Here is a 57,671-nt window from a genome sequence, read left to right as displayed (position 1 = left end):
CGGGATTAATCCAGCTAATGCATTACATAAAGTTGATTTTCCGGCACCGTTTGCTCCTATTATCGCAACAAACTCTCCTGCTTGAGCATCAAAATTAATGTCTTTTAGCGCCATATCTGGGGCTTCATTGTATCGATAGGAAAAATTTGTTGTCTCGACTATCTTATTCATCTACTCACCTCACTATCTCTAAAATCGGATAACTATACAAAACAGTAGAAATACGATTGATAATACTTTTAGAAGCGTATCAATTAAACTCTGTTTAACATCAATCAAAGTTGTTGGCTTGATACCCTTAATACTAAATCCCCTTGTTTCGAGGGTCATGCCTCTTTCTTGTGCATCGGTCAGGGAAGACAGAACAACTGGTCCTATTAACGGTAAAAACGCTTTCGCTCTTTGCAAAAAAGATCCTGTTACCTCGACTCCTCGAGATTCTTGTGCTTCTTGAATGATTTTTACTTTTCTCTGCATTTGTGGAACAACATTGAGACTAGCTAGAATAAGGTAGCCGATTTTCATGTTTAGACCAGATTGAGTCAACGCAGCTACTGTTTCCGAATTCTTAGTAGTTTGCAAAAAAAGCGAAAATGTTGTTAGAAAAACTAACAAAGTGGAAGAAATTTTTAATGCATATAGCGTTCCTTCCAAACCTAGTTCAGCGAACCCTAAATCAGCTATTATTGTTGTATTTTTTGGACTGTATAACCCTTGAATAAAAAGCAGCATAAATGTAACGGGGATTCCAAAACCAAGTATCAATAAACCAATTTTTCTACCTGACTTCATAAAGCAAGCAAGTACTAAAATTATTGCTAATATGAAGTATCCTAGAAATGGACTAGGATATATTATGCAGCCTACTCCTAAATTCAGTACTAGTAATATTTTGGTGATTGGATTTAAAGCTCTAAAAAAAACATATATTCTATTATTCATCTTCACAAATTCTCACCTTCAATTTTCCGCTTTTCCATTTGTCAACGAAGCATTATCCAGTGGAGCGTATTGACTAGAGAAACGCTTAGGTATTTTTTTAACCAACCAATATACGATCAGAAAGACTAATCCTTTATCGATTAAATTCTCTATTAATGAAGTTGAAAATACAGAAAAAACAATTTCTTTTGTAGCGGCAATTAATGCTGCTGTTGCAAGTGAACTTGTATTAATTCCTGTTGCCCCTCCATATACAAATATAGTGATTAGAGATGAGGTAAAAGAATTAGTTAATGTACAAGCTATCCACGTGAATATCACTCCGACAATGTTCTTAAAAAAACCGGCCTTTACTAGATATCCTGTCACTAATCCACATAAGATACTGACAAGTGCATATGGAAAAAAAACTGGATTTGTTACAATTGCCAAAAATAGATTAGTAATCAGTCCGCAAAGTGCTGCTACCCAAGGACCAGCTAAGCAGGCTACTAAAACGGTACCAATCATGTCCAAAAACAGTGGTAATTTTAACGCTGAGCAAAGTGTGCCGCCAATCAAATTGATTCCAACCGCTATCGGTATTAATACAAGCACTTTCGTCGAGAAATTTTTATGGAGAAATGCTTGAAAAAGTTTTTTCATTGTAGTTTCCCTCTTTAATATGTGATAAAATCAATTTAAGAAAACATTTTCGGAAAACGTTTTCCTTGATTAGAATTTATCATCACAGTTTAACTTTGTCAACATGTTTTTTTCGATTGCTCAAATTTTTTTAAGTCTTTTTGACTAAACGTACTTGACCCTTTTTGAATAGGTTGAGTATGATGGGAAAGAGAGAAGAAGAGGATAAAGGAGAAGTATATGAATATAAGAGATATTGCAAAATTAGCAGGAGTTTCTGTATCAACGGTTTCTAAAATTGTGAATAAAAAGGATGCCAGTATTAGTAAAGAAACTCGTGAAAGAGTTTTAAAAATAGTTCATGAATACAATTACACTCCCTATTCATCTACCATTAACTCCGGGACATCCACTGGTTCAATCGGTATACTGATTAACTCTAGTAAATATGTAGAACATTCCCTAAAAGGAATCATTAACTATGCACAACAGATGGGGTATAGTCCGATAATTTTTGATAGTCTCGGAGATCACAAACAGGAGCTTAAAAACATTACTTCTTTAGGAACAAAACAAGTAGAAGGAATAATTTGGGATCCAATAAATGAAAGCAGTTTAAAAAATCTAAAGCATGTTGAAGCTTTAGATATTCCAATAGTATTACTCGGAAATTTGCAAGATGAATCGTCTTACTCCCTTCCATACGAAGAAATCGCCTATTTTTTAACGAAACAATTAATTGAAAGAAAGCATAAAAGAATAGCTTGTATTGTGGGAACTGATAAAAATATGGATCCCTTTCTTAGTGGGTATAAGAAAGCCCTTTTTGAATATAATCTAAAGTTTAATGATTCGCTAGTTATTGACACATTAGATTTGTCTATCAATGATTTTATTATTGATAGACAAATCTCTGGTTTCGTTTCTGCTGATTTTTATAAGTCTATTGAGCTCTATAATCTAACTATGCAAAGTGGTCTCAAAGCACCCAAAGATTATTCGTTGCTTTCCATTCGCAATAATGCAGAATTAGAATTTAAGAACTATCAAGATGCTCTTTCTACTATTACTATTAACAACACAGGTTTTGGTGAGCATGTATGCCGTACACTTATTAGTTTAATTACAAAGGATGAAGAACCAAAACCGTTTTATGAGAAAATGGTTTTGGATAACACAAAGTCACTTGGATTCCCTGCTGAAAATGAACGTCCTAAAATTCTTGTTGTTGGAAGTATCAATATGGATACTTATCTATATTCCTCAAAACTACCTCATAACGGTGCAACAAATTTTTTATCTAATCTAAGCAAGCGTCCAGGCGGAAAAGGTCTCAATCAAGCAATAGGTGCTGCAAAACTAGGGCACCAAGTACGTTTGATTGGCTGTGTTGGATCCGATAGTGAATCAAACACTATGTTTCAAGAACTTAAGAAAAACAGCGTCAATACTGAGGGAATCACGCGATCAGACGATACAGAAACAGGTCAGGCCTATATTTCTGTAGAATCTAGTGGTGATTCCATGATTTCAATTCTGCCAGGAGCAAATGCGGCGTTATCACCTACTATTCTAGAAAATAAGCAAGAGCTATTATCTAATGTGAAGTACTGTCTCGTGCAAACCGAAATTCCAATAGATGCAGTAGAAATGACTTGTACATTAGCTAAAGAGAATGGTGCTAAAACAATATTGAAGCCGTCAGCTTCAAAAAAAATTTCAGATTCACTTTTAGCTAAAATAAATTACTTTATTCCGAATGAGGAAGAACTATCTTCAGTATGTCCAGATTACAAAACAATTGAAGAAAAGGCAGCCTTTTTGATTTCTAAGGGTGTCAAGAATGTTATCGTCACTTTAGGAAAACAAGGCTGCTTCTTAAAGAATGCTGAACAAGAAAAATATTTCTCAGCTGCTAATTTCTCCACAATTGACAGTACCGGAGCAAGCGATGCATTCATTAGTGCATTATCTGCATATTTGTTAAGAGACTATTGCTTAGAAAAGGCTATTCAAATCGCTATTTATGCTGCAGGTTTTTTGGTATCACGCGATGGCATTACAACAGCTCTAGTCGATCGAACAACTCTCGAAAGTTACATTGCAAAAAAAGAACCCAACCTCTTGTTAAAAGATTAGATTCAAAATCTAGGAATTTTAAACTGCATCTGTGCTGAATCGGTTAGGTCCTGATATCTGTAAACAGTAATTACTACCTGTTGTTTTCATGGTATGAAGTATTGATGATTGTTGAAATGTTCAAATACTTTTGATTGCTAGAACATCTTAGTTTGTTTTTATTCACTCTATGTAGATGCCAATCTAACACTAATAGAGATAACAGTGTTTTGTTTACTGATTTGCTTTTTAATTTAGTAAAAACCTCTCCAGTAGGGTTTTCCCTACTAAGAGAGGTCTTTCTTGTTTAATTCTTAACTAGCACTGCTTTGCTATTCGGATATGTTGGAAATTGATTCATTGGAATCTCCCAATCTTGTTCCGGTACAGAAAATTGATATTTATTAACTAACTGATCAGAAAAGACGCGTAAAGTATGCAATGTAATCCACTCACCTGCACAACGATGCATAGCTTCAAATTTTCCGCCACCTTGCGCGATCATTTCATATTCCTCTTCATAGGAAATGTGTTTTTCCTTACCAAGGTAACGTGAGATTCGGAAAACCTCTGGTGTCTCAATTGTTCTCTCGTCATGATTTGTTCCGTAAAGATCCAGTACTACCCAGCTGTCTTTAGGAATCAAGTAACCGTCAATCTCAACGTCTTGCTTCGCAAAACCCGGAAGCATCGGGAAGAACGGGTAATAGCGTCGCATTTCCTGAATAAATGAATCCTGCAGTTTATTAAACTCCGCATGCAATCTTTGATAGATATCCGGTCTGCTGAAAAGAGCGTGCCCCATCAAGGCGATCCAAACAGTCAAAGCAACGGTTGGTCGAATCACATTCAACAATTCGACTGCAGCCACTTCAATCGGCAGAAGCTCTCCGTCATCATCTGCTGCCTTCGCAAAAGCGTACAGCGCGGTTTCCTCTTTTTCAGATGCCGGATTTATCCGAGCATTTTCAATCAGCGATTGCGCCCACTTTTCTGACTTCTTACGATTTTCTATTCCCTTAACATGTGTCGCAGGATTCGTAACGGCAGAACTAATCATTGAAATCTGATATTCTGCTAATCGATCAATCTCCTCCTGATTCATTTCTGTCAGATCAATACCAGCCCATTCGCAAATGGAGCGGAATAAAACATCCTTAGATAAATCAAACAGTTCAAACTCACCGTGCTGCTGATCCATTTTTTGTGTCAAATTTTTATCCAAAATTCGATGATAGTCGGCCATTCGTTTTGGCGTCATTAGCTCCATGAAAATGGATTTCCTATGCTCATGTGCTTTACCATCCAAGGTTTGTACACCGTCTTCTCCAAACAGTGTTTTTAAAACAATTTTGGGCATTGCCCCCGCTCTTTTGAAATTTTGCGGATTATAGAATTTCTTAGCTGCTTCTTTCCCATAAACGGCTATCACTTCTTTGTTCAACAGATGGGCTTTAACCACTGGTGCATCTGCTTCCTTGCGTAATTCTGACAACAGCAGATAGCCCTCTTCTAAACGTTCTGGTACATGGGTTAATTTGATTTTGATTTCTGGTACTTCTTTCATAGTGATCCCCTTCCTATTTCTATCTAAAATCATACTATCGTTTTTTTTAGATAAGAATCAAAGGAAGCGCTTGTGAATTTCAAACTAAGATAGACCTTACAGATTCATTTATTTTTTTAAGCATCCATTGGCCACATAACAATCGCTGTACATTCAGCGTTCTTAACAAAAAAAGGACAAAAGAAAAGAATAGATCAAACTGATCTATTCTTCTTCGTCCTCTTCTTCATCAAATTCATCGTCGTCATCGATCACACTTAAATCATCTTCGATTCCGCCTGGGACTACCTCTTCGTCATCTTCACTCGTATCCGCACCGATTTCTTGTAAATCAGAGTTGTATGCTGCGATTTCGTCGTCATCATCATCGTCGTCATCATCATCGATTTCATCATCATCGTCGTCAGCGAGCAGATCCGTATCTTCCGGATCATCGTCATTGTAGTCGATAGCATCTTCATCATCATTAATGAAGGCATTGACTTTCTTACGTTTCTTACGACGTGGTTTGTCTTCTTCTTCATCTTCTAAGCCATGGTTTACCTCTTCATCGATTGAATCGATTGCATACCATGAACGTAATCCCCAGCGATTATCGCCAAGAGAAATAAAACTTCCATCAATATTCAAATCGGTATAAAATTGTGCTAATGCATCACGAATCTCACTGTCTGATTTGCCAAGGTAGTTTTGGATTTGATTCACTAGATCCGAAAAATCCATTACATCTTTGCGTTCTTCCAGAATTGCGTGTGCCACTTCAATCATTGATAATTCATCTTTGTTCAAACCATCAAAAATACTAAGTTCCAAGTATGACACGTCCTTTCAAAGTCTACTCCTTATCATACAAAATCAAGCGCTAAAAAGCAAACCTTTCTTATACTTAAGTCGTAAATTCTAGCACCATATGATAGTCGCCAACTTTTTCCTCTTTCATATAAAGTGCGTAATCAATGGTGATCATTCCTGAAAACGGACGATCTTTCAAACTTACATGGAGGTTTTTAGCATACGTCGAGATCATAAAGATTCCAAATGGCGTTTTATAACTAGTCTCTAGTTTTTCACGATAAGCAAAACGCATCCGCATCCGTGCTTCACCGGAGCGAATTAGTTGGACCTGTGAATCAGGTGTCACCTTCACTGTGACTGGAACTTCTTGTCCATCTGGCTGGATTTCTTTGTAGCGAATGTACAGGGTATCTCCCATTTTGACGACTTGACCTGGGAGATCAAATACGAAGTCCTCTGTTTCATTGTTTTGAGTAACCTTCGTTTGAACGTTTATTTTTGCGGGAATGCCTTCATTTATATTCACAGAGCTTCCACTCCTTCCATTATTTATTTTTGACGGTTTTCTCTTTTTTGTCAACTACTTCTGCTTTTTTGAGACACTTAATTACTTGCTTTGACTATTTTTGTTTATAATAGGAAGAGAAAGCAAGGAACGAGAGGAAGATTAGATGAGAGAAGCATTGCTTTTTGACCAAGAGATGCTTGATGAAAGTGAATTATTTACCCCCTTCGCGTTGACTGATGTGTTGACAGAATTTAGCGGTGAGCAGCAGCAGCCGATCATTCATTTTTGGCAATTGCCGCAAACCCTGATACTGGGAATGAAGGACAGTCGTGTCACTTATTTTGCTGAGGCATTACAAGCTGTTCGAAAAGAAAACTATCATTTACTTTTGCGAAATGCAGGGGGTCTAGGAGTCGTAAGTGATTCTGGCATATTAAATGTTTCGTTGATTCTTCCCAAAGACACCCTTTCCACCTTATCAATCGATGATGGGTACGAAGCAATGGTAGACTGGTTAGCACAAACGAGCTGGGGAAAATTGGGGTTAGAAGTTGGAGAAGTCTCTGATTCCTATTGTCCAGGAAAATATGATCTCTCTGTTAACGGGAAAAAGATAGCTGGCATCGCCCAACGTCGCGTAAAAGACGGTGTAGCGATTATGATGTATCTTAGCGTCAATGGTGATCAAAATTTTCGAGGGGAACTTGTTCGTACCTACTATCAAAAGGGCTTGAAGGAACAGTTTGGCGTAGATTATCCCCCCGTTAATCCTGCTAGCATGACAACCTTGAATGATATCACTTCACATGACGTATCAATCAATGCAGTAAAAAAAGAGCTTTTGCAAACGATGCCTCATAATGACCAAACAGAGTTTCTAGCAAACTTCTATCAATTAGAAGAATACCAACGCCGCATTAAAAACATCCAGCAGCGTAATTTAATCATTCAGGAGGTTTTCCATGACTTATAAATATCAAATGCTTCCGCTGGAAAAAGTTTTCCGTGATCCGGTTCATAACTATATTCACGTACAGCATCAAGTTATTTTGGATTTAATTAATTCAAAAGAAGTTCAGCGTCTGCGGCGCATCAAACAGCTCGGAACTACTTCGTATACCTTTCACGGAGCAGAGCACAGCCGTTTTTCTCATTCTCTTGGTGTCTATGATATTACACGTCGAATCTGTGATATTTTCCAGCGAAATTATTCCAAGGAAAAATATGGGAAAGATGGTTGGGATGACGCTCATCGCCTAGTGGCTTTATGCGCAGCATTGCTGCATGATGTTGGCCATGGTCCCTATTCTCACACATTTGAACATATCTTTCATACGGATCATGAGGCTCTCACGGTAGCAATTATCACCTCACCTGAAACAGAAGTATTCCAAATTCTAAATAATGTCGAAGCGGGATTCCCTGAAAAAGTAGCCAGCGTAATTACTAAAACCTATGAAAATCCGCAAGTCGTTCAGATGATCTCTAGTCAGATTGATGCTGATCGAATGGATTATTTGTTGCGAGATGCCTACTACACTGGGACTGAATACGGTACTTTTGATTTAACACGGATTTTACGAGTGATCCGTCCCTATGAAGGCGGGATCGCCTTTTCTATGAATGGCATGCACGCTGTAGAGGACTATATCGTCAGTCGCTATCAAATGTATGTTCAAGTCTATTTCCATCCAGTTTCTCGAGCGATGGAAGTACTGCTCGAACATCTACTGGATCGTGCGCATGAATTGTATCAGGAAGATGCGGAAATTTTCACGTTCCATTCGCAATTTTTGATTCCATTTTTAAAACAGGATTTTTCACTAGAGAATTATTTAAAACTGGATGATGGTGTATTAAATACCTATTTTGCTCAATGGATGGACGAGCAAGACTTGATCTTAAGTGATTTAGCTTATCGTTTTTTAAATCGCAAACCATTAAAATCAATCACGGTTGATTCCAGCGAAAATCCATTGCTTCTCGAAATGAAAACCTTAGTAGAAAAAGCGGGCTTCAATCCTCGTTACTATACAGCTATCAACTCAAGCTATGATCTGCCTTATGACCTTTACCATCCTGAAAAAGGAAGCCATCGGACACAGATTGAGCTGATGCAAAAAGATGGAACCTTGATTGAACTGTCAAAAGCCAGTCAATTGGTTTCCGCACTAACAGGTCAAGGACAAGGAGATGTTCGTTTTTATTATCCAAAAGAAATGACCCAGCAGGACAGCAAAAATTCAGACCTGTTTGATGACTATTATCAAGCCTTTTCTAAACATATCCGTAATGGGGCACTAGAGGAATAAAGAAGAACAGCTGAGTAAATCCAAAATCCCAACAACAAAGAAGCCAAACGACCTTATGCTATCACTGATGATAACAGAAAAGTCGTTCGGCTTTTATTCTGATTAATTGCTCAAGAGTCTTTTGGCTAGTCCCTTTTATTCAACCATTCCTCTACAGCCCATTTATGACTGCCGCGCTTCAGTAAATTGATTGCTGCTTGCGGCGATTCCCAGAGACTGTGATTTCCTTCTTCCAATGGTTCAGAAACCTTCTCCCAGCTTTTGGCAGAATAAAAATAGCCTGGGTTATAAAAAAAGGTGGCCCGATGACGTGAATAAAAATATTCATCCGCCTGCCCTAAGTAATCCGATAGAACAATTTCAAAGCCTAGTTCTTCGAGCATTTCTCGCTCAATAGCCTCTTCCTTCGTTTCATTTCCTTCAATTTCTCCTCCAGGTAAAAAGAATGCACCATTAGGAGCTTGTATGAGTGCGATTTTCTCATCCTCATTCATTAAAATCGCATAAGCTGCATAACGCGCTTGATAATTTTTTTCGGCTTCCTTTACGCCAAATACTGGGATCATTCGTGGCCTCCTGCAAAATGTATTTACCAATTAGTTTACATTAAAAAAAACTCATAAACAACCGCTGAGCATAAAAGCTTGTCATTTCATTTTTTATGTTATCATAAATGTATGAATAATTAGGAGGTTACTTATTTATGAAAATGGCACATACTTGCGTTCGGGTAAAAGATTTGGACGCATCAGTAAAATTTTATCAAGAAGCATTCGGTTTTGAAGAGTCTCGTCGTCGCGATTTTCCTGATTCAAAATTCACTTTGGTTTATTTGACTTTCCCAGGAGATGATTATGAATTAGAATTGACGTACAATTATGATCATGCCGCTTATGACTTAGGAGATGGCTATGGCCATATCGCAGTTCGCTCAGAAGATATTGAGAAGCTTCACAGTGAACACAAGGAAAAAGGATTCAATGTAACAGATATGAAGGGCTTGCCAGGTACAGATCCTTCTTACTATTTCATCACAGACCCTGATGGCTATAAAATCGAAGTTATTCGTTAAAAAATACCGCTCTTTAGATTTCGTTCTAAAGAGCGGTTTTCTTATCCAATCATGACACTTTCTTCCGGCAGCTTATAGTGTCCGCTATTAGATTTCATTAGGCGCATCGTTAATGAGAAGCCGACCGTTAAAATGCCGACCCTGCCAATATACATTAAGCCGATAATCAAAAGTTTCCCGGCAAGGGTCAAGCTAGGCGTCAGGCCCATCGTTAAACCAACAGTTCCGAAAGCGGAGAAGGTCTCAAATAAAAGATACTCTATCCCACGAAATCTTGGCAATGTTTCAGTAACCGACATAAGCATTGTCACAAATATGCATGAGGTTAACGTGATAAAAAACAAGGTAAGTGCGCGAGAAACTACTGACGGTCGAATCGTCCGTCGAAAAACCTCTGCGTTTTCTCTTCCCTTTAGCATAGAGATTGTCTGAACTAGCAGAACACCAAATGTTGTCGTTTTTAGTCCGCCAGCTGTCGATCCCGGTGTACCTCCGATAAACATTAAGACGATTGTAAATAAGATACCTGCTTGGCTGACATTCCCATAATCAACAGAGAAATATCCTGCTGTTCTAGCAGTTACCGACATAAAAAGCATATTCGCAAAACGATCAATTGAAGAGGAATCTCCAACGATGTTGCGTCCACCGCTTTCTGATATATAAAACACCAATGTCCCAATAACTAATAAACTGATTGAAACAGTTAAGGCCAGCTTACTATGTAAACTGAGCTTCTTTGTTTTGCGAAAATTCATCAGATCCTGCCAAACAATAAACCCCAAGCCGCCGGCAATGATTAATCCAGAAATCACAAATAATACGTAGGCATTATCTTGAAAGCCAACTAAACTATCTCCGAATAAATCAAAACCAGCATTACAAAAAGCGGAAATAGAATGAAAAATCGCATACCAAAGTCCCTTGGCAATTCCATACGTCGGTACAAAGTCAATTGCCAATAAGATAGCTCCTAATAATTGGAAGCCAAAGGCAAACCGAAAAATGTAAAACATCAGCCGCATAACACCCGACAAGCTATCTAAATTTAAGGACTCTTGCAAGATGATTCGTGTTAAAAGTCCCACCCTTTTCTTCATAAATGCAAAGAAGATGAATGGCATCATCATAAACCCTAAGCCGCCAACCTCTATTAGACCAAGTATTACTAATTGACCGCCAGTATTCCAGTGCTCATTCGTCGTTAATGTGGTCAGGCCTGTCACACAAGTAGCAGAAGTTGCCGTAAATAACGCATCAATAAAAGATGTTCCCTCACCAGAGTTTGTAAAGATCGGCAGCGTCAGCAACAAGCTGCCAATCAAGATAACTCCGCCAAAACCTAATGCAATAAATTGAATAGGATAGAGTTTTAATCGCCGGTGTTTTTCTTTATCCATAATTTCCTACCTTCAAAAAAAGGCACTACTTTCTCAAGTAGTACCCATATTTTTAACTTTAATCATGCGTGTGACTTCAGCACGTTCATTTTCTTCCAGCTTCATTTTAATGAAGTAGATCGTTTCTTCCAGCTGAGGAATCGTCATGTATTCTAAAGCGTTCACTCGTCGTCGTGTTTTTTCGATTTCTTTCGCCATCAATTGACACGTTTTTTCGATTTCTGTTAGTTCCAACAGTTTAGGCAGCACTTCTGTAAACTTCTGAATGCTCTGATCTAAATCATCATTGGAATTTAAGAAGCCATATTCTAACGGACCATCTGATAATTCCGATTCATGTTGAAAATTCATAATCGGAACTTTGACACTCATCACATCTTTTTCAATGACATCAAGAGATACTCGTTCTTTAGGAACAGCTAATAATTCCTCGATGTACTTATCATTCAGCAATGCATCGGCAATCGAAAAATTCTTCATCGCTTGTTGCAGCTCGTCCTCAACCTCTGCTCGCATGATATTGTTCTTTTTGACCAACAATATAAAGCGGCGCATCAGTTCGTCCTGCTTATCCTTTAAAAGCTTATGACCGCGACTCGCAGTTGTCAGCTGTTTTTTTAACCGTGTGAGTTCCATCCGAGTTGGATTGACATTTAGTTTCACCATAGGATCAAACTCCCTCTGTTAAATATTCGTCCAACATATCATCTTTAATCCGTTTTAACTCGGTACGAGGCAGCATAGCTAACAGCTCCCAGCCAAGATTCAAGGTTTCTTCAATGGAACGATTTTCATAAAACCCTTGATTGACATATTCCTCTTCAAATCGTTCAGCAAATTTTGCGTAGATTTTATCAACGTCAGAAAGCGCAGAATCCCCCAAAACGACAGCCAGCTCTTTGGCTTGTTTTCCTTGAGCATACGCAGCGAAAAGCTGATTCATAGTTGGTGCATGATCCTTACGTGTTTTCCCTTCACCGGTTCCCTTATCCTTCAGTCGAGAAAGCGATGGTAAAACATCAATGGGTGGTTGAATACCATTTTTATCCAATTCTCTAGACAAAATAATTTGACCCTCTGTAATGTAGCCAGTTAAATCGGGAATTGGATGCGTCTTATCATCTTCAGGCATTGTAAGGATCGGAATTTGTGTTACCGAACCCTTCAATCCTCGAATACGACCGGCACGTTCATATAATGTAGCCAAGTTTGTATAAAGATACCCTGGATAACCACGTCGGCCTGGGACTTCTCTACGGGCAGCTGATATTTCCCGCAAAGCTTCACAATAGTTGGTCATATCCGTCATAATAACCAAGACATGCATTCCTTTTTCATATGCCAAATACTCTGCCGCAGTCAATGCCATCCGCGGTGTCGCAATCCGCTCAATTGCTGGGTCATTTGCAAGGTTCATGAAGACAACTGAGCGGTCAATCGCACCTGTCTGACGAAAATCTTCCATGAAGAACTCTGCTTCTTCAAAAGTGATCCCAATCCCAGCAAATACAACCGCAAAATCGTCTTCCTTGTTCAATACTGTCGCTTGACGTGCGATTTGTGCTGCCAGTTCTTTATGCGGTAAGCCAAATCCCGAGAATACTGGTAATTTTTGACCACGCACCAATGTGTTCAAGTGGTCAATCGCTGAAATACCCGTTTGGATAAATTCATCGGGGTAATCGCGAGAAACAGGATTGATTACCTCACCATTGATATCGACATTCTTTTCAGCCAAGATTTCTGGTCCGCCATCTTTTGGTCGACCCAATCCATCAAAAACACGTCCAACCATGTCTTCTGAAACACCCAATTCTAATGGATGTCCCAAAAAGCGAGCCGTTGATTCCTTCAAGTTAATGCCGCTAGTTCCTTCGAAAATTTGAACAAGCGCCTTATCTTCATGGATTTCCAACACCTGTCCTCGACGTAGTTCACCATTGTTCAATCGAATTTCAAGCAGTTCTTCATATTTGATACCTTCAACTTTGTCAATCGCCATCAAAGGTCCGACCACTTCATTAATGGTACGATATTCTTTAATCATTGGTCATTCCCCCTTTAGCAACAATCGCTTGAATTTCAGCCACAATATCTAAATTGATTTGATCTAATTTTGTTAACTCATCTTCAGAAATATATTTGCTTCGCGCGATACGGTCTCTCAATGTCACTGTTCCGTCCATGATTTCTTTTAGATAAGTCCCCAATTCTAAAGCACGTTGGCCTTCTTTGTTGAAGGTCAAGATATTATCGATCATTTTAAATTGTTTTTCTCGTGATGTAAACGTATCAACATCATCAAACGCATTTTGCTGCAAATAATCTTCTCGCAATGACTTCGCTACTTCAAGAGTTAAACGATCCCTTTCTGATAGAGAGTCAATCCCAACTAAACGAACAATCTCATTTAGTTCAGATTCCTTTTGCAGCATTTTCATGCCTTCTGCTACCATTTGAGACCAATTTGCTTGAAGGTCGTTATCCAAATACTTGCCAACTTCTGAAGAGTATAATGAATAACTTTGCAGCCAGTCAATCGATGGAAAATGCCGTTGTTGCGCCAATGTAGCACTTAGTCCCCAGAACACTTTTACAACCCGCAAGGTATTTTGTGTTACTGGTTCAGAAGTATCACCACCTGAAGGCGATACTGCACTGATGGCTGTAATCGAGCCTTCACGACCGTCACTGCCTAAAGCAATGACACGCCCAGATCGTTCATAATATTCCGCCAAACGGCTTCCTAAGTATGCAGGATAACCTTCGTCACCAGGCATCTCTTCTAAACGTCCACTCATCTCCCGCAAGGCTTCCGCCCAACGTGAAGTAGAATCTGCCATAATTGCAATATTGTACCCCATATCACGAAAATACTCAGCAATGGTGATTCCTGTGTAGATCGACGCTTCACGTGCCGCAACCGGCATATTCGAAGTATTCGCAATTAGAATCGTCCGCTCCATCAATGACTCCCCTGTCTTAGGATCGATCAACTCAGGAAATTCGTTCAATACGTCGGTCATTTCATTTCCACGTTCACCACAGCCTACGTAAACTACAAGGTCCACATCCGCCCATTTAGCAATCTGATGCTGAACAACCGTTTTTCCAGCACCAAACGGTCCCGGCACTGCAGCTGCTCCGCCTTTTACCACTGGGAAAAAGGTGTCAATTACTCGTTGGCCCGTAATCATAGGTGCTTCTGGATTTAATTTTTCTGACACAGGTCGTCCACGACGTACTGGCCATTTTTGTAACATAGAAAATTCTCGCGGTCCATTTTCTGTCTCAATCACATAAACAACGTCATCGATCGTAAACTCACCTGATGAGATTTTTTTCAGTGTTCCCTTGACCCCATTAGGTACCATAATTTTGTGTGTAATGATTTTCGTCTCTTTAACTGTTCCGACGATATCCCCCGCTGATACAGTAGCCCCTTCAGCCATTGTTGCTTCAAACAACCATTTCTTTGTGTGGTCTAAAGCTGGGATTTGAATCCCTCGACTCAAAAAATTACTTTCAGTCTGCTCTTTAAATGTATCTAACGGACGTTGGATACCGTCAAACATTTGAGAAACAATCCCCGGTCCTAATTCAACCGAAAGAGCTTCCCCTGTTGTTCTAACTGGTTCGCCTGGTCCAATTCCAGCAGTTTCTTCATATACTTGAATGGAAGCTACATCGCCACGCATTTCAATGATTTCGCCGATAACTCCAAGGTCACCCACGTAACAAATATCTTGAATTGCCGCTTGCTCCATGTCTTCTGCCAGTACTAATGGTCCAGAAACTTTTATTATTCTACCTTCTTGCAAGTCACTAGCTCCTTTTATAAAATATTCTGTCCTACCGCTCGTTCAACCTGTCCTTGAATCATAGACTGGCCGATTCCTAAAGTTCCCTCATGATTTGGGATCAATACAATCGCCGGAATCATCTTCTCTTCATAACGTTTGATTGTATCAGGGACAAGTTGGGCAAATTCTTCGGTAATATAAATAATGCCATAATCGTTTTTAGCCATCTCTTCGATTTGCTGACGAATCATTTGCTTATCTTTTGTAGTTCGGGTATCAAAATCAAAGAGTTTGAAAGGCAAGACAGAATCCTTATCACCAATTGCACCAATTTTATGTGACATATGTCTCACGCATCCTTTCTCTAATTTGATCCTCCGTTAATCCGATTCGTTTACCTGTGATGATCAAGCGAAGATTTTTATTTTCAATCGACTTCGCATTTAACAACGCTAATACTGGTAGCGGACCAAAGGCTTGTGTTTGCGCCGTTTCGTAAAAACTCGTCAAATAATTATCGCAAAGTCTTTCTAACTGACTTAAATCGATGGTATTATCCTTAATAATCGGTTCGATTACTTCACTATAGGCGGTAGTTTTCAAATAACTCGTCAACATTTCCATATCAACTTCAACACAATCCAGTAATTCCTCTTTTGGTATACTTCCGTGACTCGATAAAGCAGTCGACATAAAGTTCCGACTTCTTTTTTGTTTAATCCCGCGTGCTACCATTAAGATGTTGGTGAAATCAATGAAGCTGATCACTTCTTTCGTCAACTCCGGCTCATTTATGCTATCTGCGATTTTGCGCTGACAATATAAATATTTACGATCCAAAATAATATCGATTCCTTGCAAACTGTTCGACTCTTCAAAGTGCTCCCTAACCTCTTGGATGCTTTCCAGCAAAATATCTGGTAATCCGCTAGCTTGACCCGTTCGGATAGCAGTTTTAATCTGTTCTAAAGAATAAAAACCATCATAAATATAAAGGTCATCAAAATCCTGATTTAACAAATCCGCTTTGATCAAGGCTTTCAGGTTGTGGAAGGTAAATCGCATTGTATATATCCAAATAACATTCGGATCAGGTATGATCTTTACTAATTCTGCCAGCAGATTATTTTGCGCCGTTCCCAGGGCTGCTTCAAAGCTTTCATAAAAATTATCTGACAAATATTCACCGTATATCGTTCCTCTAAAAAGAGCCTCGATTTCTGTCATATCCTCAGCTTTTATCATTCGCGCCATCAATTCAGGAGCCAACAGCTCCAATTCCTTCAAACGAACCAGCGGATTCAATTCATGATACGTAGATTGTTTCATTCAATGCCTCCTAATTCGTAGTCTTTTAAGACCATGGTTATTCAAAAAGCGTTTCGGCTGTTTGATAACTTTCTCGCTGTTGAATTTCTCTAACTAAACTTTGATAAAGAAAGTTATATTGTACGCCCTCTTTATCTAAAATGAATCCAGCTTGACCAATGACCGGCTCCCCACCAATTGTTAATTGATACGTAAGCTTTTGGCTTTGCTCGACTAGCCATTCTTCTGTAAAAATTGCTTGCGACTTCTCACCAGGAATAAAAACTAATTCACCTTGTAATGGCATTTTTCCTAAGGCATCGTGAGCAAATTTCCGCTGCTCTTCTGGTGCCCAATTCTCCATTTGAGTGACTGCTTCAGCAAATACACGTTCTAAAATAGCTTGTTTTTGATTTAAAATCATTTGTTTTTGAGCAACCTGCTGCCGATTCGTAGCCTGCTTGTAATTGTTCTCTAGATTTTGTACATTTTTCTCCAAGCGTTTTTGATGTTCAGCTTCGATCTCTGTCAGCTCCGCCTGAAACTCTTGATCGATCCGTGCAGTCTCTTTTTCCTTCAATTGACGCTGCTCCAGATCTGCTTGCTGATTCAACTGCTCGACTATTTTTTCGATTGCTTCCATTAAAAAAACTCCTTACACTTGTCCGACTAACAAGAATGAGATAACGAATCCTAAGATCGCATATGTTTCAACCATGGCAGCGTAAATGATTCCTTTTGTTGAATGCTCAGGTTTTTTCGCCAAAATTTGGATACCTGCCGCTGCAACTTTCCCTTGGGCAATCCCAGAGAACAAACCAGTGAAAGCGATTGGTAATGATGCCCCAAAATACCCTAATCCTTGAACCACAGTTAAATCACTAGATAGATTTGTAAAAATCAAGAAAGCAATAACGAATCCATACAATCCTTGTGTTCCCGGTAATAGCTGTAGGATTAATGCCTGACCAAACTTCTCCGGTTGGCTGGTCGTTAATGCCGCTGCTGCCTCACCCGTCATACCAACACCTTTGGATGAACCGATACCTGAAAAAATTGTTGCTGTCGCCATTCCTAAAATCGCGAAAATAATACCACCACTGTTGTTAATCAAATACTCCATCATTGTCTAAAATTCCTCCAATTATTTTTCTTGTTCTATATTTACATATTTTTCTTCTGACTTTAATGGACGGAATGCACGTCCTCCGCCTTCGTAAAATTTTCCGAAAAATTCTACATATTGTAGACGAGCCCCATGGACATAAGCAGATAATAAAGACAAAAAGATATTTAATCCATGTAGAGCTAACATCAATAAAATTCCAACACTAAATCGTGCAATCGGCGGCATATATCCGACTAGCATATTAAATGCTGCCGCGATGCTTCCTCCAGATATTCCTAAGGCCATCAACCGAGTGTAGCTTACCAAATCACCAATATAACTAGTGATTCCATATAAATTATAGGCCCCTTTAGCTAACCCTTTAATCTTAGATTTCGATTGCAGCATCGGGGTGATAATGATCAGCAAAGCACTTAATCCTGCTAGTCCAACACCTATCATAAATAGCGGCTGGCTGTTCAGCAGCATTTTTCCTGCTCCTCCAATAATCGCCCCAATCATAATCCCTTGCCAAGCAAATCCGTCTGAAACAGCACCTAAATAGTTCTTGGCTTTGATATTTTCTCGTGCTGCTAAACCTAAACCGATAAAAATTTGAATGACACCAAAAATAATCGATAAGACTAAAATACTAATGACGTCCTCACTGGTTGAGAGAATGGGTGTATATCCAAGTGAAAAACCGAAGAATGAATTATAAATCAATCCCCACATAATAGTCGGTACAGCTAAGATTTGGAAAAAGCGCATAAATCGTTCCATTCCTCGTGGCAAGATCGTTCTCAAAGCAACGGTTGTCCCTATTAGCATCAACGCACCATACCCTGCGTCCGCAACCATCATCCCGAAGAAAACAAAGTAAAAAGGCATAAACCACGGTGTTGGATCAACTTCATGGTATTTAGGCAGGCTATACATCTCCGTCAGCATCTCAAACGGTTTTACCAACGTATGGTTCTTTAGCTTAGTTGGTATCTCTTCCGTAATTTCGACACTCGTCGGCTCTTCAATTTCTAGGTAAAGATTTTCACTACCTATTAAATTGCCTACAAAATCTTCAAATGTTTTGAAGTTCTCCGTTTCGATCCACCCCTGCAGCAGGAATAATTTATCATCTTTAATAAAACGATCGTGGATCAACCAGCGATTTTTTCGTGCTAATAGAACCTCTTCTGCTGTTTCCAAGTTTTCAATCACGCTTTTTTTCTGTCCGATTAACCGAGCGAGACGTTTATTTTCTTCCACTAATTCAATGATTTCACGCTGGATCGCGGTCAATTCAGTCTTAGGCAGTCGTGAATAATTATAGGTAAATGCGGTTATACTAAACTGGCGAGCTAGTTCTTGTACCTCTGCTTGTTCAGCTCGCAAGTACAATAGGACAAAATTAACGATATGATCATCACTGTAAATGACTTCACTATGAATCTGTTTCTCTTTTAATTGCTGATCAAATAATTCCCAAATACTCGCATCTGCAGTTCCTAAAAAGCATTTTGTTGAATGCAATGAATAATCTTTTGGCAGAAAATCTAATGATTGCCATTTTTGCAGGAGACTTTCTTGCTCATGTAGATTTTCTTGTTTCGATCGAACCTCAGAAAAAAGAGATTCTAACTCCTGGATGCTCTCCAATTCCGATAGCAGCACACTCTCATCAAATGTTTCTTCCAATTTTCGTAAAGTCGCTTGCTGACGTTTAAGGTGGATTCCTTTTTCACGACTGCTGCCGTGATGTTCCACAAATCGTATGGCATGTGTTATTTGTTCTAATTGATGATCGATTTTTGTCAGTGTATCTTGACTAGCCAGAGGTTCAACTTCGTAAAAATATTTTTCTACCCAATCATTGCTAACTGTTTGTTCAAATAAATCTCGAATTTCCACCCCTTGGAATCCCTGAACCGCAGATAGAATTTGTTCACTATACCCCTGCTGGGCAATCAAGGTCAGCTTACTCATTTTACTGACTGCCATATTCTGAGATCACCCTTTCAATAATTTTTTGAATCGTTTGCTCTTTCTTTTCTTGATATTTTTTTTCCATCATTTTAATCGCATCTTCCGCATGGCTGTTCAAATCTTTTTCTTCAGCTGCCAATTCTTCAGACAATACTTGTTCTCTTTCCGATAAAACAGTAGAAAAATCCATTCTCAATTCTTCGCGCTTCTTTTGCAGCTGTTGTTTTTTATTCGTCTCATAAGCTGCTAATTCTGCTACTAGCTTTTCTTTTTTTCTTTCATTTTGCTCCTCAGCAGACTTTATTTTTTCTAAAGCTTCTAACACACAAACCCTCCTTTTAGATACAAAAAAAGAGCGCACCACTCTCAAGGTTGCTCTTCTCACCCCTTGAAGAACACGATCCTTGAAGCTTACGCCCAACCATTTTGTATTTATTCAATGAACATAGTATATCAAAAAAAGGATTGCACGTAACTATTTTTCGCTAAAAAGTTAAAAATTTAATACGTTCGACTTTAAATCTGTACTTTATTTAATAGTTGGTTTTTACAAAGTGGAAATGAGAAAAAATTAATAACCGAATTACTTGCTTTTTGAGTTTTGACTATGGTATCAAATAGTAGAAGGAGTTGTCGTTTATGAAAAAAAATATTATTGGAATAGCCGCAAATCAACACTACCAAAATAATCAAGATTTTTTTGATCAGCAGTTTACTTACAGTCCTCAAGGATTCATCGATGGTGTGCATAAAGCGGGGGGCCTACCTATTTTATTGCCAATCAGCAATCCTGAGCTAGCTAGTAATTATATCGAATCAATCGATAAACTCTTATTAGCTGGAGGACAAGACGTAACTCCTATCCTTTACAATGAGGAGCCTCATCCAAAGTTAGGTCCTACCAGTATTGAACGAGATTCTTTTGAGATTGCTCTAATCAAAGAAGCCATCAAACAAAACAAACCTATTTTCACTGTTTGTCGAGGGACACAACTATTAAATGTGGCCTTAGGTGGAACCTTGTATCAAGATTTATCTCAATACCCTGAATGGGAAGTGAAACACGATATGTTTCCAACCGTACCTGATTTTGGTCTACACTCCATCACAGTTAAGCCTGAATCAGCTTTAGCTCCACTTTTTGGTGAACGAGCACAAGTCAACTCCTATCACCATCAGGCCATCAAGGATTTATCTGCAAGTCTCATACCTATTGCTTGGTCACTTGATGGTATCATTGAAGCGGTTGAAAGTCGTGAAAAGAACACGAAAATCCTTGGTGTACAGTGGCACCCTGAACTCACCCATAAGAAAGATTCTAAAGAACAAAGCTTATTCGATTATTTCGTTCAAGATTTTGAGTAAATCATAATGATTTACTCTTTTTTTATTGTTTATTCGTCACTTAATGCTTAATCATCATACTGCGAAATATCATTTCCCTTCAAAAATTTTAGTATTATTCACTAAATACTACTTTAGTACCATTTCATTATTGCCAACTTATGGGAGAATCAATCCATAGCTTTTAGCTAAGAGGAGGAAAATAATGAATGCAATTGAAGTAACGGATGTGAAAAAAGTTTACGGCTCTGGCCAATCAGCTTTTGAAGCATTGAAAGGGATTAATTTTGCGATAAAAAAAGGGGAATCTGTCGCAATTATTGGAAAAAGCGGATCGGGCAAGTCAACCTTGATGCATATATTGGCACTGCTAGATCGTCCGAGTTCTGGGAAAATATCTTTACTTAATCAAGATACAAAACAAATAAAAAATAGTGCGTTGAATAAAATGAGAAACGAAACGTTTGGTTTTGTGTTCCAACAATTTTTTATAAATCCCAAGGATACTGTTTTATCCAATGTATTGCTGCCATTAAAAATCGCTGGTATTAAAAATCGACAAAGAAAGCAAATGGCGATGGAGGCTTTAGAAGCGGTTGAATTGAGCGATAAGGCCAACAATAAAGCCAATGATTTATCTGGTGGTCAAAAGCAGCGTGTCTGTATTGCTCGTGCGATTGTAAATCAGCCAGAAGTCATTTTCGCCGATGAGCCGACAGGTAATTTGGATTCAGCAACTGGAGAAAAAATCGAAAAGCTGCTTTTTGATTTAAATCAGAAAAAAGGCATCACATTGATTATTGTTACCCATGATCCGGAATTAGCGGATCGGTGCGATCGTCAAATCCACATTAAAGATGGTCTAATATTGGAGGGTGCCTAAGATGAAATTATTTGACATTATTAAATCAGCGAGCTCAAACCTATGGAGAAACAAAGGACGAACAGTGTTAACCGTAATCGCAATTTTTATTGGAGCATTCACGATTTCATTAACGACTGGAGTCAACAATGGCGTTAACGATTATATTGATCGGCAAATCAACGGCGTTGGCGGTGAGGACCAACTGATGGTTTTTCCTAAATCACAAATGGGTCCCGCCGATAACGAACCGCAAGAATACGATCCAGATAAAGCTTCTGGAGCAGATGCTGATTACTTAACAGCAAAAGATCTTGACAAAATCAAAGAAACAAAAGGAATCAAGAAAGTTGAGCCTTTCCACTTTTTATCAACGGATTATGTCCAACGAAATACTGGTAAAAAATATCTCCTATCGGCTGTAACTGTTAGTGATATTACAATTGATTTAGAAGCAGGCCGTGAGGCTAGTGCTTCTGGAGATAGCTATGAAATAAACTTGGCTCCGGAATATATGAAGTCATTAGGATTCAAATCAGCTAAATCGGCACTTAATCAGAAAATTAAAATTGCTGTCAGCAGTCAAGCTACTGGCGAGCGTGAAATTTTAGAAGTGACCATCGTCGGCGTTCGTAATGTCAGCCTGATCCAACAAGGTCAATCAATTATGAGTAAAGCTTTGTCTGATAAAATTATCAGTGTCAACGAAAACGGCATGCCAGAAAATATGAAAAATAAATACGGCACCCTTTTTGCTACAATGAATAAGAATCTATCTGAGAAGCAAATCAATCAACTTAAAAAACGTTTAGAAAAAAAAGGCTTTAGTGCCATGACAGTTGAAGATGAAATCGGAATGATTCGTCAAGTTATTAATGCGATCACTGGTGTCTTAACCTTATTTGGCGCTATCGCATTATTGGCCGCAAGCTTTGGGATCATTAATACACTGTATATGTCCGTTCAAGATCGAACACGAGAAATTGGTTTGATGAAAGCGATGGGAATGGGACGCTTCAAAGTATTTTTAACTTTCAGTATTGAAGCTTTGCTGATTGGGTTCTGGGGTGGTGTTACAGGAATTGCAGGGGCTGTTATAGCCGGCCATTTCCTAAATGATTTTGCTACAACGTCATTTCTAGACGGTTTAACTGGCCTTACTCTATTACAGTTCTCATGGCCGAGCATGGTAATAATTTTATTGATCATTATGCTGATCGCATTTTTAGCTGGAACTTTCCCAGCCAATCGGGCTGCACGGTTAGATCCAATCAATGCTTTACGTTACGAATAAAAGAAAAAGAGCTGTAGCAAAGGATTACAAATTTGCTACAGCTCTTTGTTAATTCTTATAACCTAGTCATCATCAAAAGAGGCATCCGCCAAAGGCACAGATGAAAACTCTTCTATCTCACCTGCAGATAAACGAGCAAAGTAAGATTTTGTTTCTTTAAACACAACTGGACTTAATAGAATCAGAGCAATAATATTTGGAAATGCCATTAACCCATTGAAAATATCAGCAATTGTCCATACTGCTGACACTGTCAAATATGGGCCAATAAATACAGCAAAGATATACACCCAGCGAAAAACTGAGGAGAACTTAGTATTTCCGCCCGTTAAATAACTCAAACAGCGCTCAGAATAATAATTCCAGCCCAAAATAGTTGTAAATGCAAAGAATGCCAAACATATCATCAATAGAAGTGAAGCAAGCGTTTGAGAGATAGGTAATGCTTCACTAAAAGCAAAGATAGTTACAGCAGATCCTTCCAGCCCAGTATCCCATGCCCCAGTCAAAATGATTGCCATTCCGGTCATATTACAGACAACTAAAGTATCGATAAACGTACCCGTCATAGAAACAAGTCCCTGTCGTACAGGTTCTTTTGATTGTGCGGCTGCGGCTGCAATCGGTGCACTTCCTAATCCTGATTCATTAGAAAAAATGCCCCGTGCAATTCCTTTTTGCATAGCTATCATCATAGCGCCTATCGCACCGCCAGAAACCGCACGTAAACCAAATGCACTCTGAACAATTTCTACGATGACCCCTGGCAATTTAGCAATGTTCACTACAATCATGAATAGACATAATCCAACATAAATCACAATCATCAACGGAACAATAATTTCCGATACTCTTGCTATTCGTTGAACACCACCAATTAGCACAATAGCAACAAGAACCGTAACAACAATTCCGGAAATAATCACTGCCCACGAATACTCATTTCCAAAGAGGGAAATCGTGTTGACTTTTTTAGGATCAAAAAAAGTTTCTGCCGCAGAAGTAATCCCGTTGATCTGTGCGATTGTACCAATTCCGATTACACCAGCAATTGCACCAAAGAAGGCAAACATTTTCGCTAACCATTTCCATTTTTTTCCGAGCCCATTTTCAATGTAATAAAAGGGCCCTCCCAAAGCTTTGCCATGATCATCAAACGTTCGATATTTTACAGCTAATAACCCTTCCGCATACTTCGTTGCCATTCCTAACAGCCCAGCGAGCTCTAACCAAAATAATGCTCCTGGTCCACCTGCAACAATGGCCGTGGCAACGCCAACAATATTACCTGTACCAATCGTAGCTGATAAAGCTGTACATAGCGCTTGGAAACTTGTGACATCTCCTTGACCACCCTCTTCGTTTTTCACCATATACTTCAGGGCTAACGGTAAACGGCGAATTTGGATCATCCGACAACCAACAGTTAAAATAATACCAATTCCTAAAATCAATAAGATCATCGGGGCTCCCCAAATCAAAGAATTAATTTTTGATAAAATATCACCCATCAAATCCCTCCCTTTTTCTTGCCATTTTATCATAAAATTAATTCACAAACTCTTTTTCATTTAAAAAAATTTTTTTATACTTTTGACAAATACAAAATTTTCCTTTTTCAAACTTACAAAATTAATAAAAGAAGCATGAAGCAGATACGAAAAAGTATCTACTTCATGCTCATGATTTATACCATATAATTGATCATTCATTAAAAATCGAAATGATCCGGATCTGCTCCCAAGCGTTCATTGATATTCAATCCATCAATCTGCTTAAGCTCTTCATCAGTCAATTCAAAATCAAATACGTCAACATTTTCCTTGATCCGTTCCTCATGAACAGATTTTGGAATCACTATGATGTCGTTTTGCAAATGCCAACGAATAATTACCTGTGCTGCTGATTTATTGTGCTTTTTCCCAATCTCAATAAGTGTAGGATGTTGTAAAATCTTTCCTTGTCCTAACGGTGACCAAGCTTCGACAGCAATATTTTCTTTGGCCAAGTATTCACGTAACTCAACCTGTGTCAAAGTAGGATGTAATTCTATTTGATTAAGCATTGGTTTGATTTTCGCTGTCGTCATCAGTTCTTCGATGTGATGTTGATGGAAATTCGATACACCGATCGCTTTCGCACGACCACTTTCATAGATTTCTTCCATTGCCCGCCAAGAGTCATTAAACTTTCCTGCTACTGGCCAGTGAATCAAATATAGATCTACATAATCTAATCCTAAACGGTTTAAACTATCATTGAATGCTTCATGAGCAGACTCGTATCCCTGATCTGCATTCCAAAGCTTAGTGGTAATAAATAAATCTTCGCGCTTAACTCCAGATTGACGAATTCCTTCGCCTACACCTTTTTCATTTTTGTATATTGCTGCAGTATCGATTAACTGATAGCCTTCTTTGATCGCCCATTTAACAGAAGCCGTTGCATCATTTTCTTCCACTCGCCAAACACCTAAACCTAACCGAGGCATTTCGATACCATTTGCTAATTGTTTCATTTTGTCCATCAAATCTCCTCCTTATAGTTTGTGTTACAACTCTATTGTGAGAGACTTTGATGTTGCGGTCAACTGATTTGTCTATTTCCTTTTACGATCATTTCTCATGATAGAGATCGATTGTTTTAAGGCGCTCAGAGTCCCGCCTTCGCTATATACTAATACGTTGGATTTATACAGTTGTGCCGAGAAAAGTGTTAAGACAATTGTGAACAATACCAATATCCCTAGTGACACAAAGGCGCTGGACATTGCTGCCGTTCCCGATGCTAATCGCAATGGCATGCTATAGGAAGATAAGAATGGAATATATGAAGTCACTTTGATGATGACATTAGTCGGATCAGAGGTTCCTAAAATCAGTCCTAACATGTAGCCGATCATCGAAAGATACATCACAGGTTGAATCGCTTTTGCCGTGTCTTCTGGTTTACTTACGAGAGAACCACATAATGCTGAAAGCACTGCATATAAAAATAGTCCAACTAACATAAACGCAACAATTGTTATTGCCCCAGTGCCTAAAATTGATTTGATAGACACATTATTGATAATATCCTTCACCATAGCCATATCTTTAAATTGACGATAACCAAAAACTAAAGCGACACCATAAATCAATAATTGCGTTAATGCAACTAACAAAACCCCTAATAACTTGCCATAATAGTGGGTCTTAGCTTTCATACTGGAAAGCAGTACTTCCATAATTCGCGTACCTTTTTCTGAAGCGATCTCTTGGGCAATGATTGATGAGTAGCTGATAATGAACACGAACATAATAATCGTTGTCAAAAAGCTTAAGACGAATTGAGTGCCAGAATCACCGCCATCACTTTGCATCTTTCCATTCTCAAAAGTTACTTTTGTTGATTCAAATTTTGCAGGCTCCATGACCTTTTGAACTTCAGCAGTAGTTAAGTTCAATTGACTGGCTCTAGCACTTGCTTGCATTGAACTTAAGATTTGCTGCAATTGCGTTTCGGTTGACGTTCCTAAAGAAGCTTTGCTGTATAATTTCCCCGATACTTGATCCTTACTCATCTTCAGATCAAGATAAGCATCGATCTTTTTGTCCTCTAATTGCTTTTGAGCTTTTTTATTACTCGTAACTACTTTAAAGCTATAATCCTTATTCTTTGTTTTAGCCAGCTGTTCTGCTACCGCCGGTTGATCACTGACGATTCCAATTTTATTAATATCATTTGCATCACCAAAGAAGTGTTGTGATAAGTAGAAAATTCCCATAAGCAAGAATGGTGCCAGGATCATTATTAAAAATGCCGTCGACTTCACATTTTTCTTATATACGTCTTTGATAATAATTCCCATTTTACTCACTTGCAGCACCTGCTTTCCATTTAAAGATTTCTTCTAGCGTCGGAGGTTGTTGATTAAACATCGGAATATACCCATCTTTTGTCGCTTGAGCAAAAATCGCTTGTCCTGCATCTGGATTATCTAACGTGATGTCAAAGCTTCCGTCTTCTTTTTGAATCACCGAATGTACACCAGCAAAAGCTTCTACTTCTTCTTTTGTTAAGTGCGATTCTAAATACAACTTACTGCGACCGAACGATTCTCGAATTTCATGAACCTTACCATTTAGAACGGTTTCACCATTTCGCAACATGATCAAGTGATCACAGATCTTTTCAACATTATCCATATTATGGCTAGAGAAAATGACACAGGACCCCTTTTCTTTCAATTCAATAATGCCGTTTTTTAATAATTCAGCATTAACCGGATCCAAGCCGCTGAAAGGTTCGTCTAAAATAACTAATTTAGGCTCATGAATCAAAGTGGAAATCAACTGGACTTTCTGTTGGTTTCCCTTCGATAAGGATTTTACTTTGTCTGTTTTTTTCCCTTTAACTTGAAACTTTTCCATCCATTCATCAATTTTTGGTGCAATTTCTTGCTTGTTTTTCCCTCTTAATGAAGCAAAGAACAACAATTGATTTTCAATAGTTACCTTTGGATACAAGCCGCGCTCCTCTGGTAAATAACCGATTGTATTATAATCCTTTCCAGATAATGGGTGACCATTCCATGAAACAGTACCAGAATCTTTTGATAAAAAATCTAAAATCAAACGAAAAGTCGTCGTTTTTCCTGCACCATTTTGACCAATCAATCCTAAAATTTTTCCGTCTTCAATCGTAAAATTCATCTCATTCAATGCTTTATACGATCCAAAACTTTTACTCAAATTTTTAACCTGTAACATTTTCTCACTCCCTATAATTTCTTTCTAAAATAAAAGTAACAAATCAGATAACTGATTAAAAACACATAAATCAAGCCACTTGCTGTATACATTAGTGGTCGTGATACAAAGCTACCAATCATGGCTAAAAGGACAAATACAAACAGCATCACGTAGGTAGTTATATATAACGCTCTTGAGATGATCTCAATATTCCGTTCGTCTGTGTGAATAATTCGGTACCGTTTTAATTTATCTAGATCCTCCATTATCCGTCGGTTCCTAAAAATATAAATAGTAAGTATCACAGAAGATGTCATGAACATCCCCATCAAGAAGCCGATAGCATGGGCATTGATTTTCAAATCATAGTTATTTACTCCAATGAGAAGTATACCTGAACAGGTCAACATAAAAATAATTGCTATTAGATAAAATCTGTTCTTTTTTTTCAGTTTTTCTTGGTATTCACGATCAGCTTTCGATAACTCTTTCATTATTCCCCATCCTCCTCATCAAAAATGAATACATCCTCAATCGATCGATCAAAATAACGTGCAATTTTATGCGCCAGAATCAAGGAAGCATTGTACCGTCCATTTTCTAGCGAAATAATTGTTTGTCTTGTAACCTCCAATTCTAATGCAAGATCACTCTGGGTCAGCTTCCGCTCTTTTCGGAGCATCTGAATTCGATTTTCCAAACAATCACTCCTTCAATGTATAGTTCCCTTTACATCTTACAAAAAAAGTATAGCACCCTTTACATTAAATGTAAAGGGTGCTATACATTATTTTTTTTGTAGTTGATGATACGTATTCTCAGCGACTACTTTTGGTAATCCGACCTTTTGTAACTCCTCTATTGATGCTGCTTGAATATTCTTTAAGGATTTAAACTCCTTTAACAGCATTTTTTTCCGTTTTGGTCCTAACCCATCAATATTATCCAATTTCGAAGCAAAACTATTTTTACTTCGTAATTGTCGATGGAAGGTAATGGCAAAACGATGGACCTCATCTTGAATTCGTTGAAGTAAGAAAAATTCTTGAGAGTTACGCTCCAAAGGAACAACCGTCAGTTCTGGTCCAAAAAGCAGCTCACTGGTTTTATGCTTGTCGTCTTTTGCCAGACCAGCAATCGGAATGTCGATCCCTAACTGATTCGCTAATACATCCTTGGCAACATCGACCTGTCCTTTTCCCCCGTCAATCACAATTAAGTCTGGGAATGGTAATCCTTCTTTTAACACACGAGAATAACGACGATAGATCACTTCTCGCATCGAAGCATAGTCATCTGGGCCTTTCACTGTCTTTATTTTATACTTGCGGTATTCTTTTTTAGCAGGCTTTCCATCAATGAAAACTACCATTGCAGAAACCGGATCAGTCCCCATAATATTAGAGTTATCAAATGCTTCAATTCGGATCGGCGCTGGAATATTCATCGCATCACCTAATTTTTCTACTGCCCCGATCGTTCGAGCTTCACTGCGACCAATTAAATCAAATTTTTCATTCAATGCTACTTGTGCATTTTTCCCTGCTAATTTCACAAGTTTTTTCTTATCACCGCGTTGTGGTTGTAAAACCTTCGTCGCTAACATGGCTTCTACACTTGGCTTATCAATATTATCGGGAATCAATACTTCCTTGGGAATGAAATGTTCATTTTCTTGGTAAAATTGACCAATATAAGTAAGAAAATCTTCCTCAGCATCATTGTAAAATGGAAACATTGAGACATCTCGCTCAATCAATTTTCCTTGGCGGACAAAAAAGACTTGGACGCACATCCAACCTTTATCAGTTGCATACCCAAAAATATCACGATCAACTAAATCAGTATTAGTCATTTTTTGTTTGGTCATCACTGTTCCGATCGCTTTGATTTGATCTCGGTATTCAGCTGCTTTTTCAAATTCCATATCCGCAGCCGCTTGATTCATTTTTTCCTTTAATTGATCTTGAATTTCAGTATGTCCACCATTCAAGAAGCTCTTGATTTCTTCTACCATATCCTTATAAACCTGTGGATCCACATGAAAAGCATAGGGACACAAACACTGTCCTAAATGATAATAAAGACAAGGCGTTTTTTGCGATGGTTTACATTTTCGCAACGGAAACAACCGATCCAATAGTTTTTTAGTCTCATTAGCAGCATTCACGTCAGGATACGGACCAAAGTAATGGGCTTTATCTTTTAAAACTTTGCGCGTAATCATCAGGCGAGGATATTTTTCATTCGTAATTTTTAAAAATGGATAGGTCTTATCATCCTTCAACATGATGTTATACTTTGGATCATTTTTTTTAATCAAATTAATCTCAAGCAGCAACGCCTCAATGTTAGATTCTGTCACGATATACTCAAAATCCACGATTTCACTTACTAATCGTTCAGTCTTAGTGTTATGACTGCCGGTAAAATATGAGCGGACTCGATTTTTTAATATTTTTGCCTTCCCCACATAAATAATCGTGCCATTTTTATCTTTCATCAGATAGCAGCCCGGTTGATCTGGTAAAAGCGCTAATTTGTTTCTGATTCGTTCGTTCATAAGTGGCTTCCCTTCACAGCTATCTCCTAATATAGTAGTTTATTATATCTGCAATTCCACTGAAAAGCTATTTATACTGAGCAATTTTTTTGTCTCGGACTCAGCAGCTTACCCTAGTAAAATTGTCACACTTAAAAAAGCTGGACATAAAGTCCAGCTCATCTTCTTACATGTGAGCTTGGATAAGCTCCTTTAATTGATCCTTAGTATGAACACCAATCACTTTATCAACAACTTGTCCATCTTTTTTCAAAACAAGTGTTGGGATACTCATAATACCGAATGATGCTGGAGTCTCTGGATTTTCATCAACGTCCATTTTTACAACTCTGAATTCATCTTCATCATATTCTTCGGATAATTGTTCTAAGATTGGTGCCTGCATACGACAAGGACCACACCACGTTGCCCAAAAATCGATCAAAACAAGTCCATTATCTGTTTCTTCGTTAAACGTTTTATCAGTGACTACTTGTGCCATTTGAATTCCTCCTATAATAAACCGGATACTTTAAAATCCGCATCCTTTTTTCTTACTAAAAGTAGTATATCACGGTCACATTTTCTGCGCTAGCTTTCTGCTTACACTTGTAAACTATTTAAAAGTTACCACCGTAGCCCCACTACCGCCTTGATTTGCAGGAGCAAACTCAAAGCTTTGAACATTTCGATTATTTTTAAGATAGTCAGTAATTCCTTTACGTAACGCACCCGTTCCTTTTCCATGGATGATTCTTACCTGAGCAAAATTTGCTAAAAGTGCTGCATCAATGTACTGATCCACCTCAGCAAGTGCTTCTTCATAACGCTTCCCACGCAAGTCCAATTCTGGTTTCACACGAGTGCTAGCTCCTCGTTGCACTCCTGTTATCACGCGTTGCTCCGGTTCTTCAACAGGCGTAGTCAATACCATATCATCTTCAGAAACGGCCATTTTTAAAATACCCAATTGGACCTGCCACTCGTTCTCACCGGTCTTTTGAATTAAAGTGCCCCTTTGTCCATAAGTTTCTACAATAACCTCATCATTTGGCTTAAACTGTTTTTTTGCCTTAGCTTTTTGCAGAATCTTATTTTTTTTCAAATGTTCATCTTGTTTTAAATCCGCTAATTGTGTCTTTGCTCCAATCAATTGGTGTTCCTTTATACTTCCTTGACCTTCTAATTGCATTTTGCGGATATCTTTAATAATTTTTTCAGCATTTTCTTCCGCTTCGCTGACGATTCTATTGGCCTCTTTACGGGCTTTATCCATTTCTTTCTCACGTTCATCAAAGAAATAGGAATATGCATTTTTTAAATCGCGATAGAGCTTTTCAGATTCATCCACATAATGGCGAATCTCAAGGTACTCAGTCTCCGTAGCTTTACGTTGATTTTCTAAATCAGAGATCATCTCATTCAAATCCTGACTTTCTTCATCAATGATAAGCTTCGCACTCTCAATCACCATCGGATCTAGACCAAGTCGACGAGAAATTTCAAAAGCATTGCTTCGCCCAGGTACCCCAATCAATAATCGATAAGTCGGACTTAATGTATCGACATCAAACTCCATGCTTGCATTGATCGTGTTCGAACGATTATAGCCATAAATCTTCAATTCAGGATAATGCGTCGTAGCCATCACATAAGAAGATTTCGCACCAACTGCATCCAAGATCGCAATCGCTAACGCAGCACCTTCTTGCGGATCTGTCCCTGCACCTAATTCGTCAAACAACACTAGACTATGTTCATCGATTTTATCTAATATTGAAACAATATTGGTCATGTGAGAAGAAAATGTCGATAAGCTTTGCTCGATGGACTGCTCATCACCAATATCAGCAAATACTTCTGTAAAAATGCCCATCTCACTATCTTCATTTACAGGTAATGGTAAGCCCGACTGTCCCATCAATTGTAAAAGACCAAGCGTTTTTAAGGAAATCGTTTTTCCCCCAGTGTTCGGTCCGGTAATCACAACAGCCTGAAAGTCCTGGCCGATCATAATATCATTAGCAACAGCCTTTTCTTGATCCAACAGTGGATGCCGTGCTTGCTTAAAGAACACATGGTTCTGTTGATTGATCGTTGGCACAACTGCTTTCAACGCTTTGGCAAAGCGAGCCTTTGCGTTCATCAAGTCAAAACGTCCCAATACATACGCATTGTGTAAAATGTCTTTTCTAGGTGCAACTAATTCAGCCGATAATTCAGCTAATATACGTTCGATTTCCGTTCTTTCAGCAATCTGTTGTTGCCGCAATCGATTATTTAACTCCACAATTTGCTTTGGCTCCATAAACAAGGTCTGACCCGAAGCACTCTGATCGTGTACGACTCCGCCAAAAATCCCACGGTACTCCTGTTTTACAGGGATTACGTAACGATCGTTTCTCATAGTAATCAAACTATCACTCAAATATTTTGCATTTTTTCCACGAATCAATCCGTCTAACTGCTCACGAATCGTTTGTTCACTGCGGCGAATTTGACTGCGGATCGTACGTAGTTCTGGTGATGCTTCATCCCGTATGCGCCCATCTTCCTCTACAGAACGTCTCAACTTCCCGCTTAATTCTGGCAATGTCGTCAATTGATCTTCCCAAAAGTATATGCGTAGAAATTCTAACTCGCTATCCTTTAAATCATCAATAAATCGAACTAGCTCACTTGTTGTTGATAGCACACGAGAAACCTCTGCCAACTCTAACCCGTTAAGGTTCGCACCAATTTCAATTCGCTTCATGTGTGGTTTGATATTGTTTAATTTAGGAATCGGCAGTCCTCCGCGTAAACGCTGCACCTTCATTCCATCTTCTGTCTCATCTAGCCAGGCTTGAACTGTTTCTTCATCACTAGAAGGAGCCAATTGACGAATTTCTTCTTCCCCTTGTTCAGTTGTTAAATATTGTTGAATCATTTTTTTTACTTGTTCAAACTCTAATGTTTTTAGAATGCGCTCATTCATATTTTCACCTTCTATACATAAATAAACCGAAACCTGTCAAACAGCGTCCCGGTTTTTTTCTTTATCCAATAATTTTTGTCACCCACAAGCTATCAAACTGAGAGCTCAAAAATAATGAGTGCTCAATCATAAAACGGGCATACCAACTGCCTTCTAATTGATTTTGAATCAATGCCATCGGTACGAAACTGACAAGCTTCAAAATCAAGAAAATGAACACATAGCAAACAAACAGTTGTAAGACTCCAGCCACAATTCCGTCATATTGAGGAATGATCACCTTAAACAACAAATCTTTAAAGAAGATCACGATTAGATGTGTCAACAACCAGCCCGCGAGCAAAATCATCACAAACGCAACTCCTGCATAAAAAGCTTTATCTAAATTGAAAGCTTGTTCCACAGAATAATATACCATCTTTGATTCGCTGGTGACGGATGGATATGGCACAAATAAATCCAAATGCGACCCTAACTGCTGATAAAACATTCGTGCAACAATAAATGACAGCAGATATCCAACCGAAAATACTATTTGATAAGCCAAGCCTCTTCGATAGCCAACATAAAAAGATAGCAGTAATGCAAATAAAATTACCAATGTTAACATAGTATCCCTCACTTATTTATTTGCCGCTCTTTTTTGAATCTCGCGTTTCCGGTTCTCATTAACAATCTGCTGTGCTTCTACGTGGTTCCGGATCGGAACATTTTCTTTTCCGTTTTTCCGCATTATTTCCTTGGCTTCAGCTTCAATTGCTTCGATTTTTTTAATTCGATTTTCTAATTCTAAATTATGAGCCGCTTGTCCATCAAGTGTATATTGCTGCTTTTCCAGCTTCATTAACGCTTCTTGCTTTTTTAATTGATCTGAGACCGCATTGATCGCCAATAACATCGTAGCTTTTTCTTGCGTGATCTCAGGTGATAACGACATGATCTCATTTAACTGTTCATTGACCAAGGCTGTAACCATATCCATATGTTGCTTGGATTCTTGTCCAATGATAGTATAAGTCTGACCGGCAACGATTGCCTTATAGCGATTTTGCGCCATATCGATCAACCTTCCTAATCCGATTTTTTTATTAATCCTGTATCAAAAATACTAATATATTATATGCTAAAACTTTTGATATGTACAACTTTCATCAATTAAAAGCCAATTAACTTAAAGAAAAGAGAAAAAAATTATGAGTTCTGCTGTCTTAAAGCTAACAAAAACAGAGATTCAAAAACTAAAAACCTATTACACTGACTACTTGTTAAACAAAAAAGTTCCTTATAGTGAATTTTCTGCCAAAAAAAATGGCACAAGCATCACCGCCTATACTTCTGGTAAAGTTCTATTTCAAGGAAACAATGCTGAACAAGAAGCGGCCCGTTGGGGAAAAACAGGCGCTGCAAACACGAAAAAAGAAAACAGCTTGCCCAAAGATTTCGCGTCACTATCTGTCCTAGGCAGTGATGAGGTCGGTAATGGCAGTTACTTTGGCCCGCTATGTGTTTGTGCGGCCTATGCGGATAAGGAACATCTTACCGCACTAAAAAAACTTGGCGTTAAAGACTCAAAAATGCTGACGGACGGACAAATCCGTAAAATGGCTGAAGCAATCAAGGAATTGATTCCTTATAAATTATTAGTGCTTCATCCAGAAAAATATAATGAGATTCAACCAAAATATAATGCCGTCCGTATGAAAGTCGCGTTGCACAACCAAGCCATCCGGATACTACTAGAACAAATTTCACCTTCTAAACCTGACGCGATCCTAATCGATCAATTCACTTCAGAAGCAAATTACATGAAATATGTTAAACAAGAGACCAAGCAGGTTGATCAAAAAATCTACTTCGTCACCAAAGGCGAGCAATACCATCTTTCTGTTGCCGCAGCTTCAATTATCAGTCGAGCAAGCTTCCTTGAAGAACTTGATAAGGCTTCGCTCGAGCTTGGAGCAAAAGTGCCATCAGGAGCCGGCAAACCTTCTGATGAATTGGCAGCAAAATTATTGCGTCAAGGCGGAATGAATCTGTTAAGTAAATATGCCAAATTACATTTCGCAAATACAGAAAAAGCACAAAAATTACTTTAATAAAGTTAACCCGTCAAAATGTCCAGCCATTTCGACGGGTTAATTTTAAACTTCTGATCCAGCTAGATATACTTGGCGGACGTTGCGCAACGCTTCAATATCAGCAGTGGCATCACCATCTACAACTAAAATATCTGCTTGTAAACCATCTTTTAATTCGCCAGTAGTGTCTAATAGATCAAAGACTCTTGCAGGATTTTGTGTAGCTGTTTGAATTGCTTCTACTGGTGTTAACCCGTACCGTACCATCAATTCTAATTCTTCGACAATCGGTACACTTGGTGCTTCTAACATTACCATATCCGTCCCTGCTAGAATCGTCAACCCTTCATCATAAATCGCCTTAAAATTATTCGAATAAGCTTGAACAGAGCTCTCGAAGAAATCCAAATGATGGGAATAGGTTTCAGTAGATTGATTTGAATGGTCAATTCCTACTTCTTGAACCTTTTTATTATAATCTGCTAAAAAATGATAAGCAAACATCGTTGGCGTCCACGACTGCTGATTTTTAACCATTTGCTTTGCTTGCTCAACAGTTAAAAAATTTCCATGTTCGATCGTATCGAATCCAGCATCTATACACATTTGTATACCTGGCTGAGTCCCTGAGTGGACTACACATTTCATCCCAAGACGATGGGCTTCCTCCACACCAGCATCTAGCTCTTCTTGTGTGAACTCACAGATATCATCGCGATTAGTCGTTAACAGCTTGATCCAGTCCGCACCATCTTTTTTCTGACGACGAATCGTATGACGAATATTTTCTGCACCATCTACCTCTTCAATCCCATCTTCATGACCGTGTCCTCCGGTTATACAAATTCCACGATCTGTATGCAAAATGCGTGGTGCTTTAACGAACCCTTTCTCGGCCGCTAAACGCAGTGTTTCTAATAGAAATTGTGGTCCACAGCAATCACGAATCGTTGTCACACCTTTTGCTAGACAAGTCTCGGCTTGTTTTTGTGCGTAATAGGCAATCATAAAATCATTGTACCGATGCAGATCAGGCTGTGTCCAATAATAGCCCAGATGAATATGTGCATCCATTAATCCTGGTAAAATCGTCCCATTGCCATAATCACGAACCTCTGCTTGCGGAAAGTCATTAGATAATTTTTCAGCTTTTCCAACAGCTAATATCTTATCTTTATCAAAAACAACACCGCCATCCTCAATGATGGTTTTGCCATCACCAGTAATTAATTTCTTAGCCTTTAATAAAATCAACTTCGTATTCCCTCCTATGTTTAAAACGTTTTCAATTACTTTATTAAGTGTAACAAAAAAACCATCTAAATTGATAGTCAATTTGGATGGTAGAATCAATTAATTTTTCTTATTATTGACGATAATACTCTGGTAATTTAAAGCCGTACTCTGTTTCAATTATGTTTCCAACTTGCAGCAATAAATCCTCTCGCCCCCGCGCTGCCATAAATTGAATTCCGATAGGCAAGCCTGCAGAGGTTACATGTGTTGGCAGACTAATAGCCGGTTGTCCGGTTAGGTTAGCTAATTGAGTGTACGGTGTAATTTGCAGACTTTTCTCAAACATTTTCTCGATCAAATGCTGCAATTCAGTCTCAGATAGACTTGATGAAACTTCTAACGCATCGCGGATTTCACTATTTAATAATTCCTCATCTATTTTTGGTGCCGTCATTGCAGTTGTCGGTGTCAGGAGCAAGTCATATTTTTTGAATAACTCTTCCATCTTGAAAGCCGCAAAATCCCACTGATTCAAGGCATTTATAAAGTGACTGGCTGGGATTTTTTTGCCATATTGATAGATAGCCCAGGTCATTAATTCCATATCATTTTTTTCAACTGGTCGTCCTAATCCCTGTTCTATTCCAGCAAACATAGCGGCTGTTTCGGCGCCATTCATCAAATAATAGCTAGTTATTAATTTATTTCCGTTAACAGGATAATTGATTACTTGCAGTTCATGTCCTTGCTTCAATAAAAAATCATGGGCCTTTTCGACTGCACCAACAGCCTCAGGAGACACCTTTGTATCGATTGGCGAATCAATAACTACAGCTATTTTTAACTTCTTTTTTTGCGCCGCTTGTGTATGCTGCCACTCCTTCAAAGGAGCTTGGTAAGGAGCCGCACTCTCGATGCTTCGCATAGTATAAAATAGCTTTTCTGTGTCACGCATCGAAACCGTTAATGCAAAATCAATCGCTGCACCTTGCCATCCACGCCAACTGTTTGGCCCTACAGGCATGGCACCTCGGGTTGGCTTTAATCCAATTAAACCGCAGAAAGACGCTGGAATACGTATTGATCCGCCGCCGTCACTAGCTCCCGCAATCGGAACAATTCCAGAAGCCACTGCACTAGCTGCTCCTCCGCTGGACCCTCCTGAATAATAATCAAGATTCCATGGGTTTTTCGCTGGTCCGTAAATCTGTGCATCTGTAATATTTTTAAAACCAAACTCTGGCGCATTGGTTTGCGCAAAAGGGATTAAGCCGCTTGTTATCATCTGATTAGTAAAATTACTATTACGGCTAGCGCGATGCTCTCTCAGTAGTTTTGATCCTGAAGTACTTAGCCACCCCTCTTTTTCTTGTCCTAACATTTTTAACGGCACTGGCAACCCAGCAAAAGGTCGTTCTAGTATATTTTGTTGCTTCTGATATTCTTCAATAGCCTCATGATCCATCATTGAAACGAATGCATTTAACATTGAATTTTGCTTTCTAGCTTTTTCTTCAAAAGTTTTCAACAGCTCGTGGAAACTTATCTCTTTATTACGTAACTTTTCTGCCCAGTATAAACCATCTTTCATTGCGATCCCCCTCTTCTTCTTTTTATTATTATCACAGATTTTTTTTAAAAGTACTAGCAATTGTCATGGATTAATGCTCTATTGCCATATTGAATACTTAAAAGCAAAGAACACACGATCATTCATGTGTCCTTTGCTCATTTAAGTGTATTTCTTTTGAAAATATTTTTCCAATCGATGTTGAATATTGCCAATAACGATACACAGTAGCCAATAAATCAGTGCAACTAAAATATACATTGACAGATAATCGAATGTTCTTCCACCAATAATTTTCGCTTTCTGAAAAATATCTGGTACAGTGATCATCGCTGCCAAAGAGGTTCCCTTAACAAGATCCATTGCTACGTTACTTAAAGCCGGAATCGATATTCTTACTGCTTGTGGCAAAACGATATAACGTATTGTCGGCAAAAAACGGTTTCCCAATGCGTATGCTGCGTCCCATTGCCCTGAATCAACCCCAGCAATTGATCCACGATAGATTTCGCCAATAAAAGCACTGCTGGTTAAACTAAAACAAATAATCGCTGCCGTTACTGCGTTTAATTGGTAGGGTAACCCAAAATATAATAAGAACAACAGAACCAATGCAGGTGTTCCCCGTAAAAAAGATAAGTAAAATCTTACAAGAAGTTTCACGGGCAGCCATGGCAAAAATCCTAAAATAGTCGTTAAAACACCAAGCAAGTTACCAATGAAAAATGCCGCTAAGCTGATCCCTAAAGTGTAGCCTAATCCACTCAGAAGAAATGGAATTGAGTCCAACATCAGGGCTACATTAAGTGTTGGAATATACATTAGTCTGCCGAAACCTTTTCGGTTACTTTCTGTTTAGGCTTCACTGAGACATCCGTGTCAAAATACTGCTTAGAGATTTTCTTTAGCGTTCCATCTTTTTTTAAATCTGCTAGTGCAGCGTTAACCTTTTTTTTAAGAGATTGATCCCTTTTGTCAAATAGAAAGCCTGTAGCGTTTGCGTTGAAATAAACATCTTCAAGAATTTTAACAGGAATATCTGGTAAAGCTGCAACAGACATTTTTTGTAAATAGTAATCATTTAAGATTACATCTGTGCGTCCATTAGCAACATCCGTTAAGTACTGATCATTTGTGGCATTATCATAGGTTACTGCTTTCGCCCCATATTTTTCTGCGATCTTCATATAACTAGTATTAGGTTCGCCTGCAGCTTTTTTCCCTTTTAGATCCTTCAAGGAGTTAATCCCTGAACTATCACTCTTCCTGACGATCATACTATCAAAGGAATATTTGATTGGCGAAGACAGAGAGAATTTTTTTGATCGTTCTTTCGACATCCCAAAATCGTTTGCCGCAAAATCTGCTTCTCCACGATTGACTGCAGTTACTTGACCATCAACATTGTATTCCTTAAAGTTGATTTTTAACGCTAATTTCTTTGCAACTGCTTTTGCCACCTCAACATCATACCCTGTCAGCTTATTTTCATCGTTGTAATAAGAAGATGGAAAAAGCGTACCGGAAGTAGCTACCGTCAATTCCTTTTTGCCCTCTACTTTTTTCCAACTAGTATCCTCTTTGGTCTCTTCATTACTTCCGCAAGCCACTAAACTCACACCTGCCATAACTAGCGCCAAACCTATCCACCATTTTTTCAACAGCATCATCTCCTTTTTTATTTTGCTAAATTCTAAACGTTGATTCTTTTATAGCATATAAAAAACAAATATATATAGAAACTTGCCTATGAAAAACAGTTGTTAAATACAGCAGGCGTGTGCTATCACAACTATTTAATAACAGTTCGCAGCAATTTCCACTAAATTTATTCGCAGAATATTTTTAGGTATCAGTTACTAGTTCCCCTTTCCATTTAGAAAAGAGAAAAAAGACATAGTTTTTTTACTATGCCTGATTCTGATATTTTCTTGATCACTACTCCTTTAAAAGATGAAATAAACGAATACTAAAAAGAGGAATCCCATGACTTAGTATTCCCCTTACCTCTAAGACTATTCTTCTTCTTCGGTCATGAATGTATTAAATACTTCCTCGATCATGTCCCATTCAGCGTCAGTCTCAATTTGTTGTAACTCGCCTTCGCTGCCGTCTTCGTTTTCAACGTATGCGTAAGCTTGTAATTCAACATCCTCGTCCTCTGGCGCTCCTGCAGGATAAAGCAACACATAATTGCGATTAAATTCTTCTTGTCCATCGATGGTTAAAAGAATTTCGTAGAGCGTTTCATTTCCCTCGTCATCTACTAAAGTAATCACTTCATGTTCGTGGTCATGATCGTGTTCGTGATCATGGTCATGTGTGTGTTCGTGTGCCATTCTTATTCCTCTTTTCTAAAGTTTATTGCCGGTACGATCAAGATAATTCTGTAAAATCATAACCGCTGCAAGTTTATCAATAACTTTTTTTCTTTTCGAACGTGAAACATCTGCCTGTTCAACTAACATTCGTTCGGCTTCCACCGTAGTAAGCCGTTCGTCTTGAAAATCGACCGGCAAGTCAAAAAGCTCTTTAATTTTCTCAGCATAAGCCATGGAAGCCTCCGCTCGCGGACCGATCGAATTGTTCATATTTTTAGGAAGTCCTACTACTAATTTGGTGACTTGGTATTCTTTGACAAGCTCACCTAAACGTTCAAAGCCAAACTTCCCTTTTTCTTCGTCAATTCGGATGATCTCGACTCCTTGAGCCGTCCAACCGAATGGATCACTTACTGCGATCCCGACAGTTTTCGAGCCGACATCTAATCCCATTACTCTCATCGAATATCAATACCATGATCTTTCAAATAGTATTTTACCAAAACTTCCATAACCTCATCGCGTTCGTGACGACGAATCAAGTTTCGTGCATCTTGATAACGAGGAATATACGCAGGATCTCCTGATAATAAATAGCCGACGATTTGGTTGATCGGGTTGTAGCCTTTTTCGGCCAAAGCATTGTAGACAATCGTCAGTGTCTCACTGATTTCTTTTTTACGATTATCATCAAAATCAAAACGGACTGTTTCATCTGTGTATCCCATTTTCTCACACCTCTCCTTGAAATTATCAACAATTATATTCTACTAAAAGAAGACAAAACTTACAAACTTTGCAAGTTGCCAATCTCTTGGCTTTAGAAAATCTTCCAAATTATTATAACATGCTTTTCGTTTACATATGGCTTTTTTTACAAGCATCTTTTTTTCTTTTAAGGATCGTACTAGTTATACTGAATAGATAGAAAGTTCGATAAAGCGAAACTTAATTGCCAAAAAACAGGAGGTTCTATCATGTTAAATAAATTTTTTAAACTACTCGTCTGTATTATCGGGGTAGAATTGACTGGAGCGCTATCAGGCTTTTTTGCTGGTGACATTCCAAAGATTTATGCACAGTTAAATAAGCCATTATTGGCGCCGCCAGGTAACATTGTTGGAACTATTTGGATCATTCTCTATGCCTTGATTGGTTTAGCGTTGTTTCTAGTAATTGATAGTAAAGAAGCCAGAGGCAAAACGGTTTCTTATGTGCTATTCGGAATCCAACTAGTTCTAAACTTCATTTGGAGTATTATTTTCTTTGGCGGTTCTCATTTCTGGATTGCTTCTTTTATTAGTTTGACGCTTTTGATTACTATTGTTCTTAGTATTCGTGAATTCTACACTCTTTCAAAGAGTGCTGCACTCTGTTTTATTCCCTATTTCATTTGGATTGTTTATGCTACCTATCTTTCTTTTGGTTTAGCCATTCTAAACTAAGCACAGTTGAGAGACATCAAAACGGTTTTGATGTCTTTTTCTATTGAGCAAAATACTTTATCATTATCGCTGTTCCAGCTATACCATAATCCCCAGTACCATATTTTAATTGATATTCTTCTGTCAAAAATGTGTTCATAGATTTATTTGTTCTTTTGAAGCCGGCTTTTTCATAGGACTTGATTGCTCGTATATTTCTATTTGAAGGCGCTATAAGTAAAAGGTCAATTCTCATTTCTTCATGCAAATAATTACTCAAAGTACGAATCACATCATTTCCATACCCCTTGCCGCAATTTGCCTCATCCTTCATCCAAATATCCAGTTCAGCTGAAAAAGAGTTTAGATGAAAGGCAGAATAGCTAATAAATCCAACAGCTTCTCGATCGCTCTTGATCAGAAAGCCTCGTCCTCTTTCTGGATGAGCGCCAGTAAAATAATAGTCCTCGTAGTATTCTTCACAAAACTCCTGAAAGGTCGCAATAGCTTTCTCAGGATAATCAGGCGGGCCGCTATGTGACTTAGTTGTTTCAGATTGAAAGCACCATTCATAAATCTTTTGACGATCTGCTAGTTCAGCAGGAAATAAATCGATTTTCTCCCCTTTGATTTTCACTTTTATCCCTTCTTTTTTACATTATTTATTCTTTTATTATACGTTATACCCAACTATTCTACTAACGCGATTTGACCGTCATTAATAAGAATTGCTATACTTTTAAGAATAGAGAACATTGAGGAAAAGGAGTCCCCCTTGAAGACAACTGTTGAAATAATCGAAACGACGAAAGAAGAAAGTGCCCTATTTGAGGTTCATGAGATAACTGACACTTTACAAAATATTCTATCCGTACTCAAAGAAGAAAAGCTTTTTTTAGTCGGTGAAGAAAATGGTGCTCACTACAAATTGCCCTTCTCCGAAATCCTTTATATCGAAGTAGTTGATAAAAAAAGCTTTATTTACACGCAGGACATGGTTTGCCAAAGTACTGAAAAACTTTATCAGCTTGAAGAAAAATTGCTTCCCCATGACTTTATTCGTGTAGGGAAATCTTTGCTTTTAAATATCAAGGCTATTCGAGCTGTATCGCCAACTCTAAGCGGTCGTTTTGAAGCTACTTTAATGAATAACGAGCGAGTTTCTGTATCTAGGAAATACGTTCCCGATTTAAAAAAAAGCTTAGGAATGAGGAAACGAATATGAGATTAGTCGAGTACCTAAAAAGTGTTTTTCGTTTGTCCTCCATGATTTTTACTCTGCTAGCAACAATAAACCTATTACTTAACAAACAAGTCCTATTTGAAATTATTGAGTATATGTTGGTGGTATCCGTGTTATCTGGACTACTGCGATTTATTATTGAGGACAATGAAAAATTCTCCAATCAACGCATTGTTATCAATCAATTAATTTATATTGGACTGATATTTTTACAAATTATTATAGGTGATATTTTGTACGGTTGGGAGCTAGGTTTTATTGGTCTGATGAAAAATTTCGGAATTACGTTGATAATTTACGTCTTTATAAAATTTTTTATTTACAGTAATGATAAAAAGGAAGCTGATGAGATTAATGAGTTAATCCAGCAAAAAAGAGAATCAGAATAATCGGATTCTCTTTTTTGCGTTTACTGAGCAACCACAATCAGACGAATGCTTTCTTTGTCATAAGGTTTTCTGTCATAATCGCCATAAATCTCAATACTTTCAAAACCAGCAGCCGTTAGTAATCTATGATAATCCTCATCTAAGATGATCTTATAAACGATATCATACTGATTATTCTCTGTTCTCTTAAGTGAGTGATACAAATCTAAAACATGAATCGTTTCAATCCCCTCTTTTTGCTCCTTAACAAATACTCTTGAAAAATCAGAGCGGTTCACCACAACCTCAATCGATGGCAAAGACAAAGTGTAGTGCGTCGTTCCTTGTGTCAGGATCAATACCCCTCCATCATTGATTCTGCTTTTCATAGATTTAAGAGCAGTAAGCAACTCATGCTCTGAGAGTAAATGCGGCAAAGCAGTTGTTAAACAGACCACAGCATCAAATTTTTCTTTGTATATTTTTTCTAAATACCTGAAGTCGCATTGAGCCAGAGGTATTTCCTTTTTCAATGCGGCTAAGTTCTTTGCCGCTACTTCAAGCATCGCCTCCGAATAATCTGATCCGACTACTTCTAAGCCCATTTCAGACATCATATATAAATGTTGTCCTGTGCCACAAGCACAATCTAATACCGTTCTCACTTGTTTTTCTGAGAATAATTGCTGAAAAAATACTTTTTCTGCTCCTAAATATTCTTCAATCCTGCCAAATTCATCATAATCATACGCAAATGTTCTGTACTTATCTTCCATCTCCTTCACCTCTCAATTTATTGCCTATATTATAGCAAAATAAAACTGATTAAGGATCATTTCTTCTGTTCGATCAAACAAATATCTATTTATTTTTCACCTTAGATGGAGTTAACGACCACTTAGAGAAATTGCATTGTTTCAATAAAAAAAGTTGATTATAGTGGATTTATCAAGAAAAAGTAAAGGAGCAACTACTATGAACGAACTTGTGAAAATCACAAATTTAACCAAAAAATATAGTCACCATGAAGTATTAAAATCTATTTCATTTTCAATCAAGGAAGGAGAGTTGTTTTCCATACTAGGTCCGAATGGCGCCGGGAAATCAACCTTGATTTCGTTGATCCTAGGACTAACGAAACCAGATACTGGCAAGATTCTTTTTGAAGGGAAGAAATTAGCCCCTCATTCTATCGAACACAAAACAATGATTTCAGTTGTTTTTCAAAATAGTATTCTAGACGAAGATTTATCTGTCAAAGAAAATTTATACATTCGTGCTCGCTTTTATACTAATAGCTGGAAAGAAGCCAAGCATTTGGCCAAAGAGAAACTGGCAGATGTACAAGGTAGCCACCTCATAAATAAACGCTATGGTGTTTTGTCAGGCGGAGAAAAAAGGAAAATCGATATCGCACGCGCACTCCTCAACACCCCGAAGCTGTTATTTCTTGATGAGCCTACTACTGGCTTGGACATCGGATCACGAGCAGATATGTGGCGCCTAATCCATCATTTGAAAGAGAAATATCTAATGACAATCGTACTGACTACACACTATATGGAAGAAGCTAGAGATTCCGATAATATTTTAATGTTGGGCGCAGGTGAGGTCATGGCTTATGCTCCTCCGGAGACTTTGAAAAGAAACTATCAATGCTTAACACTTGAGGATGTTTTTTTAACAATTATGGAAAAAGGGAGAGAGAATTATGAATGCACTAGTTTATAGAGGACTATTATTATTTTTTAAGAACAAACAGGCGGTGATTGGTTCTTTCGTTGGCGCAGTAATTATGATTATTTTGTACGTTTTTTTATTAGGAGATAGCCTAGTTGATTCACTATCCGTTCTTTCACAACCTAAATTAGTCGTTGATACTTGGATGTTTGCAGGAGTTATCGGGATCGCCTCAGCCAGTTCCACACTAGGATCCGTCAGTTTAATGATCCGAGACAAAGAGCGCAATGTCTATACTGATTTCATGATCTCGCCGATTTCAAAAGAGAGAATTATGTTAGGCTATTTTTTCAGCACTTTCTTAATCTCTTTATTGATCACTTTAGTGGTTATTGTCATTGCTGAAATTTATATCGTTGTTCTTTCAAAGGGGAAGCTATTGACTCTATCGCAATTTGGTTTGCTATTTTTTGTTAGTCTTTTAACTGTATTTTGTTCCTCCGCTTTTATGTTCTTTGTAGTCAGTTTTTTTAAACGAACCGATACTTTTTCTACCATGACATCTGTAATTGGTCCTTTGATCGGCTTCTTAACTGGCTGTTATGTTCCAATTGGTAGCTTGCCTAACAATGTCCAACGGGTTGTCGAATATTTTCCATTAACTAGTGGAATAGTGTTGATTAGACGTATTATGACAGAAAATGTGTTCACCACCGCAGACAAGCCAGCCATAAATACGATCAAAGAAGAATTGGGCATCGTGATGAACGGTCAAAACGATCTTTTTCTGCCTGTCGCAATCCTATTGATTTCAAGCGGACTGTTTTTAGCAATTGCTTTATGGAATGTTAGGCGTGTGGAAATAAAGCGATAACTATTATACTAAAAAAACTCTTGAGGAAAGACCTCAAGAGTTTTACGAGTTTGGATTAGTAAAGTTCTAAGTATTGATCGCGTTCCCATTCGGATACAGTTTGTCGAAAAGCTGCCCACTCCATACGTTTTGCTTCATTGAAATTAGTATAGATATGACTTCCTAAAGCATCAATCATCGTTTGATCTTTACGTAATGCTTTGATCGCATTATGAATCGTAGAAGGCAAGTCATAAATTTCTGCTTCTTTACGTTCTTCTTCTGTCATCACGTAAATATTACGATCAACTGCCGCTGGTGGTGTCAATTCATTACGGATACCGTCTAAACCAGCTTCTAATAAAACAGCCATCGTCAAGTACGGATTTGCCGCTGGATCGACTGAACGCAGCTCTAAACGTGTAGATAAACCACGCGATTCTGGAATACGAATCAATGGTGAGCGGTTGCGTCCACTCCAAGCCACATAAACTGGGGCTTCAAAACCAGGAACTAAGCGTTTATAAGAATTTACGATTGGATTACATACTGCCGTGTATGCACGTGCGTGTTTTAAAAGACCTGCCAAAAATTGATAAGCTGTTTTGCTTAATTTCATTGGACCATCTTCATCGTAAAATACATTGCCTTCATCGTTGAATAGCGACATGTTGCAATGCATACCGGAACCGTTGATGCCGTATAACGGTTTTGGCATAAATGTTGCGTGAAGGCCATGCTTGCGAGCAATTGTTTTAACGACTAATTTGAAGGTTTGGATATTATCACAGGCTTCGATTGCGTCTGCATATTTAAAGTCGATTTCATGTTGTCCAGGAGCAACTTCGTGATGTGAAGCTTCTACTTCAAAGCCTAAGCTTTCAAGTTCTAACACGATGTCCCGACGACAATTTTCTCCTAAATCAGTTGGTGCAAAATCGAAGTATCCGCCTTTATCATTCAAATCCAATGTTGGATCGCCATTTTCGTCCATTTTGAATAAGAAAAATTCTGGTTCAGGACCTAAGTTGAATGATGTGAAGCCAAATTCATCCATTCCTTTTAATACGCGTTTTAAATTTCCGCGAGGATCTCCTGGGAATGGTGTGCCGTCTGGTCCATAAATATCACAGATTAAACGCCCCACTTTCCCATGATCACTTTCCCATGGGAAAATCATCCAGGTAGACAAATCTGGGTACAAATACATATCACTTTCTTCAATACGGACAAAACCTTCAATAGATGAACCGTCGAACATCATTTTGTTATCTAGGACTTTTTCCATCTGACTTACTGGCACTTCAACGTTTTTGATAGTCCCCATAATATCTGTGAACATCAGACGTAAAAAGCGGACGTTCTCTTCCTCGACAATTCGTTTAATATCCTCTTTACTTAGATCTCTTTTCGGCATAATATCTAAATCCCTTCCTCGCACTTCATTTTTTTATATTCCACAATCACTAAAGCTTAGGGCCTTGCGATTGATATGGATTTTGTTGTTGGAAACCACCTTGTGTTAACATCTCATCATAAAAAATACGACGGACATCTTTATCAGTCAATGGCGGTTTCTCTTTAGCAGCTTTAACTTCTTCCTGACGCATTTGATAAACGCGCTTTATTCCTGCCATGTTCAGGCCATCAGATAAATAGTCTTTGATTTCTAGTAACACATCAATGTCGTTTAGAGAATACATCCTACGGTTACCTTCACTTCGTTCCGGGTGGATCAGTTCTTGCTCCTCATAGTACCGAATCTGTCGTGCAGTCAAATCCGTTAGCTTCATAACTGTACCAATTGGAAAAACAGCAAGCGAACGACGCAATTCTTTCTCCCGCATAATATCTCCTCCTTGTTTTTTGATGTTGAAAAAAGAATACCATCCGTTAGACCAATCGTCAAGAGATAATGTCACATTTTCTTACATAGCTTTTCCGAACGTTCGCTTTTTCGACTAAATGATTATTATATCAACGTTCTCAATGGATAAAAAATTGTTATACTGCAAAAAAAAGAAAGTAGCGATAAAGTTGCCTAAAATCAAAATTAGAGAAAATCGTTCAACTCAGACCTGAGTATTCAGTGAGGTATTTAATGGGTATTTTAAAAAGAGACTCCAAGGAGAACCGTACCTATCTTGTATACTTCAAACGCGATCATAAATTATATCTTTTTTGAAGATGAAATCGAACAGAAGAAAATTTGAAAAATTTCTATTTAAGAGGCATTTGAGATTTTTTAATAATCTCACGTTTTTCATCTATTTTAATCAAGCGCTCCCAACAGAAATTACTGGTTGTCCACCCTTTTATTGTGATTATGATTTCTCAAGACATATACTCGTCTTTTCGAAAATAAATAAATCAAGCCCATCTAAAGATATGCTTTTCAGTAGATGAATTAGCTGGTTAGCATTTCTTTATGTAGATAAAAAGCTGCCCTTCGCAAAGCGAAGAACAGCTCTAAAAAACTACAACTATTTTATTAGTCTGTTGCCCAAGGTTCGTTCAAAATTACTTCTTTTTTATGATTGATGATAAACTTCATTCACAGCATTGGTTACTGCAACTTTAACGTGCTCAAAAGTCAAACCGCCTTGAAGATATAAAGAGTAGGGCTCTCTTAATGGTCCATCCGCACTTAGTTCAATACTTGCTCCTTGAATAAACGTCCCCGCAGCCATTATGATATCGTCTTCATACCCTGCCATATAAGATGGGATAGGGGCAACATAGGCGTCAATTGGCGAATATTTTTGAATCGCCTGACAGAACTGAATCATTTTCTCACGATCACGAAAATCGATCAACTGAATTAGATCGGTCCGCGGCTGATTCCATTTAGGTGTTGATTCCAAATTATATTCTGCTAGCAGTGCAGCAGAATACACGGCTCCTTGAATCGCCTGGCTCACTACATGAGGTGCTAAGAAAAAGCCCTGAAGCATGTCAAAGACACTTCCGAGCATTGCTCCGCCCTCTGCTCCAACTCCGGGAGTGGTTAGGCGATACGCACATCGTTCAATCAACTCTTGCTTTCCAGCGATATAACCGCCTGTTTTAGCAATTCCGCCCCCAGGATTTTTAATCAACGAACCAGCCATTAAATCTGCTCCGACTTGTGTCGGTTCTAACAATTCAGCAAACTCGCCATAACAGTTATCCACAAAAATCACGACATCCGGTGCGATACTTTTAACAAAATCACACATTTCTTTGATTTTTTCAATCGTGAACGACGGCCGGGAAGCATAACCCCGTGAACGTTGAATGGCAACTACCTTCGTATTGCTGTTTATCTTTTTTTTGACACCATCAAAATTAATATTGCCGTCTGCTAAAAGTTCGACTTCATCATATCCGATGTTGTACTCCTTAAATGATCCTATTCCGTTGCCTTGTACACCAATTACTTCTAGTAATGTATCATAAGGTGTACCTGTGATATAAAGCAGCTCATCTCCTGGTCGTAACACACCAAACAATGACGTAGCGATTGCATGAGTTCCCGAAACGATTTGTGGTCGAACTAGGGCTGCTTCTGCACCAAGCGTTTGGGAATAAACAGCTTCTAAAACATCCCGCCCTTGATCGTCATTCCCATATCCTGTTGACGGCAGAAAATGGCTTTCTGAAACGTGATTCTCCCGAAAAGCTTTCAATACTTTGGCTTGATTTGACAAAGCAATTTCTCGTATTTCTTGCAGCCGTCCAGCTATCTGTTGATCGACTTTATCTATTTTTTCAACCAGCTCGGGTGCTAGCTCAGTTGTCCAACTCATCTTCCATTCTCCTAATCCAAAGAGATTTTTTCTTAGCAAATCCCCGCACATTGTATTGTTCCTTTTCCTCATCAAAGCTTTCGCTTAAGACCAATGTCTCACGTTTCATCTCGCTCAAAGCCTGCCCTTCGTTTGCGTTCAAAGTCAGCATATAAGGCTCTAGTAAATTCATTATTTCTCTTTTGATAGCATCAGCTAATAAATCTTTTCCTCTATTTGTTTTTGCAGAAATTAGAACACTAGGAAATAAGGTCGGTGCAAAGGTAACTTCATCAATCCGATCCGCTTTATTGTAAATCGTGAGCATTGGAATATCATCCATCCCAAGATCTTTTAATAAATCAATAACAGTTTTTTCTTGTTGCTGCCGATCTTCGGCACTAGCATCTACGATATGCAGCAAAAGGTCCATCCCTTTACTCTCTTCCAAAGTCGATTGAAAAGCGTCGACTAATTGTGTAGGTAAGTCCTGAATAAAACCAACTGTATCTGTAATCGTGGTCTCCATTCCCTGCGGTAAATGCCAACGTTTTGTTAAAGGATCCAATGTAGCGAACAATTGATCTTCAGAATACGTATCAGCATTCGTTAATAAATTTAAAATCGTTGACTTGCCTGCATTTGTATATCCAATCAGACCCATTTGGAAAATACTGGACTGCTGCCGTTTTTGACGACTTCGCTCACGATGAGCTTCAACTTCCTTTAGCTCCTTTTTGATTGCAGAGATACGGCGGCGAATGTGACGCCGATCGGTTTCTAGCTTTGTTTCCCCAGGTCCGCGAGTCCCGATTCCTCCACCAAGCCGAGATAAGCTTTGTCCCTGGCCTACCAAGCGTGGTAATAAATAATCTAATTGAGCAAGTTCAACTTGTAGTTTGCCTTCTTTTGAACGAGCACGTTGAGCAAAAATATCTAAAATTAATTGGATCCGATCAATTACCGGAACACCAACCAGTGATTCGATCGTCTGGCTTTGGCGTGGTGACAGGGAATGGTTGAAAATAACAAGGTCCGCTTCATGCGCGTCAACTAGCTGCGTGAGTTCTTCTATTTTCCCTTTACCAATGATTGTTTGACGATCAACTTTGGGTCGCTTTTGTGTTAATGAAAAAACAATTTCGCCATGAGCCGTCTTGGTTAGTCCGGCCAACTCATGCATCGATTCTAAATAATTATATTTACTCTCGTCTGTCTCGACGCCGACTAAAATGACTCTTTCTGACAATCTGTTTCCTCCTAAATTTCTATTCTATGATGTACTAATTCCTTTATAATGGCACTTTATCAATTAAACATCCTCAATTGAAAGTGTCGCTTTATCTTCTGCTAGCCACTTGGCTATGGTTGCTTCGATCTCTAAAATTGTATCTGGTTGCTGAACTAGATCATACCAATGGACGGACATACGATTACGAAACCAAGTCAATTGGCGTTTAGCATAGCGACGCGAATGTAATTTTATTTCTTCCAATGCCGATTCCAACGAGGTTTTCCCAGAAAAATAAGGAAATAGTTCTTTATAGCCGATTCCTTGAGCAGCTTGCACTTCAGGGGTTTTAGCCAATTTTTTAGCTTCCTCTAGCAAGCCCTGTTCAACCATTAAGTCAACACGCTCATTGATCCGCTGATACAAAATCGCTCGATCCGTGTTTAAACCGATTATAAAACTGTCATAAAGCTTTTGAGGCTGTTCCTTTGGTTCGAGAATAGAGTGCCCTGTTGTCTCAAAAACCTCTAACGCTCGAATCACTTTTTTACGATTGTTGTAATGAATCTTCTTCGCGGCCAGAGAATCTGCGGCTTGCAGTTTTTGCCACAATGCTTCATTCCCATTATTATCTGCAAAAGCTTCATATTTAATCCGAAGTGTATTATCTATAGCTTCTCCTTCGCTGCCAAGCTTATAATCCCACAATAAGGATTGGATATATAAACCAGTCCCCCCCACGACGATTGGTACTTTACCTCTGCGACTGATTTCCTCGATTGTTCTTCTAGCCGTTTTCTGAAAATCCGCAGCAGAATAATTTTCATCAACATTCTTCACGTCGATCAAATGATGGACAATCCCAGCCATTTCGCTCGGAGTCACTTTAGCAGTTCCGATATCTAACCCACGATATACTTGCATGGAATCTCCGCTAATAATCTCTCCATTGAACTTTTTTGCCAAGTCAATACTCAAGCTTGTCTTACCAACCGCAGTTGGTCCAACGATTGTTATTACCTTCATTGTTTGAACCTGCTTCTTGTACGGATGGCTTTTTCCGGAAAATCGGTAATTATACCGGCCAAATTATTTTCATAACAAGTCATCATGGTTTCGTAAAGATTAGGTGTCCAAGGTCGAATAGCTTTTTCATAATTCTTAACAATCTCAGGATGCTGTTTTACCCAATCATAGCTCGGATGCAAGCCCTCAATAAAGTCCGTCTCTAAGACAGTCTGATATTTTTCCAGATCATTTTTCTGAATCAAATCATATTGTATATCCGGCTCGTACTCATGCATGATTCGCAAAGAGTCAATATTAAAACTCGTGTACCAATACGTGAATGGCCACTCCTTACTTGTCATGACTTTCGATATTTTTTCTTCAATTCCTGGGTAATGAAATTTATTCGTCTTAATTTCAATACATAAGAAGCCGCGAAAACGCATCTGCAGCAATAAATTCAGAACTTCCTGCAGAGTCGATATTTTAGTCGCCTGATATTTTTCATCAAACCAGCTGCCGGCATCCAGTTCTTTGATTTCTTTTAATGTTAACTCTCGAATCAGCCCTTTGCCATCAGTTGTGCGATCAACACTTTCATCATGAATAACGACTAACTGCTGGTCGGCTGTTAGATGAACATCCAATTCGATGCCATCCGTACCAGTCCGTACCGCCTCCATGAATGCCGGCAATGTATTCTCAGGATGAGTGCCTGCACTCCCACGATGAGCAATAATAACTGTCATCCAATACCACCTCGTTCATAATCTATTAAATGAATTAGTTTTAAATCTTTCCACGTCCACTTGTAAAACGCTATTGTACATTGAAATAACGTAAAGGCTGTTTAGTCGAGCGAGCTAACTGCTGCTTCTTTTCATCTAGTATCTCTAAAAGCTGTTCAGAGAAAGTCTCCATGACAATCCGTCCGCCCTTATAAGTATAACCGCCAATCTTAACGGTTTCCTCGGGAGATAAAATAACTTTTCGATGAGAAATATTTTTGAAAAACTCTTCAATTAAATAATTTGGCAAGTAAAAATTATTTTGAGCAGCAAAAGAATTTAAATAAATGAAATCATCAATCGTAATGTAACAGTCATCGAACGAATTAAACGTCACATAATCTTGCATTAAAACATTTCGTTTGGATAAAATCTCATTCACTTTTTTGTTTAAAAGATTGATTGTTTCAATTTCTTTAACCTGATGCTCCAATTCTCTTTCACGTTGATGGCGCAAGTCGATATACTTAAAAACAAAATAAACGGCAAGACCTGTCAATCCTGCTCCAATCAATACACCAATTAGTCCAATAAATGCGATTTCCACGTTTTTTCCTCCTAATTCATACTTATGGAATTATTCCTTACAAAAGTAAACTGATTCTCAACACGTCTATCATCCCACTGAAGAATTTATAAAATGCGGCAATCTGACATCCTGTTATCATCGGTATTAATAGTACCATATTTTCATGTTTCTAGGATAGTTTGACCCGTTTAAAAAAACGGAGCCTTCTATTTGACCAAAACTGACCAACGTTGTATACTTTCTTTAAGTTTTAGCAATCTAACCTCGTTTGTGCTAAAATAATTTACGAACAATATTTTAAGGAGGATTCACTATGAATTTAGTTCCTACAGTCATTGAACAATCATCTCGTGGCGAACGTGCTTACGACATTTATTCTCGTTTATTAAAAGATCGCATCATTATGCTGAGTGGTCAAGTGAACGACGATATGGCGAACACCATCATCGCCCAATTATTATTCTTGGATGCCCAAGATTCTGAAAAAGATATTTACCTTTACATCAACTCTCCAGGCGGTAGCGTTTCTGCTGGCTTAGCAATTTTCGATACTATGAACTTTGTAAAAGCTGATGTACAAACTATTGTACTTGGTATGGCCGCTTCAATGGGAAGCTTCCTACTGACAGCTGGCGCTAAGGGCAAAAGGTTTGCATTGCCAAATGCTGAGATCATGATTCACCAACCACTAGGCGGTGCACAGGGGCAAGCTACTGAAATCGAAATTGCCGCACGTCACATTTTAAAAACGCGTGAACGTTTGAACAACATTTTGTCTGAACGTACTGGTCAACCGATCGAAGTAATCGAACGCGACACCGATCGTGATAACTTCATGACGGCCGAAGAAGCAAAAGCTTATGGTCTGATCGATGAAGTAATGGAAAATAGCAGCTCTTTAAGCTAAACGACAAGAAACCGAGGAAAAGTCCTCGGTTTTTAATTTTGTTTGACTCGCTATTTTCTTATAGGCCAACTTCATCAATGATCAAGAAAATAACGATACGATCTTTTGCCATTGAACGTCGTGTGATGACAAGCGTATTGCAAATGCATTCTGTTTGAAGGCAATCACCGCAGAGTCCTTTTTTGATGCATGGTGTTTTCTGTAATCCTAAACGGTGGGCATTTAATGGGGCCGTATTTTTTCTTACCATTTCTACTGTCGCAGTTAAATCTCCATAAACTTTTCGCATACTGACAAAGGCCAGTACTTTATCTGGACCATAGGTCAGAGCAGCCACACGATTTCCTACGCTATCGATATTTACTAGCTCCCCCTCTTCAGTGATTCCGTTAATACTCGTTAAAAAATAATCAGAAAGCAATGCTTGTTTCATCACTTGATGTCGCTCTTCTGGTGATTTTGTTCTTTCTCGATCAATGATCTTTTGCCCTCTTTTGTATAGCTCTTCAATTACACCAGATTGCTCTATAGTAATCGAACCGCCAAACCCCACTGATTTATCAGGATCAATAATCTTCATCGCCTGCTCCCTAGCTTCCAACAGGTTCTGACAAATAATTGGCTGAAAATTCCGCCGTTCCAACTTTTTGCTTAATGTTGATGCCGCCGCAACATAACGTTTTCTTTGATAATCTTCCATTAGCTAACTCCTTAGTCAAATAGTTATCTTTTTAATTATACGTTCAAAATTCATATACTTACTCATTTCCCAAAAAAGAGATTCTTACTTCCTTCTCTATTTTCAATTATTTAAGTTCGATTCGCAATAACAAGTTTAACTTGAGCACAAAAAGTGCCCAAGAAGAATATCTTAGGCATTGTTAGTTTTTTTAGTTGAACGAGCTCTGAGTGCTGCCAGTTCTTTGATATCTTGTAAGATGTTTTGATCCGTTACTTCAAAAGAGATTGATTTTCCCAGTTTGCTGGACTTGGCATTCTGATACTTATTTTTAGTATATTCGCAACACATTGATACCAACGCATTGGCATCATCTAATTCTTTCGCACTGAAGGAAACCATCGCAACAAAATATCCTTGCTTTGGATACGCTGTGCACAACGCTTTGCCGTTCTTCTTGAACTTTATATTCCATCCTTTCCAATAGCCCTCTCCCATTGAACAACCGCTATAAGCACGCTTAGGTTTCACGGCATAGGTCTGTATTAAATACTCCGATAATTCTTGCCATAATGGATTTGAAATGAAGTCTGAAATTTGTCGGTCTGTCGGTTCGATATCCTCATGGAATAATTCATACCATTGCATACTAGCACCCGCTTTCTTCTTTAGTAACTATTCATTTTAGCTGACAAAGTAGTTTTATGCTTGTTCTCCAATGCTCTTTTCAAAAAAATCATCCAAGATAAACTTGGATGATTTTCTTCTACTCTTTTTGAGAATAGCCATTTTGATAATCAATCTTAATACCATCTTGGACATTGTAAATGAAGAGATTAAATGATATCTCATCATCTTCGATACTTTGTCCCTCCATTTGGACACCGCGAGCAACCAATTCATTTCCTTTAAAATAAGGCGTTACGCGATAACGTACATGGTGGTTCGTTTTACGAATGTAATTCCCAATTTCAATCTCATGCTCATTCATTCCTGGATCATTTAATGACGCCGTACCAGTCATCAAATTTTTCAAATTGTTGTTCTCTCCTGAAAATTGAAAAGCAATCAAATGGGCGCGGTTAAACAATGGCTCATCATTATAAAATTTTTGATGCCAGCCTGTTGGTTTGACATATAAACGTTCACGTTCTTGATGCGGCATCAAATCTTTGCCTAACATGGCGTTGGCAACCCCAACTCGATTCAGCTGGTCCAATTCTGAAAAGCGCGTCCAGGTATCTTCATTTAATGAAAGGTCTTCCTCAGAAAAGCTCGGCTGGTTATGGTTCAATTGGATTGTTTGATGCTTGTCATCATACTCTGGTACTTCTGAAACTTGACTTATATTAATTTTCTTTACTGAATTAGTCGGCTCTTCATGTGATCCTATTTGTGAATAAATTCCATAAATCCCTGCCAAGACTACTACGATTGCAGAAAGGACTTTTGCATCTGTTTTTTTGCTGCGATGGTCATTCAACTCCTAATTCCTTTTTTCCATCACACTGATCCCATTATTTCGTCTGCTGCCAAATCTCCTTGATCGCCGGAACATTACCAAGCTCTGTTAGATTACTTGGCATGATCACTGTATTACCATTATTTTCAACCACATGTTTGAAAGCCTCGATTCCTAGATAGGCGATCATTTCATCAGTCAAATTACTTTCTGCGATAGCTTTATTGATCTCCTTGATACGGGCTGTTTCAGCTTCCGTAATTTTTGCGATACGATCAGCTTCCGCAGCTGCATCGATTCTAGTGCGGTCCGCTCGAGCATCGGCATCGATTTTTGTTTGTCTTGCTCGCGCTTCAGCATCAATCTGCATCTCAGAAGATTTTGCTTCTGACTCTAATATTACTGATTGTTTTTTCCCTTCAGAAATCGTGATCAAAGACTCCTTGTCCCGACTAGCTGTGATCAATTTATTCATGGAATTGACGATTTCATCAGAAACTGATATTTCCCCGATATTGATCCGATCAATAGACAACCCATATCCAGCTGTAATATCTTTCACGCTTTCATAAAGATTCACATTGATTTCCTCGGTACCATTCAATACTTCATTCAATTCCATTTTACCGATAATACCGCGCAGGTTTGATTGACAATCTTGGATCATTGATGTGACAGAATCCTCATTATCATACACAAAAGCCCTAGCATCTGTCACGTGATACTTGATCGCTTCATCGATTTCGACGATTACATTGTCTCGAGTGATCACGCTTTGCGGTTCAATTTGGATTGGTGTTTGTTTTAAAGAGACACGACGACGAACTACATATAAAATCGGAATTAAAAAATGCAGCCCCGGATCCAGTGTCTTCACATATTTACCAAAACTTTCGACAACTTTGACCTCTCCTTGCTGAACGATCACGACCAATTGGCTGATGATAAATAGAAGTACAACAACCACAATTACTACTAAGATGATATTAAATATTAACAATATAATTCACATCACTTTCTTCAAGATTATTATTGATGACGACTAACAATTCCCGACTGGTAAAGTCGATGACCTCCAGCATATCTTCAGGCTTCGGCTGCCCGTTGATCACTTTGTAGTCATACCAACTACCCAAAATTCGAATGAGCCCAGTAATACTTGACCCTTTACTGCGAAAACACTTCCCCATCGTTTTCTGCATTTGATAATCCAATACAAACTCCCTCCCATATTA

At 38.4% G+C, this 57,671-nt stretch carries 63 protein-coding genes and 1 other annotated feature (1 of these 64 running past the window's edge); of the genes, 14 read left to right on the top strand and 49 right to left on the bottom strand.

Translation table 11 applies throughout. From position 1 onward, the window contains the following. The 3 genes in view from JZO85_RS01515 to JZO85_RS01505 are tightly spaced (at most 18 nt apart) and all read right to left on the bottom strand, a layout consistent with a single transcriptional unit that may run on beyond the window. On the bottom strand, window positions 1-171 hold the start of the coding sequence (locus tag JZO85_RS01515; protein WP_207106735.1) for an energy-coupling factor ABC transporter ATP-binding protein. The gene continues 672 nt to the left of window position 1, outside the view; only the first 171 of its 843 coding nucleotides appear in the window; it begins with the start codon at window positions 169-171; the stop codon falls past the left edge of the window. 18 nt (window positions 172-189) lie between these two features. Next, entirely contained in the window at window positions 190-942 is a 753-nt protein-coding gene (locus JZO85_RS01510) for an energy-coupling factor transporter transmembrane component T (protein ID WP_242550159.1), read from the bottom strand. Window positions 943-960: 18 nt separating this feature from the next. Further along, a complete protein-coding gene (locus JZO85_RS01505) occupies window positions 961-1,587 on the bottom strand; it encodes an ECF transporter S component (RefSeq protein WP_207106733.1) in 627 nt (208 codons plus the stop codon). A 219-nt stretch (window positions 1,588-1,806) separates the two neighbouring features. Here JZO85_RS01505 and JZO85_RS01500 point away from each other — a divergent pair, with 219 nt between their 5' ends. Then, a complete protein-coding gene (locus JZO85_RS01500; RefSeq protein ID WP_207106732.1) occupies window positions 1,807-3,705 on the top strand; it encodes a PfkB family carbohydrate kinase in 1,899 nt (632 codons plus the stop codon). Between the two features lie 286 nt (window positions 3,706-3,991). On the opposite strand, the gene JZO85_RS01495 is transcribed toward JZO85_RS01500, so the two are convergent. The 3 genes from JZO85_RS01495 to JZO85_RS01485 form a co-directional block, all read right to left on the bottom strand. Beyond that, complete coding sequence (locus JZO85_RS01495) at window positions 3,992-5,251, bottom strand: cytochrome P450 (RefSeq protein WP_207106731.1); 1,260 nt, start codon at window positions 5,249-5,251, stop codon at window positions 3,992-3,994. Between the two features lie 204 nt (window positions 5,252-5,455). Further along, window positions 5,456-6,064, bottom strand: a complete 609-nt coding sequence (gene rpoE / locus JZO85_RS01490; RefSeq protein ID WP_207106730.1) for a DNA-directed RNA polymerase subunit delta — start codon at window positions 6,062-6,064, stop codon at window positions 5,456-5,458. Window positions 6,065-6,137: 73 nt separating this feature from the next. Beyond that, window positions 6,138-6,572 carry a DUF1934 family protein gene (locus JZO85_RS01485; protein ID WP_207106729.1) on the bottom strand — a complete coding sequence of 145 codons (435 nt, stop codon included), beginning with the start codon at window positions 6,570-6,572 and terminating at the stop codon, window positions 6,138-6,140. Window positions 6,573-6,717: 145 nt separating this feature from the next. Between JZO85_RS01485 and JZO85_RS01480 the strand changes: the two genes are divergently transcribed. Beyond that, a complete protein-coding gene (locus tag JZO85_RS01480; protein ID WP_207106728.1) occupies window positions 6,718-7,527 on the top strand; it encodes a lipoate--protein ligase family protein in 810 nt (269 codons plus the stop codon). Further along, window positions 7,517-8,866 (top strand): HD domain-containing protein, encoded by a 1,350-nt coding sequence (locus JZO85_RS01475; RefSeq protein ID WP_207106727.1) that lies wholly within the window; start codon window positions 7,517-7,519, stop codon window positions 8,864-8,866. Before JZO85_RS01480 ends, JZO85_RS01475 begins: the two co-directional genes overlap by 11 nt. 125 nt (window positions 8,867-8,991) lie before the next feature. Here the strand turns inward: JZO85_RS01475 and JZO85_RS01470 are convergent, their stop codons facing one another. Further along, a complete protein-coding gene (locus tag JZO85_RS01470) occupies window positions 8,992-9,432 on the bottom strand; it encodes an NUDIX hydrolase (RefSeq protein ID WP_207106726.1) in 441 nt (146 codons plus the stop codon). A gap of 137 nt (window positions 9,433-9,569) precedes the next feature. On the opposite strand from JZO85_RS01470, the gene gloA reads away from it, so the two are divergent. Then, window positions 9,570-9,938: a lactoylglutathione lyase gene (gene gloA / locus JZO85_RS01465; RefSeq protein ID WP_207106725.1), complete on the top strand. Its 369-nt coding sequence runs from the start codon at window positions 9,570-9,572 to the stop codon at window positions 9,936-9,938. Window positions 9,939-9,979: 41 nt separating this feature from the next. Here the strand turns inward: gloA and JZO85_RS01460 are convergent, their stop codons facing one another. The 10 genes from JZO85_RS01460 to JZO85_RS01415 are packed head-to-tail and all read right to left on the bottom strand — an operon-like array spanning window position 9,980 to window position 19,865. Further along, window positions 9,980-11,341 (bottom strand): TrkH family potassium uptake protein, encoded by a 1,362-nt coding sequence (locus tag JZO85_RS01460; RefSeq protein WP_207106756.1) that lies wholly within the window; start codon window positions 11,339-11,341, stop codon window positions 9,980-9,982. Between the two features lie 30 nt (window positions 11,342-11,371). Further along, entirely contained in the window at window positions 11,372-12,004 is a 633-nt protein-coding gene (locus JZO85_RS01455; RefSeq protein WP_207106724.1) for a V-type ATP synthase subunit D, read from the bottom strand. Window positions 12,005-12,008: 4 nt separating this feature from the next. Then, window positions 12,009-13,385, bottom strand: coding sequence for a V-type ATP synthase subunit B (locus tag JZO85_RS01450; protein ID WP_207106723.1), 1,377 nt, complete (start codon window positions 13,383-13,385; stop codon window positions 12,009-12,011). After that, complete coding sequence (locus tag JZO85_RS01445) at window positions 13,378-15,159, bottom strand: V-type ATP synthase subunit A (protein ID WP_207106722.1); 1,782 nt, start codon at window positions 15,157-15,159, stop codon at window positions 13,378-13,380. The genes JZO85_RS01450 and JZO85_RS01445 overlap by 8 nt, the downstream gene beginning before the upstream one ends. Window positions 15,160-15,173: 14 nt before the next feature. Continuing rightward, window positions 15,174-15,485, bottom strand: coding sequence for a V-type ATP synthase subunit F (locus JZO85_RS01440; protein ID WP_207106721.1), 312 nt, complete (start codon window positions 15,483-15,485; stop codon window positions 15,174-15,176). Continuing rightward, entirely contained in the window at window positions 15,475-16,470 is a 996-nt protein-coding gene (locus JZO85_RS01435) for a V-type ATPase subunit (RefSeq protein ID WP_207106720.1), read from the bottom strand. Before JZO85_RS01435 ends, JZO85_RS01440 begins: the two co-directional genes overlap by 11 nt. Window positions 16,471-16,507: 37 nt before the next feature. Beyond that, entirely contained in the window at window positions 16,508-17,092 is a 585-nt protein-coding gene (locus tag JZO85_RS01430; RefSeq protein WP_207106719.1) for a V-type ATP synthase subunit E family protein, read from the bottom strand. A gap of 12 nt (window positions 17,093-17,104) precedes the next feature. Further along, entirely contained in the window at window positions 17,105-17,575 is a 471-nt protein-coding gene (locus JZO85_RS01425) for a V-type ATP synthase subunit K (protein ID WP_207106718.1), read from the bottom strand. 18 nt (window positions 17,576-17,593) lie between these two features. Beyond that, window positions 17,594-19,555: a V-type ATP synthase subunit I gene (locus tag JZO85_RS01420; protein ID WP_207106717.1), complete on the bottom strand. Its 1,962-nt coding sequence runs from the start codon at window positions 19,553-19,555 to the stop codon at window positions 17,594-17,596. Further along, complete coding sequence (locus tag JZO85_RS01415; protein WP_207106716.1) at window positions 19,542-19,865, bottom strand: hypothetical protein; 324 nt, start codon at window positions 19,863-19,865, stop codon at window positions 19,542-19,544. Before JZO85_RS01415 ends, JZO85_RS01420 begins: the two co-directional genes overlap by 14 nt. Window positions 19,866-19,915: 50 nt before the next feature. Beyond that, window positions 19,916-19,963: a sequence feature (sodium ion sensor (DUF1646 type); this cis-regulatory element may regulate processes involved in with the transportation of sodium ions), on the bottom strand. Between the two features lie 216 nt (window positions 19,964-20,179). On the opposite strand from JZO85_RS01415, the gene JZO85_RS01410 reads away from it, so the two are divergent. The 3 genes from JZO85_RS01410 to JZO85_RS01400 all read left to right on the top strand — a co-directional run bounded on the left by JZO85_RS01410 (window position 20,180) and on the right by JZO85_RS01400 (window position 23,040). Next, a complete protein-coding gene (locus JZO85_RS01410; RefSeq protein ID WP_207106715.1) occupies window positions 20,180-20,905 on the top strand; it encodes a gamma-glutamyl-gamma-aminobutyrate hydrolase family protein in 726 nt (241 codons plus the stop codon). Window positions 20,906-21,089: 184 nt separating this feature from the next. Further along, window positions 21,090-21,767, top strand: a complete 678-nt coding sequence (locus JZO85_RS01405) for an ABC transporter ATP-binding protein (protein ID WP_207106714.1) — start codon at window positions 21,090-21,092, stop codon at window positions 21,765-21,767. Window position 21,768: 1 nt separating this feature from the next. Beyond that, window positions 21,769-23,040, top strand: a complete 1,272-nt coding sequence (locus tag JZO85_RS01400; protein ID WP_207106713.1) for an ABC transporter permease — start codon at window positions 21,769-21,771, stop codon at window positions 23,038-23,040. 62 nt (window positions 23,041-23,102) lie between these two features. Here JZO85_RS01400 and JZO85_RS01395 read toward each other — a convergent pair whose 3' ends face one another. From JZO85_RS01395 to zapA, 11 genes are all read right to left on the bottom strand, one after another. Then, window positions 23,103-24,551, bottom strand: coding sequence for an alanine/glycine:cation symporter family protein (locus JZO85_RS01395; protein ID WP_207106712.1), 1,449 nt, complete (start codon window positions 24,549-24,551; stop codon window positions 23,103-23,105). Between the two features lie 200 nt (window positions 24,552-24,751). Further along, entirely contained in the window at window positions 24,752-25,567 is an 816-nt protein-coding gene (locus JZO85_RS01390; protein WP_207106711.1) for an aldo/keto reductase, read from the bottom strand. Window positions 25,568-25,639: 72 nt separating this feature from the next. Beyond that, window positions 25,640-26,899, bottom strand: a complete 1,260-nt coding sequence (locus JZO85_RS01385; protein WP_207106710.1) for an ABC transporter permease — start codon at window positions 26,897-26,899, stop codon at window positions 25,640-25,642. Continuing rightward, window positions 26,892-27,791 carry an ABC transporter ATP-binding protein gene (locus JZO85_RS01380; protein ID WP_207106709.1) on the bottom strand — a complete coding sequence of 300 codons (900 nt, stop codon included), beginning with the start codon at window positions 27,789-27,791 and terminating at the stop codon, window positions 26,892-26,894. Before JZO85_RS01380 ends, JZO85_RS01385 begins: the two co-directional genes overlap by 8 nt. An 11-nt stretch (window positions 27,792-27,802) precedes the next feature. Further along, on the bottom strand, window positions 27,803-28,267 hold the full coding sequence (locus JZO85_RS01375; RefSeq protein ID WP_207106708.1) for a DUF6442 family protein: 465 nt from the start codon (window positions 28,265-28,267) through the stop codon (window positions 27,803-27,805). Further along, window positions 28,267-28,473: a helix-turn-helix transcriptional regulator gene (locus tag JZO85_RS01370; protein ID WP_207106707.1), complete on the bottom strand. Its 207-nt coding sequence runs from the start codon at window positions 28,471-28,473 to the stop codon at window positions 28,267-28,269. Before JZO85_RS01370 ends, JZO85_RS01375 begins: the two co-directional genes overlap by 1 nt. 87 nt (window positions 28,474-28,560) lie before the next feature. Next, window positions 28,561-30,336 (bottom strand): excinuclease ABC subunit UvrC, encoded by a 1,776-nt coding sequence (gene uvrC / locus JZO85_RS01365; protein WP_207106706.1) that lies wholly within the window; start codon window positions 30,334-30,336, stop codon window positions 28,561-28,563. 166 nt (window positions 30,337-30,502) lie between these two features. Continuing rightward, window positions 30,503-30,817: a thioredoxin gene (gene trxA / locus JZO85_RS01360; protein WP_088932209.1), complete on the bottom strand. Its 315-nt coding sequence runs from the start codon at window positions 30,815-30,817 to the stop codon at window positions 30,503-30,505. A gap of 114 nt (window positions 30,818-30,931) precedes the next feature. Beyond that, entirely contained in the window at window positions 30,932-33,292 is a 2,361-nt protein-coding gene (locus JZO85_RS01355) for an endonuclease MutS2 (protein WP_207106705.1), read from the bottom strand. A gap of 61 nt (window positions 33,293-33,353) precedes the next feature. After that, window positions 33,354-33,902 (bottom strand): CvpA family protein, encoded by a 549-nt coding sequence (locus JZO85_RS01350; RefSeq protein WP_207106704.1) that lies wholly within the window; start codon window positions 33,900-33,902, stop codon window positions 33,354-33,356. 12 nt (window positions 33,903-33,914) lie between these two features. After that, complete coding sequence (zapA, locus tag JZO85_RS01345) at window positions 33,915-34,349, bottom strand: cell division protein ZapA (RefSeq protein WP_207106703.1); 435 nt, start codon at window positions 34,347-34,349, stop codon at window positions 33,915-33,917. A gap of 136 nt (window positions 34,350-34,485) precedes the next feature. Between zapA and rnhC the strand changes: the two genes are divergently transcribed. Beyond that, window positions 34,486-35,388 carry a ribonuclease HIII gene (gene rnhC, locus JZO85_RS01340; protein ID WP_207106702.1) on the top strand — a complete coding sequence of 301 codons (903 nt, stop codon included), beginning with the start codon at window positions 34,486-34,488 and terminating at the stop codon, window positions 35,386-35,388. Window positions 35,389-35,433: 45 nt separating this feature from the next. Here rnhC and JZO85_RS01335 read toward each other — a convergent pair whose 3' ends face one another. The 7 genes from JZO85_RS01335 to JZO85_RS01305 form a co-directional block, all read right to left on the bottom strand. Continuing rightward, the gene (locus JZO85_RS01335) at window positions 35,434-36,624 is read right to left on the bottom strand and encodes an amidohydrolase family protein (protein WP_207106701.1); all 1,191 of its coding nucleotides are present in this window, start codon (window positions 36,622-36,624) and stop codon (window positions 35,434-35,436) included. 112 nt (window positions 36,625-36,736) lie between these two features. Then, complete coding sequence (locus JZO85_RS01330; protein WP_207106700.1) at window positions 36,737-38,197, bottom strand: amidase; 1,461 nt, start codon at window positions 38,195-38,197, stop codon at window positions 36,737-36,739. 141 nt (window positions 38,198-38,338) lie between these two features. After that, the gene (locus tag JZO85_RS01325; RefSeq protein ID WP_207106699.1) at window positions 38,339-38,998 is read right to left on the bottom strand and encodes an amino acid ABC transporter permease; all 660 of its coding nucleotides are present in this window, start codon (window positions 38,996-38,998) and stop codon (window positions 38,339-38,341) included. Then, on the bottom strand, window positions 38,998-39,837 hold the full coding sequence (locus JZO85_RS01320) for a transporter substrate-binding domain-containing protein (protein WP_430732907.1): 840 nt from the start codon (window positions 39,835-39,837) through the stop codon (window positions 38,998-39,000). The genes JZO85_RS01325 and JZO85_RS01320 overlap by 1 nt, the downstream gene beginning before the upstream one ends. A 354-nt stretch (window positions 39,838-40,191) precedes the next feature. Then, window positions 40,192-40,515, bottom strand: a complete 324-nt coding sequence (locus JZO85_RS01315) for a DUF1292 domain-containing protein (protein ID WP_086305741.1) — start codon at window positions 40,513-40,515, stop codon at window positions 40,192-40,194. A 15-nt stretch (window positions 40,516-40,530) separates the two neighbouring features. Next, a complete protein-coding gene (gene ruvX, locus JZO85_RS01310) occupies window positions 40,531-40,959 on the bottom strand; it encodes a Holliday junction resolvase RuvX (RefSeq protein WP_207106697.1) in 429 nt (142 codons plus the stop codon). Next, window positions 40,956-41,225 (bottom strand): IreB family regulatory phosphoprotein, encoded by a 270-nt coding sequence (locus JZO85_RS01305; RefSeq protein WP_010739601.1) that lies wholly within the window; start codon window positions 41,223-41,225, stop codon window positions 40,956-40,958. Before JZO85_RS01305 ends, ruvX begins: the two co-directional genes overlap by 4 nt. A gap of 249 nt (window positions 41,226-41,474) precedes the next feature. Between JZO85_RS01305 and JZO85_RS01300 the strand changes: the two genes are divergently transcribed. After that, on the top strand, window positions 41,475-41,942 hold the full coding sequence (locus JZO85_RS01300; RefSeq protein ID WP_207106696.1) for a TspO/MBR family protein: 468 nt from the start codon (window positions 41,475-41,477) through the stop codon (window positions 41,940-41,942). A 40-nt stretch (window positions 41,943-41,982) separates the two neighbouring features. On the opposite strand, the gene JZO85_RS01295 is transcribed toward JZO85_RS01300, so the two are convergent. Continuing rightward, window positions 41,983-42,558, bottom strand: a complete 576-nt coding sequence (locus JZO85_RS01295; protein ID WP_347401774.1) for a GNAT family N-acetyltransferase — start codon at window positions 42,556-42,558, stop codon at window positions 41,983-41,985. Window positions 42,559-42,696: 138 nt separating this feature from the next. Between JZO85_RS01295 and JZO85_RS01290 the strand changes: the two genes are divergently transcribed. Both JZO85_RS01290 and JZO85_RS01285 read left to right on the top strand, forming a co-directional pair. Then, entirely contained in the window at window positions 42,697-43,146 is a 450-nt protein-coding gene (locus tag JZO85_RS01290; protein WP_207106695.1) for a LytTR family DNA-binding domain-containing protein, read from the top strand. Beyond that, window positions 43,143-43,553, top strand: coding sequence for a DUF3021 family protein (locus JZO85_RS01285; protein ID WP_207106694.1), 411 nt, complete (start codon window positions 43,143-43,145; stop codon window positions 43,551-43,553). The genes JZO85_RS01290 and JZO85_RS01285 overlap by 4 nt, the downstream gene beginning before the upstream one ends. Window positions 43,554-43,573: 20 nt before the next feature. On the opposite strand, the gene JZO85_RS01280 is transcribed toward JZO85_RS01285, so the two are convergent. After that, window positions 43,574-44,308 (bottom strand): class I SAM-dependent methyltransferase, encoded by a 735-nt coding sequence (locus tag JZO85_RS01280; protein ID WP_207106693.1) that lies wholly within the window; start codon window positions 44,306-44,308, stop codon window positions 43,574-43,576. Window positions 44,309-44,507: 199 nt separating this feature from the next. Here JZO85_RS01280 and JZO85_RS01275 point away from each other — a divergent pair, with 199 nt between their 5' ends. Together JZO85_RS01275 and JZO85_RS01270 are read left to right on the top strand one after the other, a co-directional pair. Continuing rightward, complete coding sequence (locus JZO85_RS01275; RefSeq protein ID WP_207106692.1) at window positions 44,508-45,263, top strand: ABC transporter ATP-binding protein; 756 nt, start codon at window positions 44,508-44,510, stop codon at window positions 45,261-45,263. Further along, window positions 45,244-46,086, top strand: a complete 843-nt coding sequence (locus JZO85_RS01270) for an ABC transporter permease (protein WP_207106691.1) — start codon at window positions 45,244-45,246, stop codon at window positions 46,084-46,086. The genes JZO85_RS01275 and JZO85_RS01270 overlap by 20 nt, the downstream gene beginning before the upstream one ends. Before the next feature lie 55 nt (window positions 46,087-46,141). Here JZO85_RS01270 and glnA read toward each other — a convergent pair whose 3' ends face one another. From glnA to JZO85_RS01235, 7 genes are all read right to left on the bottom strand, one after another. Beyond that, window positions 46,142-47,482: a type I glutamate--ammonia ligase gene (glnA, locus tag JZO85_RS01265; RefSeq protein WP_207106690.1), complete on the bottom strand. Its 1,341-nt coding sequence runs from the start codon at window positions 47,480-47,482 to the stop codon at window positions 46,142-46,144. A 49-nt stretch (window positions 47,483-47,531) separates the two neighbouring features. After that, window positions 47,532-47,912 carry a MerR family transcriptional regulator gene (locus tag JZO85_RS01260; protein ID WP_010744471.1) on the bottom strand — a complete coding sequence of 127 codons (381 nt, stop codon included), beginning with the start codon at window positions 47,910-47,912 and terminating at the stop codon, window positions 47,532-47,534. A 684-nt stretch (window positions 47,913-48,596) separates the two neighbouring features. Next, entirely contained in the window at window positions 48,597-49,853 is a 1,257-nt protein-coding gene (locus JZO85_RS01255; protein ID WP_207106689.1) for a methionine gamma-lyase family protein, read from the bottom strand. Then, window positions 49,837-51,081 carry a GTPase HflX gene (gene hflX, locus JZO85_RS01250; RefSeq protein ID WP_207106688.1) on the bottom strand — a complete coding sequence of 415 codons (1,245 nt, stop codon included), beginning with the start codon at window positions 51,079-51,081 and terminating at the stop codon, window positions 49,837-49,839. The genes JZO85_RS01255 and hflX overlap by 17 nt, the downstream gene beginning before the upstream one ends. 63 nt (window positions 51,082-51,144) lie before the next feature. Further along, on the bottom strand, window positions 51,145-52,089 hold the full coding sequence (gene miaA / locus JZO85_RS01245) for a tRNA (adenosine(37)-N6)-dimethylallyltransferase MiaA (RefSeq protein WP_207106687.1): 945 nt from the start codon (window positions 52,087-52,089) through the stop codon (window positions 51,145-51,147). Further along, on the bottom strand, window positions 52,086-52,820 hold the full coding sequence (locus JZO85_RS01240; protein ID WP_207106686.1) for a glycerophosphodiester phosphodiesterase: 735 nt from the start codon (window positions 52,818-52,820) through the stop codon (window positions 52,086-52,088). The genes miaA and JZO85_RS01240 overlap by 4 nt, the downstream gene beginning before the upstream one ends. A 70-nt stretch (window positions 52,821-52,890) precedes the next feature. Beyond that, window positions 52,891-53,406: a hypothetical protein gene (locus tag JZO85_RS01235; protein ID WP_207106685.1), complete on the bottom strand. Its 516-nt coding sequence runs from the start codon at window positions 53,404-53,406 to the stop codon at window positions 52,891-52,893. 295 nt (window positions 53,407-53,701) lie between these two features. Between JZO85_RS01235 and clpP the strand changes: the two genes are divergently transcribed. Continuing rightward, window positions 53,702-54,295, top strand: coding sequence for an ATP-dependent Clp endopeptidase proteolytic subunit ClpP (gene clpP, locus JZO85_RS01230; RefSeq protein ID WP_088932181.1), 594 nt, complete (start codon window positions 53,702-53,704; stop codon window positions 54,293-54,295). A 58-nt stretch (window positions 54,296-54,353) separates the two neighbouring features. Here the strand turns inward: clpP and JZO85_RS01225 are convergent, their stop codons facing one another. The 5 genes from JZO85_RS01225 to JZO85_RS01205 all read right to left on the bottom strand — a co-directional run bounded on the left by JZO85_RS01225 (window position 54,354) and on the right by JZO85_RS01205 (window position 57,638). After that, window positions 54,354-54,995, bottom strand: coding sequence for a lactate utilization protein (locus tag JZO85_RS01225; RefSeq protein WP_207106684.1), 642 nt, complete (start codon window positions 54,993-54,995; stop codon window positions 54,354-54,356). A 171-nt stretch (window positions 54,996-55,166) separates the two neighbouring features. Then, window positions 55,167-55,622, bottom strand: coding sequence for a DUF3788 domain-containing protein (locus JZO85_RS01220; RefSeq protein ID WP_207106683.1), 456 nt, complete (start codon window positions 55,620-55,622; stop codon window positions 55,167-55,169). A gap of 118 nt (window positions 55,623-55,740) precedes the next feature. Further along, entirely contained in the window at window positions 55,741-56,457 is a 717-nt protein-coding gene (locus JZO85_RS01215) for a DNA/RNA non-specific endonuclease (RefSeq protein WP_207106682.1), read from the bottom strand. A 34-nt stretch (window positions 56,458-56,491) separates the two neighbouring features. After that, entirely contained in the window at window positions 56,492-57,436 is a 945-nt protein-coding gene (locus JZO85_RS01210) for an SPFH domain-containing protein (protein WP_207106681.1), read from the bottom strand. Beyond that, window positions 57,423-57,638: a hypothetical protein gene (locus JZO85_RS01205; RefSeq protein ID WP_207106754.1), complete on the bottom strand. Its 216-nt coding sequence runs from the start codon at window positions 57,636-57,638 to the stop codon at window positions 57,423-57,425. Before JZO85_RS01205 ends, JZO85_RS01210 begins: the two co-directional genes overlap by 14 nt. Window positions 57,639-57,671: the final 33 nt, after the last annotated feature.

Source organism: Candidatus Enterococcus murrayae (assembly GCF_017315985.1).
Lineage (GTDB): Bacteria > Bacillota > Bacilli > Lactobacillales > Enterococcaceae > Enterococcus_A > Enterococcus_A murrayae.
This window is presented reverse-complemented; position numbering and strand designations above follow the sequence as displayed.

Bases quoted from the DNA above. Each gene is read 5' to 3' on its own strand.
- JZO85_RS01450 (WP_207106723.1), bottom strand. From the start codon at position 13,385: ATGATTAAAGAATATCGTACCATTAATGAAGTGGTCGGACCTTTGATG.
- JZO85_RS01435 (WP_207106720.1), bottom strand. From the start codon at position 16,470: ATGAAACAATCTACGTATCATGAATTGAATCCGCTGGTTCGTTTGAAG.
- JZO85_RS01330 (WP_207106700.1), bottom strand. From the start codon at position 38,197: ATGAAAGATGGTTTATACTGGGCAGAAAAGTTACGTAATAAAGAGATA.
- JZO85_RS01470 (WP_207106726.1), bottom strand. From the start codon at position 9,432: ATGATCCCAGTATTTGGCGTAAAGGAAGCCGAAAAAAATTATCAAGCG.
- JZO85_RS01355 (WP_207106705.1), bottom strand. From the start codon at position 33,292: ATGAATGAGCGCATTCTAAAAACATTAGAGTTTGAACAAGTAAAAAAA.
- ruvX (WP_207106697.1), bottom strand. From the start codon at position 40,959: ATGAGAGTAATGGGATTAGATGTCGGCTCGAAAACTGTCGGGATCGCA.
- JZO85_RS01305 (WP_010739601.1), bottom strand. From the start codon at position 41,225: ATGGGATACACAGATGAAACAGTCCGTTTTGATTTTGATGATAATCGT.
- JZO85_RS01285 (WP_207106694.1), top strand. From the start codon at position 43,143: ATGAGATTAGTCGAGTACCTAAAAAGTGTTTTTCGTTTGTCCTCCATG.
- JZO85_RS01225 (WP_207106684.1), bottom strand. From the start codon at position 54,995: ATGGAAGATTATCAAAGAAAACGTTATGTTGCGGCGGCATCAACATTA.
- JZO85_RS01420 (WP_207106717.1), bottom strand. From the start codon at position 19,555: ATGGCAGTCAGTAAAATGAGTAAGCTGACCTTGATTGCCCAGCAGGGG.
- JZO85_RS01380 (WP_207106709.1), bottom strand. From the start codon at position 27,791: ATGTTACAGGTTAAAAATTTGAGTAAAAGTTTTGGATCGTATAAAGCA.
- JZO85_RS01240 (WP_207106686.1), bottom strand. From the start codon at position 52,820: ATGACAGTTATTATTGCTCATCGTGGGAGTGCAGGCACTCATCCTGAG.
- JZO85_RS01455 (WP_207106724.1), bottom strand. From the start codon at position 12,004: ATGGTGAAACTAAATGTCAATCCAACTCGGATGGAACTCACACGGTTA.
- trxA (WP_088932209.1), bottom strand. From the start codon at position 30,817: ATGGCACAAGTAGTCACTGATAAAACGTTTAACGAAGAAACAGATAAT.
- JZO85_RS01475 (WP_207106727.1), top strand. From the start codon at position 7,517: ATGACTTATAAATATCAAATGCTTCCGCTGGAAAAAGTTTTCCGTGAT.
- JZO85_RS01500 (WP_207106732.1), top strand. From the start codon at position 1,807: ATGAATATAAGAGATATTGCAAAATTAGCAGGAGTTTCTGTATCAACG.
- JZO85_RS01325 (WP_207106699.1), bottom strand. From the start codon at position 38,998: ATGTATATTCCAACACTTAATGTAGCCCTGATGTTGGACTCAATTCCA.
- JZO85_RS01350 (WP_207106704.1), bottom strand. From the start codon at position 33,902: ATGTTAACATTGGTAATTTTATTTGCATTACTGCTATCTTTTTATGTT.
- miaA (WP_207106687.1), bottom strand. From the start codon at position 52,089: ATGAAGGTAATAACAATCGTTGGACCAACTGCGGTTGGTAAGACAAGC.
- JZO85_RS01315 (WP_086305741.1), bottom strand. From the start codon at position 40,515: ATGGCACACGAACACACACATGACCATGATCACGAACACGATCATGAC.
- JZO85_RS01375 (WP_207106708.1), bottom strand. From the start codon at position 28,267: ATGAAAGAGTTATCGAAAGCTGATCGTGAATACCAAGAAAAACTGAAA.
- JZO85_RS01430 (WP_207106719.1), bottom strand. From the start codon at position 17,092: ATGGAAGCAATCGAAAAAATAGTCGAGCAGTTGAATCAGCAAGCAGAT.
- JZO85_RS01495 (WP_207106731.1), bottom strand. From the start codon at position 5,251: ATGAAAGAAGTACCAGAAATCAAAATCAAATTAACCCATGTACCAGAA.
- clpP (WP_088932181.1), top strand. From the start codon at position 53,702: ATGAATTTAGTTCCTACAGTCATTGAACAATCATCTCGTGGCGAACGT.
- JZO85_RS01220 (WP_207106683.1), bottom strand. From the start codon at position 55,622: ATGCAATGGTATGAATTATTCCATGAGGATATCGAACCGACAGACCGA.
- zapA (WP_207106703.1), bottom strand. From the start codon at position 34,349: ATGGCGCAAAATCGCTATAAGGCAATCGTTGCCGGTCAGACTTATACT.
- JZO85_RS01410 (WP_207106715.1), top strand. From the start codon at position 20,180: ATGAAAAAAAATATTATTGGAATAGCCGCAAATCAACACTACCAAAAT.
- glnA (WP_207106690.1), bottom strand. From the start codon at position 47,482: ATGCCGAAAAGAGATCTAAGTAAAGAGGATATTAAACGAATTGTCGAG.
- gloA (WP_207106725.1), top strand. From the start codon at position 9,570: ATGAAAATGGCACATACTTGCGTTCGGGTAAAAGATTTGGACGCATCA.
- uvrC (WP_207106706.1), bottom strand. From the start codon at position 30,336: ATGAACGAACGAATCAGAAACAAATTAGCGCTTTTACCAGATCAACCG.
- JZO85_RS01480 (WP_207106728.1), top strand. From the start codon at position 6,718: ATGAGAGAAGCATTGCTTTTTGACCAAGAGATGCTTGATGAAAGTGAA.
- JZO85_RS01400 (WP_207106713.1), top strand. From the start codon at position 21,769: ATGAAATTATTTGACATTATTAAATCAGCGAGCTCAAACCTATGGAGA.
- JZO85_RS01505 (WP_207106733.1), bottom strand. From the start codon at position 1,587: ATGAAAAAACTTTTTCAAGCATTTCTCCATAAAAATTTCTCGACGAAA.
- JZO85_RS01205 (WP_207106754.1), bottom strand. From the start codon at position 57,638: ATGCAGAAAACGATGGGGAAGTGTTTTCGCAGTAAAGGGTCAAGTATT.
- JZO85_RS01260 (WP_010744471.1), bottom strand. From the start codon at position 47,912: ATGCGGGAGAAAGAATTGCGTCGTTCGCTTGCTGTTTTTCCAATTGGT.
- JZO85_RS01510 (WP_242550159.1), bottom strand. From the start codon at position 942: ATGAATAATAGAATATATGTTTTTTTTAGAGCTTTAAATCCAATCACC.
- JZO85_RS01255 (WP_207106689.1), bottom strand. From the start codon at position 49,853: ATGAGTTGGACAACTGAGCTAGCACCCGAGCTGGTTGAAAAAATAGAT.
- JZO85_RS01440 (WP_207106721.1), bottom strand. From the start codon at position 15,485: ATGTCACATAAAATTGGTGCAATTGGTGATAAGGATTCTGTCTTGCCT.
- JZO85_RS01280 (WP_207106693.1), bottom strand. From the start codon at position 44,308: ATGGAAGATAAGTACAGAACATTTGCGTATGATTATGATGAATTTGGC.
- JZO85_RS01405 (WP_207106714.1), top strand. From the start codon at position 21,090: ATGAATGCAATTGAAGTAACGGATGTGAAAAAAGTTTACGGCTCTGGC.
- JZO85_RS01395 (WP_207106712.1), bottom strand. From the start codon at position 24,551: ATGGGTGATATTTTATCAAAAATTAATTCTTTGATTTGGGGAGCCCCG.
- JZO85_RS01390 (WP_207106711.1), bottom strand. From the start codon at position 25,567: ATGGACAAAATGAAACAATTAGCAAATGGTATCGAAATGCCTCGGTTA.
- JZO85_RS01275 (WP_207106692.1), top strand. From the start codon at position 44,508: ATGAACGAACTTGTGAAAATCACAAATTTAACCAAAAAATATAGTCAC.
- JZO85_RS01300 (WP_207106696.1), top strand. From the start codon at position 41,475: ATGTTAAATAAATTTTTTAAACTACTCGTCTGTATTATCGGGGTAGAA.
- JZO85_RS01270 (WP_207106691.1), top strand. From the start codon at position 45,244: ATGAATGCACTAGTTTATAGAGGACTATTATTATTTTTTAAGAACAAA.
- JZO85_RS01425 (WP_207106718.1), bottom strand. From the start codon at position 17,575: ATGATGGAGTATTTGATTAACAACAGTGGTGGTATTATTTTCGCGATT.
- rnhC (WP_207106702.1), top strand. From the start codon at position 34,486: ATGAGTTCTGCTGTCTTAAAGCTAACAAAAACAGAGATTCAAAAACTA.